51 protein-coding genes (1 of these 51 only partly in view) are annotated in these 57,671 nt (G+C 40.3%); 8 read left to right on the forward strand and 43 right to left on the reverse strand.

Annotated features, from left to right (window positions below; genetic code table 11):
- Positions 1-52: 52 nt before the first annotated feature.
- On the reverse strand, positions 53-1,324 hold the full coding sequence (locus CSV67_RS08055; RefSeq protein WP_099631085.1) for a flagellin N-terminal helical domain-containing protein: 1,272 nt from the start codon (positions 1,322-1,324) through the stop codon (positions 53-55).
- A gap of 499 nt (positions 1,325-1,823) precedes the next feature.
- Between CSV67_RS08055 and CSV67_RS08060 the strand changes: the two genes are divergently transcribed.
- Positions 1,824-2,522 carry a YjjG family noncanonical pyrimidine nucleotidase gene (locus tag CSV67_RS08060; protein WP_099631086.1) on the forward strand — a complete coding sequence of 233 codons (699 nt, stop codon included), beginning with the start codon at positions 1,824-1,826 and terminating at the stop codon, positions 2,520-2,522.
- 265 nt (positions 2,523-2,787) lie between these two features.
- Here the strand turns inward: CSV67_RS08060 and CSV67_RS08065 are convergent, their stop codons facing one another.
- The gene (locus tag CSV67_RS08065) at positions 2,788-3,252 is read right to left on the reverse strand and encodes an Lrp/AsnC family transcriptional regulator (RefSeq protein WP_099631087.1); all 465 of its coding nucleotides are present in this window, start codon (positions 3,250-3,252) and stop codon (positions 2,788-2,790) included.
- Positions 3,253-3,534: 282 nt separating this feature from the next.
- Here CSV67_RS08065 and CSV67_RS08070 point away from each other — a divergent pair, with 282 nt between their 5' ends.
- The 5 genes from CSV67_RS08070 (at position 3,535) to CSV67_RS08090 (ending at position 9,445) form a co-directional block, all read left to right on the forward strand.
- Positions 3,535-4,890 carry a sodium-dependent transporter gene (locus tag CSV67_RS08070; protein WP_099631088.1) on the forward strand — a complete coding sequence of 452 codons (1,356 nt, stop codon included), beginning with the start codon at positions 3,535-3,537 and terminating at the stop codon, positions 4,888-4,890.
- A gap of 116 nt (positions 4,891-5,006) precedes the next feature.
- Positions 5,007-6,086 (forward strand): Glu/Leu/Phe/Val dehydrogenase dimerization domain-containing protein, encoded by a 1,080-nt coding sequence (locus tag CSV67_RS08075; protein WP_099631185.1) that lies wholly within the window; start codon positions 5,007-5,009, stop codon positions 6,084-6,086.
- Positions 6,087-6,115: 29 nt separating this feature from the next.
- Positions 6,116-7,183 carry a pyruvate dehydrogenase (acetyl-transferring) E1 component subunit alpha gene (gene pdhA, locus CSV67_RS08080; protein ID WP_099631089.1) on the forward strand — a complete coding sequence of 356 codons (1,068 nt, stop codon included), beginning with the start codon at positions 6,116-6,118 and terminating at the stop codon, positions 7,181-7,183.
- Entirely contained in the window at positions 7,180-8,202 is a 1,023-nt protein-coding gene (locus CSV67_RS08085; protein ID WP_099631090.1) for an alpha-ketoacid dehydrogenase subunit beta, read from the forward strand. Before pdhA ends, CSV67_RS08085 begins: the two co-directional genes overlap by 4 nt.
- A 13-nt stretch (positions 8,203-8,215) precedes the next feature.
- Complete coding sequence (locus CSV67_RS08090; protein ID WP_199173156.1) at positions 8,216-9,445, forward strand: dihydrolipoamide acetyltransferase family protein; 1,230 nt, start codon at positions 8,216-8,218, stop codon at positions 9,443-9,445.
- Between the two features lie 157 nt (positions 9,446-9,602).
- On the opposite strand, the gene CSV67_RS08095 is transcribed toward CSV67_RS08090, so the two are convergent.
- The 7 genes from CSV67_RS08095 to CSV67_RS08125 form a co-directional block, all read right to left on the reverse strand.
- Positions 9,603-10,022: a PaaI family thioesterase gene (locus tag CSV67_RS08095; protein WP_099631092.1), complete on the reverse strand. Its 420-nt coding sequence runs from the start codon at positions 10,020-10,022 to the stop codon at positions 9,603-9,605.
- Between the two features lie 197 nt (positions 10,023-10,219).
- Positions 10,220-11,038 (reverse strand): choline kinase family protein, encoded by an 819-nt coding sequence (locus CSV67_RS08100; protein ID WP_099631093.1) that lies wholly within the window; start codon positions 11,036-11,038, stop codon positions 10,220-10,222.
- Positions 11,039-11,846: 808 nt separating this feature from the next.
- Positions 11,847-13,274 carry an ApeA N-terminal domain 1-containing protein gene (locus tag CSV67_RS08105; protein ID WP_099631094.1) on the reverse strand — a complete coding sequence of 476 codons (1,428 nt, stop codon included), beginning with the start codon at positions 13,272-13,274 and terminating at the stop codon, positions 11,847-11,849.
- A gap of 204 nt (positions 13,275-13,478) precedes the next feature.
- The gene (locus CSV67_RS08110) at positions 13,479-14,303 is read right to left on the reverse strand and encodes a hypothetical protein (RefSeq protein WP_233192579.1); all 825 of its coding nucleotides are present in this window, start codon (positions 14,301-14,303) and stop codon (positions 13,479-13,481) included.
- Complete coding sequence (locus tag CSV67_RS08115; protein ID WP_099631095.1) at positions 14,304-14,750, reverse strand: hypothetical protein; 447 nt, start codon at positions 14,748-14,750, stop codon at positions 14,304-14,306. It abuts the gene before it with no gap.
- A 273-nt stretch (positions 14,751-15,023) separates the two neighbouring features.
- On the reverse strand, positions 15,024-17,090 hold the full coding sequence (locus tag CSV67_RS08120; RefSeq protein ID WP_099631096.1) for a flagellin: 2,067 nt from the start codon (positions 17,088-17,090) through the stop codon (positions 15,024-15,026).
- Positions 17,091-17,123: 33 nt separating this feature from the next.
- Entirely contained in the window at positions 17,124-18,425 is a 1,302-nt protein-coding gene (locus CSV67_RS08125) for a flagellin (protein WP_099631097.1), read from the reverse strand.
- A 339-nt stretch (positions 18,426-18,764) separates the two neighbouring features.
- On the opposite strand from CSV67_RS08125, the gene CSV67_RS08130 reads away from it, so the two are divergent.
- Entirely contained in the window at positions 18,765-19,352 is a 588-nt protein-coding gene (locus CSV67_RS08130) for a hypothetical protein (RefSeq protein WP_099631098.1), read from the forward strand.
- A 17-nt stretch (positions 19,353-19,369) separates the two neighbouring features.
- Positions 19,370-19,678, forward strand: coding sequence for a hypothetical protein (locus CSV67_RS08135; RefSeq protein ID WP_158232902.1), 309 nt, complete (start codon positions 19,370-19,372; stop codon positions 19,676-19,678).
- A gap of 78 nt (positions 19,679-19,756) precedes the next feature.
- Here CSV67_RS08135 and pseC read toward each other — a convergent pair whose 3' ends face one another.
- From pseC to CSV67_RS08305, 34 genes are all read right to left on the reverse strand, one after another.
- The gene (gene pseC, locus CSV67_RS08140; RefSeq protein ID WP_099631100.1) at positions 19,757-20,902 is read right to left on the reverse strand and encodes a UDP-4-amino-4,6-dideoxy-N-acetyl-beta-L-altrosamine transaminase; all 1,146 of its coding nucleotides are present in this window, start codon (positions 20,900-20,902) and stop codon (positions 19,757-19,759) included.
- A complete protein-coding gene (gene pseI, locus CSV67_RS08145) occupies positions 20,899-21,945 on the reverse strand; it encodes a pseudaminic acid synthase (RefSeq protein ID WP_099631101.1) in 1,047 nt (348 codons plus the stop codon). Before pseI ends, pseC begins: the two co-directional genes overlap by 4 nt.
- A complete protein-coding gene (gene pseG / locus CSV67_RS08150) occupies positions 21,942-22,919 on the reverse strand; it encodes a UDP-2,4-diacetamido-2,4,6-trideoxy-beta-L-altropyranose hydrolase (RefSeq protein WP_099631102.1) in 978 nt (325 codons plus the stop codon). The genes pseI and pseG overlap by 4 nt, the downstream gene beginning before the upstream one ends.
- On the reverse strand, positions 22,916-23,641 hold the full coding sequence (locus CSV67_RS08155) for a cytidylyltransferase domain-containing protein (RefSeq protein ID WP_099631103.1): 726 nt from the start codon (positions 23,639-23,641) through the stop codon (positions 22,916-22,918). Before CSV67_RS08155 ends, pseG begins: the two co-directional genes overlap by 4 nt.
- On the reverse strand, positions 23,638-24,318 hold the full coding sequence (locus tag CSV67_RS08160; protein WP_369803166.1) for an HAD family hydrolase: 681 nt from the start codon (positions 24,316-24,318) through the stop codon (positions 23,638-23,640). Before CSV67_RS08160 ends, CSV67_RS08155 begins: the two co-directional genes overlap by 4 nt.
- Before the next feature lie 8 nt (positions 24,319-24,326).
- The gene (locus CSV67_RS08165) at positions 24,327-25,268 is read right to left on the reverse strand and encodes an ATP-grasp domain-containing protein (RefSeq protein ID WP_099631105.1); all 942 of its coding nucleotides are present in this window, start codon (positions 25,266-25,268) and stop codon (positions 24,327-24,329) included.
- Between the two features lie 14 nt (positions 25,269-25,282).
- Positions 25,283-26,434 carry a glycosyltransferase gene (locus CSV67_RS08170; protein ID WP_099631106.1) on the reverse strand — a complete coding sequence of 384 codons (1,152 nt, stop codon included), beginning with the start codon at positions 26,432-26,434 and terminating at the stop codon, positions 25,283-25,285.
- Positions 26,435-26,460: 26 nt separating this feature from the next.
- Positions 26,461-27,810, reverse strand: coding sequence for a CDP-glycerol glycerophosphotransferase family protein (locus tag CSV67_RS08175; RefSeq protein WP_099631107.1), 1,350 nt, complete (start codon positions 27,808-27,810; stop codon positions 26,461-26,463).
- Between the two features lie 11 nt (positions 27,811-27,821).
- Positions 27,822-28,208, reverse strand: a complete 387-nt coding sequence (tagD, locus tag CSV67_RS08180) for a glycerol-3-phosphate cytidylyltransferase (protein WP_099631108.1) — start codon at positions 28,206-28,208, stop codon at positions 27,822-27,824.
- A 21-nt stretch (positions 28,209-28,229) separates the two neighbouring features.
- Positions 28,230-30,590, reverse strand: coding sequence for an HAD hydrolase-like protein (locus tag CSV67_RS08185; RefSeq protein ID WP_099631109.1), 2,361 nt, complete (start codon positions 30,588-30,590; stop codon positions 28,230-28,232).
- Entirely contained in the window at positions 30,583-32,025 is a 1,443-nt protein-coding gene (locus CSV67_RS08190; protein ID WP_099631110.1) for a CDP-glycerol glycerophosphotransferase family protein, read from the reverse strand. Before CSV67_RS08190 ends, CSV67_RS08185 begins: the two co-directional genes overlap by 8 nt.
- Before the next feature lie 27 nt (positions 32,026-32,052).
- Complete coding sequence (locus tag CSV67_RS08195) at positions 32,053-33,081, reverse strand: TylF/MycF/NovP-related O-methyltransferase (protein WP_099631111.1); 1,029 nt, start codon at positions 33,079-33,081, stop codon at positions 32,053-32,055.
- A 10-nt stretch (positions 33,082-33,091) separates the two neighbouring features.
- Entirely contained in the window at positions 33,092-36,022 is a 2,931-nt protein-coding gene (locus CSV67_RS08200; protein WP_099631112.1) for a motility associated factor glycosyltransferase family protein, read from the reverse strand.
- A 35-nt stretch (positions 36,023-36,057) separates the two neighbouring features.
- Positions 36,058-37,023 carry a UDP-N-acetylglucosamine 4,6-dehydratase (inverting) gene (gene pseB / locus CSV67_RS08205; RefSeq protein ID WP_099631113.1) on the reverse strand — a complete coding sequence of 322 codons (966 nt, stop codon included), beginning with the start codon at positions 37,021-37,023 and terminating at the stop codon, positions 36,058-36,060.
- Positions 37,024-37,042: 19 nt separating this feature from the next.
- On the reverse strand, positions 37,043-37,645 hold the full coding sequence (locus CSV67_RS08210) for a DUF8042 domain-containing protein (protein ID WP_099631114.1): 603 nt from the start codon (positions 37,643-37,645) through the stop codon (positions 37,043-37,045).
- A gap of 164 nt (positions 37,646-37,809) precedes the next feature.
- Positions 37,810-38,778: a flagellin Hag gene (gene hag, locus CSV67_RS08215; RefSeq protein ID WP_099631115.1), complete on the reverse strand. Its 969-nt coding sequence runs from the start codon at positions 38,776-38,778 to the stop codon at positions 37,810-37,812.
- A gap of 190 nt (positions 38,779-38,968) precedes the next feature.
- Complete coding sequence (gene csrA, locus CSV67_RS08220) at positions 38,969-39,190, reverse strand: carbon storage regulator CsrA (protein ID WP_099631116.1); 222 nt, start codon at positions 39,188-39,190, stop codon at positions 38,969-38,971.
- A 1-nt stretch (position 39,191) separates the two neighbouring features.
- Positions 39,192-39,677, reverse strand: coding sequence for a flagellar assembly protein FliW (gene fliW / locus CSV67_RS08225; RefSeq protein WP_099631117.1), 486 nt, complete (start codon positions 39,675-39,677; stop codon positions 39,192-39,194).
- A 54-nt stretch (positions 39,678-39,731) separates the two neighbouring features.
- A complete protein-coding gene (locus tag CSV67_RS08230) occupies positions 39,732-40,283 on the reverse strand; it encodes a DUF6470 family protein (RefSeq protein WP_099631118.1) in 552 nt (183 codons plus the stop codon).
- 65 nt (positions 40,284-40,348) lie between these two features.
- Positions 40,349-41,254, reverse strand: coding sequence for a flagellar hook-associated protein FlgL (gene flgL / locus CSV67_RS08235; RefSeq protein WP_099631119.1), 906 nt, complete (start codon positions 41,252-41,254; stop codon positions 40,349-40,351).
- A 16-nt stretch (positions 41,255-41,270) separates the two neighbouring features.
- The gene (flgK, locus tag CSV67_RS08240) at positions 41,271-42,848 is read right to left on the reverse strand and encodes a flagellar hook-associated protein FlgK (RefSeq protein ID WP_099631120.1); all 1,578 of its coding nucleotides are present in this window, start codon (positions 42,846-42,848) and stop codon (positions 41,271-41,273) included.
- Between the two features lie 12 nt (positions 42,849-42,860).
- The gene (locus CSV67_RS08245; RefSeq protein WP_099631121.1) at positions 42,861-43,367 is read right to left on the reverse strand and encodes a flagellar protein FlgN; all 507 of its coding nucleotides are present in this window, start codon (positions 43,365-43,367) and stop codon (positions 42,861-42,863) included.
- 17 nt (positions 43,368-43,384) lie between these two features.
- Positions 43,385-43,651, reverse strand: a complete 267-nt coding sequence (gene flgM, locus CSV67_RS08250; RefSeq protein WP_099631122.1) for a flagellar biosynthesis anti-sigma factor FlgM — start codon at positions 43,649-43,651, stop codon at positions 43,385-43,387.
- Between the two features lie 127 nt (positions 43,652-43,778).
- A complete protein-coding gene (locus CSV67_RS08255) occupies positions 43,779-44,195 on the reverse strand; it encodes a TIGR03826 family flagellar region protein (RefSeq protein WP_099631187.1) in 417 nt (138 codons plus the stop codon).
- 5 nt (positions 44,196-44,200) lie between these two features.
- The gene (locus CSV67_RS08260) at positions 44,201-44,815 is read right to left on the reverse strand and encodes a ComF family protein (protein ID WP_099631123.1); all 615 of its coding nucleotides are present in this window, start codon (positions 44,813-44,815) and stop codon (positions 44,201-44,203) included.
- Entirely contained in the window at positions 44,812-46,182 is a 1,371-nt protein-coding gene (locus tag CSV67_RS08265; protein ID WP_199173157.1) for an ATP-dependent helicase ComFA, read from the reverse strand. Before CSV67_RS08265 ends, CSV67_RS08260 begins: the two co-directional genes overlap by 4 nt.
- A gap of 14 nt (positions 46,183-46,196) precedes the next feature.
- Positions 46,197-47,045 carry a DegV family protein gene (locus CSV67_RS08270; protein WP_099631124.1) on the reverse strand — a complete coding sequence of 283 codons (849 nt, stop codon included), beginning with the start codon at positions 47,043-47,045 and terminating at the stop codon, positions 46,197-46,199.
- A 727-nt stretch (positions 47,046-47,772) separates the two neighbouring features.
- Positions 47,773-48,063 carry a late competence development ComFB family protein gene (locus CSV67_RS08275; protein WP_099631125.1) on the reverse strand — a complete coding sequence of 97 codons (291 nt, stop codon included), beginning with the start codon at positions 48,061-48,063 and terminating at the stop codon, positions 47,773-47,775.
- 16 nt (positions 48,064-48,079) lie between these two features.
- On the reverse strand, positions 48,080-49,525 hold the full coding sequence (aspA, locus tag CSV67_RS08280) for an aspartate ammonia-lyase (protein ID WP_099631126.1): 1,446 nt from the start codon (positions 49,523-49,525) through the stop codon (positions 48,080-48,082).
- A gap of 103 nt (positions 49,526-49,628) precedes the next feature.
- Complete coding sequence (locus tag CSV67_RS08285) at positions 49,629-51,599, reverse strand: S9 family peptidase (RefSeq protein ID WP_099631127.1); 1,971 nt, start codon at positions 51,597-51,599, stop codon at positions 49,629-49,631.
- A gap of 118 nt (positions 51,600-51,717) precedes the next feature.
- Positions 51,718-53,274: a fatty acid--CoA ligase family protein gene (locus CSV67_RS08290; RefSeq protein WP_099631128.1), complete on the reverse strand. Its 1,557-nt coding sequence runs from the start codon at positions 53,272-53,274 to the stop codon at positions 51,718-51,720.
- 991 nt (positions 53,275-54,265) lie between these two features.
- Complete coding sequence (locus tag CSV67_RS08295; RefSeq protein ID WP_199173158.1) at positions 54,266-56,200, reverse strand: FtsX-like permease family protein; 1,935 nt, start codon at positions 56,198-56,200, stop codon at positions 54,266-54,268.
- A complete protein-coding gene (locus CSV67_RS08300; RefSeq protein WP_099631129.1) occupies positions 56,172-56,951 on the reverse strand; it encodes an ABC transporter ATP-binding protein in 780 nt (259 codons plus the stop codon). Before CSV67_RS08300 ends, CSV67_RS08295 begins: the two co-directional genes overlap by 29 nt.
- Positions 56,932-57,671, reverse strand: the 3' portion of a protein-coding gene (locus tag CSV67_RS08305) for a sensor histidine kinase (RefSeq protein WP_099631130.1). It continues 283 nt past the right edge of the window; the window shows 740 of its 1,023 coding nt (coding positions 284-1,023); its start codon lies off the right edge, out of view; it ends in the stop codon at positions 56,932-56,934. The genes CSV67_RS08300 and CSV67_RS08305 overlap by 20 nt, the downstream gene beginning before the upstream one ends.

Here is a 57,671-nt window from a genome sequence, read left to right on the forward strand (position 1 = left end):
ACGATAGTAACTTACACTTTTGAAAAATTAATATGTTAAACCTTATGATGATTTACTTTAATAATTGTAAGATGCTTTGTGTAACTTGATTTGCTTGTGACATCATTGCCTGTGATGCTTGTAATATGATTTGTTTGTTAGATAACTCGGTTATTTCACTTGCCATGTCTAAGTCTCTGATTCTTGATTCAGAAGCGGTTAAGTTTTCTTTATAATTTGAGACATTTTTCCCTATATGTTGTAGAGCATTTTGGTATGTACCAAACTTTGATCTTTCCGCCAACACTAACTCAATGGCCGAATCGATTATTGCTATTGCTTGATTAGAAGAACTTTGGATAGTTAAATTTATTCCATCAATCTTTAAAGCTTCAGTTCGCACATCAGACAAATCTACTTTAAAATTTTGTCCTGCGTTAGGCCCGACTTGCAATTTAAGATCAGGATATTTAGTTATTATTTCAGTTATAGAACTCGATTCTCCCCCATGAATTAAATAGTTGGACTTCAATTCAAATGTTGAATTTGTAGAACCGCCATCATGTCTAATTTCAATTGTCCATTTACCACTTATAGGATTATCGAAAATCATATTTTCGTCTGTCGATGAATAACCAGTATATTTTGCACTCGTAGAGGATGTATTGGTTGTATCTTCTGCCACCCCACTACTACTAACGTATTGTTCAAGATAGCCGAATTTCTCACCATTTGGACTTATTATATTTAAATCGGGCCAGACTGCACCCGATATTGTCCCGAAGAAGGCTGTAATATCGAAAAAGGATGGATTAGGAGGATCTGGAACTATAATATATCCTGCATTTACTCTTTGTTGGGCTTTGACCGTAACTATCTTGTCTAAGCTCGGAGCACCTTCAATTACGTCGGTTTCAATTTCGTCAGGAACATTTAATAATTGAATTTTGTTGAATGTAGTATTATTTGCAATTGTATTAATGCCGTTTTTAATCTGTTCTACTTCTTGTTGGATAAGAACACGGTCAGTTTGTGTTAAAGTATCGTTTGCAGCCTGGACAGCTAATTCTCTTAATCGGATCAAATTAGGATTTGAAATTTCACCTAAAGCAGCTTCAGCTGTCTGTACTAGAGAGATACCATCTGCAATATTTCGTTCCGCTTTCTCTAATCCTCTAATTTGTCCCCTCATCTTTTCTGATATAGCGAGCCCTGCCGAATCATCCCTTGCTTGATTTATTCTCAATCCTGAAGATAATTTGTTAATTGAATTTGCTACTCCTATATTGTTTTGCTGTTGATTTCTATATGTATTAATTGCAGATAAATTATGATTTATAATCAAAAGATTCAGCTCCACTATAAGATTTTTAAAATTAATTACAAACTATATATGCCTAAGTTAAAATGTTTAATATTATATTTAATAAGCAAATAGTCAAATCGACACTCTTCACTTAATAATCTAATAGTATCATACATCATGAAGAAAATAACATTTTTATTTATGTGTTTTCATCGAGATCTACTGTAAAGAATGATAGTAAATTACCCACAGAACACCAGAAAAAATGAAAGTAAATAAAAAAGAGTTTAGGTTATATAATTTACTTACCGTGGCAAATTTAAACATAGATTCCTGTGGATAGAAATGGCTCGTATGCATAAATCAATAACACATATATTGTCCGTCAGAGTCCATAGTCTTCTAACACCGTTCCATTATTTCCAACCAATACATTAGTAAGTAATTATATTCAGTTATTATTAATAACCTATACACCTGTCTTCAATTTCCTCATGGTATACTAGTACTTATTGTTTCTATAAAGGAGTCCTTCTATATGCCATACGATGTACTATTATTCGATCTAGACGATACTTTATTCGACTTTGCCGAAACAGAAAAGCATGCACTCGGCAATACATTTAACACATTCGGACTACCAAAAGGCTTGGAAGCGTACCGTGACACATACCGCGCGATCAGCTCCGTCATCTGGGACGATCTTGAGCAAGGACGCATCACACTGGAAGAATTAAAAGTTGAACGTTTCCGTCGTTTATTCACACAGCACGAACTACAACTAGACGCTTCCCATTTCGGAGATCTATACATCGAAAACCTAGGCTTCGAATCACATTTGATTGACGGAGTAGAAGAGATGATTTCAGAGCTATCTGATTACCGATTGGCTATCCTAACAAACGGTTTCACCATCGCTCAACACGCTCGCATAGCCGGCTCTCCTTTACGCGATACATTCGAAGCCATCATCGCTTCTGAAGAAACAGGATACAAGAAGCCGCAGCCTGAGATTTTTGAATATACTTTTCTGAAACTAGGCATCACAGATCCTTCACGTGTACTGATGATTGGTGATTCGTTGACTTCCGATATACAAGGTGGAATCAACGCAGGTATTGACACGTGCTGGTTCAATCCAGACCGACGCGAAAACAACACGGAAATTCAGCCGACGTATGAAATTCATTCATGGGCAGAATTCAGCTTGGGACGTAAGACAGTACTAAACAACTGATCTATAGCTAATCACAGCTAAACCCTCCAACACCTTTCGTTGGAGGGTTTATTCATGTATTGAACGGAGTATTGCTATTAAAGTATCTTTGATGCCTTGCGATCGTTGAAAGACAAGGGCTTGGCATGATGAAATGTATTCTTATCTCCACTATGTTTTTCCGGTTAGTGTTTATAGCACCAAACATCGATTTGAAAGCGCATACATACTCAACTTACATATTGCATTATATGGAAGTAATCCACCCCCACTCAATCCGTAACCGTTACTGTAAACAGTTTTCTTTCACCACGTCTGCTTCCGGCACAATAATCTTATATGGAATAGGCGACGACAAGACAATAGAAGTCGTTAACGAACCGAATGGGATGAGCCGATCGATCAACTCGCTCATTTTGGCCATGCTAGACGTAGCAGCTTTTAAGATATAATTTGTCGTTCCGGTCACACGGTGACATTCAAGGATCGAAGTTTCTCCTTTTATTTGTTCCTCAAAATCAGAGGGCTTCTTTTTCAACTCACTCACCTGGATGAAGAGTAATGTGTCCAGTCCGAGTGCTTGCAATGAGAGTCGCGCAGTGAAATCTTCTATAATACCTTTTTCCTGCAGACGCGCGATACGCTCCGAAACACTTGGGCGGCTAAGAGATAATTGTTTGGATAGGTCGCTGATGGTTACACGACTGTTTTCCTGCAATAGTGCCAATAATTTAATGTCTGTACTGTTCAAAAATCACACCTCTTTCCAAAATGAAGGACAATTGCATCAAAGTCATTCAAAATTGTGTCTTTTTTGTGAAATTCACTTTTTTCTGATATGTAATTAAAGTATATCCTACTCTATTATTAAGTCAAAGGGAATCTAACAGAAGAAGGAGGTACAGAATGGACCACATGTATCCCAAAAACATAAGTATAAATAAAATTTTTTTACTCACGAATGTAAGCGATTTCAAAGACTCGATATTCATCAAATGACAGCAAAAATCATAAAACTAAAGGAACGTGACGCATGCATACTAATAATCAGTGGTCTTCTAAATTAGGATTTATTTTAGCAGCGGCAGGCTCAGCTATCGGTTTAGGCGCAATATGGAAATTCCCTTATGTAGCAGGCACTAGTGGTGGTGGAGCTTTTTTATTGATCTTTTTACTTTTCACTTTTCTGATCGGACTTCCGCTCCTAATGGGTGAATTCATTATTGGACGGAGCACGCAAAAAGATGCAATTGATTCCTATAAAACCGTCGCACCGGGTACATCTTGGCACTTGATTGGAAGACTAGGAATTGTTACGTGTTTCATCCTTCTATCTTTTTACAGCGTGGTGGGCGGCTGGGTGCTCATCTACATCTGGAAAGCTGCAACTGGCAGTCTAAGTGGTCTAACGCAGACTGACTATGGAGATTTATTTGGCAATATCGTATCCAGTCCCTACGCAAGTGTAGGTGCGCAGCTTCTGTTCATGGTGATGACAACATTCGTCATAGCCAAAGGCGTGACAAGCGGTATAGAAAAGGCCAGTAAATACATGATGCCCGCACTGTTCGTACTGTTTATCATCTTGACTATACGTTCATTCACTCTCGACGGGGCGATGGCAGGCGTCAGCTTTTTCCTAAAACCGAACTTCGGTAATATTACTTCTGAAACCATCTTGTTTGCGATGGGGCAATCATTCTTCGCACTCAGTATCGGTGTTTCTGTAATGGTGACATATAGTTCGTATTTATCTAAAAAGGAAAGTTTGCCGCAGTCTGCTATTTCCATCGTATTGATGAACTTGCTCGTAGCCATTCTAGCCGGATTAGTTATTTTCCCAGCAGTCTTTGCATTCGGTCTTGAACCAGACGCTGGTCCCACATTACTCTTTAACGTCATGCCTACCATTTTCGGGCAACTTCCGTTTGGCACATTGTTCTTCCTAGCATTCCTGATTCTGTTCCTATTTGCTGCGCTGACTTCCGCATTTTCTATGCTAGAAATCATTGTGTCAGCCACTTCCAAAGGGGATGACAAGAAGCGGAAAAAGTACGCGTGGATGATTGGGGCGGCCATTTTTATTGTCGGCATTCCATCCGCATTATCGTATGGTTTACTATCAGACTTTACGATTTTCGGTATGATTCTGTTCGACGCTTTCGATTATTTAGTAAGTAATATTCTCATGCCGCTCGGTGCGTTGTTGATCGCTATATTCATTCCATTAAAAATTCCGAAAGAGCGGCTCTATGATGAATTGAAAGCAGGCTCCAACATAAGCAAAAAAATCTTTTCTGGCTGGTTTTTATTGATCCGTTACCTCGCACCGGTAGCTATTTTGATTGTCTTTGCAGATGTGCTCGGACTACTAGACTTCTTGAAATAACTAGATCGATTGCTGATACTTTTTACTAGTTTACAGCAATAAAATTAGAGGAGGAAATTATTTTGGTGACATTAGAACAAACTTTACAAGACGACAAGGCAAGTGTATTGGATAAAATGGTCGAGCACGAACAAATTCTATTTTGTCATGATAAAGCAACTGGTCTTCAAGCTATCATAGCCGTCCACGATACGACGATGGGGCCTGCACTTGGCGGATGCCGCATGGCGCCGTATAAAACGATGGATCTCGCATTACAGGATGTTCTTCGCCTATCTAAAGGAATGACATATAAATGCGCGGCAGCTGATGTAGACTTCGGCGGCGGTAAATCTGTCATCATCGGTGATCCGTTAAAAGATAAAACGCCTGAGAAATTCCGTGCTTTCGGTCAATTCATCGAATCATTGAACGGACGCTTCTATACAGGGACAGACATGGGCACAACGCTTGAGGACTTCGTGCACGCAATGAAAGAAACAAACTACATCGTCGGCAAGCCCGTTGAATACGGTGGTGGCGGAGACTCGTCCATCCCTACTGCACTCGGCGTCTTCTATGGTATCAAAGCGACAAACCAGACGTTGTTTGGTGACGACAAAGTAGAAAGCAGAACGTACAGTATCCAAGGTCTTGGAAAAGTAGGTTATAAAGTAGCTGAACATATTATCAATGAAGGCGGAAACGTGATCGTCACAGATATTAATGAACAGGCCATTGCAGATATTCAAAAGCTCGGTGGAAGCGCCGTCAAGACTGTATCAAGCGACGAGATTTACAGCCAACAAGCAGATATTTTCGTTCCTTGTGCATTTGGTGGCGTGATCAATGACGACACGCTGAGCGTATTGAAAGTCCGCGGAATCTCGGGTTCCGCGAACAATCAGCTTGCGGAAAGCCGCCATGGCGAACTGCTCCGTGAAATAGGTATTCTGTACGCACCGGACTATATCGTCAATGGTGGTGGTCTGATCCAAGTGGCGGATGAACTGTACGGAACGAACCCTGCACGTGTACTCGCCAAAACACAAAATATCTATAACTCATTACTTGAAGTATTCAATCAGGCAGAACAAGATCATATTACAACCGCCACTGCCGCAGACCGTATGTGTGAAAAGCGTATTGAAGATGCGAAGAACCGCAACAGCTTCTTCACGCAATCCAACAGACCGAAATGGAATTTTCATCAGTAATAAAAATAGCTGGATGAGGTGAAAGATTCATGGAAGAACTATATCCAATTACTCAATATGTGAATGAAGAAGGGAAATTCTTGGATGATTCCATTAAAGGAGACATCTCAACCGAATTAGTTCATACATTTTACTATAATATGCTGCGGATCAGAACGTTTGACCGCAAAGCGAAGAGCCTACAGCGTCAAGGCAGACTTGGAACGTATGCTCTATTCGAAGGACAGGAGGCGGCACAAGTAGGAAGCGCACTTTCCTTGGAAATAGATGACTGGGTGTTTCCTACCTATCGTGATCACGGCGCCTTGTTGACGTTCGGCGCGAATATGCCGAACGTGTTGCTCTACTGGAACGGGCGCACGGAAGGTAATGTGCATCCTGGCCGCAATATCTTCCCTCCAGCCGTTCCCATTGCCACACAGCTCCCCCATGCGGCAGGTGCAGCATGGGCAGATAAACGTAAAGGCAATAAACATGTTTCTATCGCCTATTTTGGTGACGGGGCGACATCTGAAGGAGACTTTCACGAGGGCATGAACTTCGCCAGTGTCTTCAAGTTACCTGTCGTGTTCTTTAACCAGAACAACGGCTATGCTATCTCGACGTCAATTGAGAAGCAAATGAACTCCAAAACAATCGCGCAGAAAAGTGTCGCGTATGGCATGCCTGGGATCCGCATTGATGGAAATGATATTTTCGCCGTATATTTTGAAACGAAAAAAGCATTCGAAAGAGCGAGAAACGGTGGTGGGCCGACTTTAATTGAAGCCGTTACCCAGCGTTTCGGTGCCCATACCACAGCGGACGATCCGACGAAATACCGCGATCAAAACGAAGTCGAATCCACACGCGATCAATTGGATCCCCTGCTGCGCTTAGAACGTTTCATGAAAGAACAAAAATACTGGGACGAAAAATGGGTGCAAGAAATTACTACACAGATTCACGAGGAAATTGAAAATGCAGTCGTGGATATGGAAAACTTCCCGAAAGCGAATGTAGAAGATTTATTCGACCATGTATTTGAAGAAATGCCATGGCCACTACGGGAGCAGAAAGAACAGTATCTACAATCAGTAAGGAGTGAGCAAGTATGAATCCAGTTACTGAAAAATCAGCAGGTGAAACCACTAAAACGACACGGTCATTAACGCTTGTACAGGCGGTAACAGACGCACTCGGTACGATGCTCGCTGAAGACGACCGCGTCATGCTGCTCGGAGAAGACATCGGGAAAAACGGTGGCGTATTCCGCGCAACCGAAGGCCTTCAAGAAAAATTCGGTGAAAATCGTGTCATTGACACACCGTTAAGTGAAGCCGGCATTGTCGGCGCCTCGGTTGGGCTAGCAGTGAACGGAATGATTCCGATCGTGGAAATACAATTTCTCGGTTTCATTTATCCTGCATACGAACAAATTGCCACGCATGTGACCCGAGTTAGAATGCGGACGATGAGCAAATATACGGTGCCCATGGTCATTCGTGCGCCGTACGGAGCGGGAGTGCGCGCACCGGAAATTCACTCAGACAGTCCGGAATCCCTCTTTACACATATGCCAGGCATTAAAGTCGTCTGTCCTTCATCTCCTGCCGACGCTAAAGGTTTGCTCATGGCAGCGATTAAAGATCCAGATCCGGTATTGTTCATGGAGCCGATGCGCTTATATCGCGCTTTCCGTGAAGATGTTCCGGAAGGGATGTATGAAATCGAAATCGGCAAAGGGAAGAAAGTTGCGGAAGGTGATGATGTAACCGTCATCACTTGGGGCGCTATGGTGCCTGTCGCGAAGAAAGCGGCTGATAAAGCAAAAGCTAGAGGGATTCAATGTGACGTAATTGATATGCGCACGCTATTCCCTCTCGATAAAGACATCATCGCAGAATCTGTACAAAAAACTGGCCGCGTAGTCGTCGTACATGAAGCACATGAAACGACAGGCGTCGGAAACGATATTCTATCTATTATTAATAAAAATTCATTCCTGTATATGAAAGCACCGATTGAAAAAGTAACGGGATTTGATGTCCCGGTTCCTTTCTTCGCACTGGAAGATGATTATCTACCCACTACCAAACGTATAGATGAAGCAATTGAAAAAGTCTATACATTCTAAGGAGGTTTCCCCATTGTTAGAAGTAAAACTGCATGATATAGGAGAAGGAATGACGGAAGCCGAGATTCTTCACTATCTTGTGAAACCCGGTGACTCCGTTGTGGCGGATCAAGCCCTTGTGGAAGTACAAACAGATAAAATGGTGGCGGAATTACCGTCTCCCGCAACGGGAATTGTAAAAGAACTATTAATCGATACTGCCTCGACGGTTGGTGTAGGCACGACGATCTTACTGATTGAAGTAGAAAACGGTTCCGGACGGGCCGAGGAAGCCACTGCCGCTAAGACTGCCCCCGCTGAAACAAAGAAAATCGATGTCACAACCTTTAAAGGCCCTCACCGGATCATGGCAGCTCCGTACACACGGAAAATCGCCAGAGAAAATGGCGTGGACATTACACGGGTCAGCGGAACGGGTCCTGCAGGTCGTATTTTAGAAGAGGACGTGTACCGCTTCATGGAAGAAGGAAACAACCAAATTTCCGCTGTGTTGGAAACTGCAGCAACAGATACTTTGCAATCCACTCCTGCTGCTATAGCAACACCAGCAGTAGCGGAGTCGATACCTTTCACAGGCATTCGCAAGCAAATCGCTAAGAAAATGACACAATCACTGACGACGATTCCGCATGTTACACATTTCGAGGAAATCGATATGACGAACCTCCTTGCGCTGCGCGAGGAACTAAAAGCTGAAGGTGCCTCTATTTCCGCAGTGGCATTTTTCATCAAGGCATTGGTCGTAGCATTGAAAGACTTCCCTGTTTTCAACGCGAAGCTGGATGAAGAAAATGGAGTCATCATTCTCGAAAAAGAATATCATATCGGACTTGCTGTCGATTCAACACTCGGACTGATTGTGCCCGTTTTGAAAAATGCTCACAAGAAAACATTGCTAGAAGTCAACACTGAAATGAAAGAACTGAATGAAAAAGCACGGCTCGGTACATTGTCAGGTAACGAAATGCGCGGTGGCACCATGACCATCACGAACGTCGGACCACTCGGAAGTACGGGAGCGACACCAATTATTAACCATCCTGAAACAGCGATTATCGCATTCCATAAAACGAAGAAATGCGCAGTGGTCACGGATGATGATGAAATTGTCATCCGATCGATGATGAATATCTCCATGTCATTTGACCACCGAGTCGCGGATGGCGCTACGGCAGTAGCCTTTACAAACCGCTTTGCAGAATTGATTGAAAATCCTAAAAAGCTTTGGCTGGAGTTGATATAATGGGTGGTTGGTGAAATCATCCAAGTAGTAACGAATCACTGTACCCCGGTTCACGTTAACCGGGTTTTTTCATGTCTAATTTCAATTATTTCAAAAATAAAAATCTTTCCCGTTTTTACCGGAAAAGATTTTTTGGAATCGTCAACACTAGTTCACCTTACTTAGCCAAGATCATGACAGAGGAAACGACGTCTCCAACTTTCTTATCGTTTTGAAAAAGACTAGCCACTACATACACCATCTTGCGTCCGAGCCGTTCTACACGCGCTTCCACTTCCACCGTTCCTGTCAACACGGGCCGGTGAAACGTCGTATGAATATCTACAGAAGCAAACGTCTGATCTTCGGCTATTTTGGAAGCAACCGCATAAGCCATCATAATATCTGCCGCAGATGTTAGAAAACCACCCATCGACACGCCGTTTCCATTCATGAACTTCTTATCCACTGTCCAAATGCCACGGGCCAGTCCATCCTCTGCTGACAGTACGTCTAGCTGCAATGTCAAATCACAATTGGGAGGCGTTGCTTCCCCCTTTACTACTTTCATCAAATCTACTGTTTTCAGCTCTGCCATCCGCTCATCCACTCCATTACTTTGTTTTACTATCTGATACACCAGGGGGAAATGCAACCTGAGGATAATAGGCTTCCAAACAACTACCGCGATACATAACCCGCTATTAGCTCAGTCATCTAGGACGATCTTAAGCAAGGATGCAACACACTTCGGTCAGCTATATATCGCAAGTCTAGACTTTAGTAAGTATGCCGTTACTGATCCCCATACTCCCGATAATACCGCTCTACCCCCTCGATCAGACGCTCCGTGCGCATCGCTGTATACTGTTCAAACGAAGGGTCTTCGTTCTCTTTAACGAGCGACCATAACGACCAAAGAAAGTCAGTCTTTAACTTTTGCAGATCAAGCGACTCTTTCGAGGAAGCTGGCAAACCGTAATAATCGAGTAACACTTGCTCTTGCTGCTCACTTAACTCCCGTTCCAAAATAAACGCCGCCAAATCCCATTCTGGCAAATAATTTGCACTGTACTCCCAGTCAATCAACAGCACTTGCTTGGCATCATTCTGAATAAAATTACCCGTCACCGAATCCATATGACACGGCGCATACTCTTGCCGCTCCCCTTGCGTCAACTTCCGCAAACGCTCCTCCAACAACACGTACAGCGAAGGAATTTCCGTTAACGAATGTTTATACTTCTCTACCTCGTCCCAATAATTAAAACGATTCTTAAATTCCCTATTCGACGAATGAAGCGTAGCCAACACACCCGCCACTTTCTCCAAATACTCCGGTGTCACAATCAAATCTCGCGTCAAGTCAGCCGTCGCATCATAATACGGAGTCATTTTAATACCGTCATCGGTAAACACCACATTACCGACCGTCACCCCAATTTCAGCCGCAATTTGCTGGTTTGATTTTTCATTTTGGCGGTTAATAATATCTTCAAACTCATGCGCTGGAAAACGTAAAACGTATTTTTGTCCTTTGTGCGCAACGAGGAAGTTCAGATTGGTAAGACCGCCTAGTCTTTTGATGTATGTAAGTTCTTCGATTAAAAACACTTTTTTGCACCTCGGTTTTCTGTACTATCGTACTTATTGTTCTCCTAATATATTTCTGAATTAAAATTAATTATATCAGGACCAACTGTACAATCAAGTAACTATCAGAATAGGCCGATTTTTAATTTAGTGCTTGTTTTTTCATCGCTTCTTTTTTGTGTTTTAGATGAGTAAAATTTTCAAATATGCAGAGCCGATATACATTGTCATTTCGGTTCACAGCGTCCTGTGTTGATTCTCTTTGCTTATTACCACTCACTTGTCATATAGAGTATTTTTCTAAAAAGGATACAGGTATTTGATAATTCTTTTGGAGATTGATTGTATGTGACTGGATTTTGTATTGCTTTTCTGTTTTGTCATTCAAGTAATTTATAATGAAATGTGCAACATCGAGATTCTTCTCGACAATGTTTTACTCTTTATATTTAAAGATTCTTTAAGTTCTGTAGTTATTGGCCTGGCGGGTTTGGGCAAGTGCACTTGCTCAAAATCGTCATGTCCATCTGTCGACTTTAGGCAGACTACTTGTGACTATTGGGCAGGTCCTTGACTCACATTGGGTGGGTTAATTCTAATGTAGTTGAGTAGGGGTTTTTTATAGACTTCGAAGAGTGATTGGGTCATAAAAAATACTTTTAAGAGTCAATGCACCAGTATTTCATCACTTTTCGAACCAGTTAAACTTCAAACAGATTCCCCTCACTCATTATTTTGTTATTCGCTCACCTTTTTTTAGATTCTTTTCAACATAGTGTATTATCGTCGTATAGTGGTTACCTGCGGGTAACTTAGTAGTGATTTTGCATTAAAAGAGTAATTCTTTAGCCTCCGATATAGTGTAGGAAAATTGCTTACTCTTTAGGATGCTTTCAACAATTAGTTTTTCTCCTATATTAATTTCTTTAAAGATTATAAGAGTAGCTAAAGCTTTTAATAAATAGATTGAACAATATTTTTGATCATCGCTTTCAAGAATATTGGTTTTTGTACCTAGATCATAATGTGTAAGATAATTACGCGTATCTACTAACTGTTGAACAAATTTCCCTCTCTTTTTACTATTTCCTATTAGGACTTTCTGTGTGTCTGTTTCCAAACTTCCTAATAGTTCTCTAAGTCTCTTATTCAATGAATACTCATTCCCGTGAGCAAGCATACCTTCCAACTTTTTATAAAATACCTCTGAAAAATTCCCCTCTGCTTCTTTCAGAAGTTTCTCCTTGTAAGAGTGGAACTGACTCTCATCCATAAGCTTTCCATCAAACTTTTTTCGGTGATAAATTTCAAGAATTTGAATTGCATTTAAAAATCTCGTCTCAAGGTACGCATCAATATAAAAATCACTCATATGAAGATCTATTATAGTCTTTAGATTCTCTTGTTTTTCAAACCAAGCGTTAAAAATATTATTAAAATCAGCTTCTATATCTTGATATTTTATTGTTGAATCCATATAATGAAACTTTTTTAATTTACTCGATCTATCTTGTATAAAAAAGTAAGAAATCTTATCCCTATAAGTAGCATCTTCAATTTGCCTCTCTTCTACACTATAGAAAAATAAGTTATTAATCTGTATGGGTAATCCAATAAACAAGGTATACAAATTACATGTACTATTCATATTCCCTTTATACCATTCCAAGTTTTTACTTTCGTCTGGGATAAGCTTGAATCCTCCTTTATGCACCCAATGTAAATCTTCGTGAAAATTTCCTGCTAGGTCTTCAGAATATGTTTCTTCAATCGAAGTCTCGATACAATCAACATAAGTAGTAAATAAGTGTTTCTTATTAAATTCAATACTTGAAAGGTGACCTGAAGTACCTTCACTGTCAAAATTTGTTTTATAAAGATAATTTGATTTCCACGTTGAGAAATAAGTTGGATACATGGCCATAGAGTGGAATTTAATTTCTTTTAAGTTATCAAAAATCCCTCCCACCAAAAATGATTGAATACTATACGTTACTGTATTAAAACCTGGACTACTAATTTCAAAGTTTGTTAAGTAGCAATCCATTAATGTGAATTGCTCACCTACATCGGAGAACCCTAAAATATTTTCTAAGAAATCAATCTTTCCAAAACTGCCGATAAGTTCTAACCTTATGTTATTTGGAGTGAAAAATAATATCCCCGAAACTTTTTCTTTGTTAGTAGCTGTCCACCAGTATCCTTTAATTTCGAAACTATCAAACATATTCTTCTTCATTGCTTTCGTTTTCACCATTTTACCCCACTCCTATCTAAATAATTGATACCATATCATTTTTAGAATTGAGTACCTGCGCACCATACTTTTACGATTGCTGTAATAATTATATTTAAGGTACCAGATTCTCACACAAATACAGCTCAATTCAGAACTGTTTATAAGTTGTGTCGGGAACTGGCATCTTCTTTTATTAAACTTATAGCGGAGACTTGTTCGTTATTAAAAAGGCATGTTACTGAATGCTTGAACAACTTTGTCGATTTGAGTGGCCAAATAGGAAGCATCCTCTACAACTGGTCTAATTTTGCTTAATGACTCTCTTGCTCTTCGGATTACAGATGGTTTTGGTTGATTTCCAGATTCAATTAAATTTGTTGCTTCTTCCACGAAATCAATAGCATCCTCTTTATCAGCAGCATTTTCAATTTTTGTATCTTTTAAAATGGCAATGAGTTCCTTTGCAAGTGATAAAAGTTCTTCATTGCTATTTTGGCTGTTATTTTGTTGATTAGCTTGAATGTTACCTGTTTCTGAAAAATTTAGTTGTCCTACGTTGCCTTGTATCAAAACTCTAGCATTTGGTTTTTCGTCAATTCCCAATTCAATCGCCTTCTCTTCTAAATAATCTGTAATGTGATTGACTAGTAGTTTTACTACTTCTCTGTTAAATTCACGAATACTATCGGCAATCTTTGCTCCTTTGTATGACGCATATGACCTTGAAACTGTGTCATATCTATCAAAGTTCTCTGTAATGTACTTTAATAGCTGATAGATAAACGCTATTTCTTCATTCACTTCTAAAGGGATGTTGAACTTTTCATTAAATCTCCGAGACTGAATGATCTCCTTTATGTCAAAGTTTACCGCATTGTTTTTTTTTATGAAGTCAAAAAGGATTGGCTCATAATTTATATACTTAATAAACCTTTTCGCTAATCTCATTGCTTCATATGTATCTTGAGCATTTAGTAAATCGCCAGCAATTCTCCTGAATTGCCTAGACAGTACTTTAAATTCCTTTACATCGATGATTTTTTCCAATTAATTCACCCCGCAATAAGGACAAAATGGTGTTATTGTCTTGGACAATAGTGAGAGTTTTGCCGTTCTATGACAACATAAAAACTCGATTTGCTCTAAGTCATCAATTTCAAACAATACCCTAGGTTGTTTAATTGCTAAAGGTTTTCCTCTCTTGAAAGTGAGGTTTTTGTTTTTCCTAGTACTTCGTTCAAAATCTTTAAATAAATCATTTAACATTTCCGTTGCTTCGTTCATAACAAGTGTCTCCGCATGTTCTATAATATCAGCAGTATAGTATGACAAAACAGGACTTGGAATCCCGCAGTTCGAACAAAACAACTCAATTACGTCATCAGCTTGAACTTCTTGCGTGTGCAATTTAAAATCTTCGCCACATAACGAACACTTAAAAGAGCTAAAACCTTCAATATCGCTCTGCTTAGAAATAACAAAGTTCTTGCTCATTTTCACACCCCATAATTTACATCATATTTCCATTTAGCTTATTATAATACAAGATTCAGGTTAGTGCATCTTATGATGTACAAGTATATTACTATCGGAATAGGTATTAATTTGTTTCAGGTACCACTTTCCTTTACACCATTATTTGATAATTTCCCGATTCTACCCGAATATCAAGGAAGGTACCAGGTCTTCACACAAGTCTGAAACAATTCTGAATTAAACTAGAGTTGTGTGTGGACCTGGTACCAACCACTAAGTGTGCAAGGCGGTTTACTTCAACAACCCCAAAACCCCTTCTCTACGCTGCTTATCATGCCCAGCTAGCGTCTGCCCCACCTGCGTCAACATCTGTAACTTCGTACTATTCATCAATTCCTTCGCGATATCCACGTCTTCAATCCTGCTCAGCGCTGCCGTCATGCTTTCTTCTCCAACCCGTAAATTTGAAGCGATATGTTTCAGGCTGTTTTCTGCAGCTCCGATATTCCCCAGTTCGCCCAGTATGAAATTCATAGAACGGTCGGTGATCTCAAGTCCTTTTGCTGCATGCTCTGCTGTGCGCACACAAACGGCACTTATGTCGACAAGCATGTTATCGAATGACGCGATATTGAGTACTTGATGATTGCCTGCGTTGCCACCAGTCTGGAAGGTGTAGGAATTGTCAGCGTAGTGGATTCCCTGTCTGATCTGATAGTCAGCGCTAATTGTGTTTCTGCCGGCCGTCAGTGTGACCTCGCTGTTGGTCAGGGTAATTCTACTACCGCTGATTTCGTATTGATCGGGTGTAAGTGCTTGTCCGTTCAGGCGGATTTCCTGAGAGTCTGGCACGACTTCAGCATCCGGTAGCGCGCTGCCTGTTTCATGATCGCAGTACGCTGTGTCGTCTGTGAGTAACGGATTTACGAGCAGTTCCATACTGAGTGGTTCGGTATAGAGTACTTCCATTTCGTATTTAACTTTGCCGAACACTGCATCCGGCCGTGCGTCGCCTACGAGACTAACTACTCCGTTTTCAAACAGATAGCCGTGACCATTTTCGTCAACAGCCGGTGGAATTTCGATGCCCCCTATCGAAACCCTGTGAACTGATGATCCCTCCGGTACTGCAGCGCTCAATGAAGATTCTGGCACCGAATAGACACGGAAGGATCCCGCTGTGTCATCTGCCGTAGGGCGATAGCTACCGTGAAGTGATACAAGGTTTGTTTCGGAATTGATGGTATAGCCATTCTCTGCGTCATATGGTATTTCCTGAATACCTTTGAATACTTTCAACCCTTTTACATTGCCGTCTCCCTCCACTCCATAAGAAGAAGCACCCGCACCGAGTGGAATATCATAAGAATTATTGTATAGGTTGACTGGGCCTGACTCGGTCACGAACGTCACGGAAATCCTCGGCAGTAGCAGTGATGAATCATTCGCGTCCGGGCGGCTGTCACCGTATATTTCTACCGCATTCGTCTGTTTGTTATAGTAGAAGCCGTCCTGTTTTGTCTCATCGTAGGCTATTGTTCTACCAGCGATCGTGACGTTCAACGTCGAAGGAAAACCTGGACTGTCAGGATTATATAGTTCGGGTTTGGCGTTCAGTGGGATTTCCAGTTTTTCATCGTGTTTCACTGGATCTTCGAGCACAGTTACCATACGGACAAAGTATTCGTCTCCAACATTCGGACGGCTGTTGCCGAACAGCTCAATCGTATTTGTAATCGCATTATACTGAAAGCCGTTAGTGGCGGAGTATGTTATTTCCTTTTCTCCACGGAACACACGTATGGAATTCGGTGCGTTGGCATCTCCGAGATTAAACACGTCCGGCTTCGTTGATCCAAGCGGAATTCCATATACATCTTTGCTGGTACTGCTGCTGCTGTGGTCCGTAATATACTCATAGAGAACGCTCTCACTGGCTGATACATCCGGCCGGCTGTTGCCATAAATGCTAATACGGCGGGTTGCAGAGTCATACGTGTAGCCGTCTGTCATCGATACGTCATAAGCAAGCTTCCGTCCACCTACATAAAGTTCCAATGACTTTGGCAGCGATGGATCGGCAGTATTCAGATTGTATGTATCAATTTCAGCCGGCAAGACGTACGTTTGAACACTGCGGTCGCCGTCACTATCAGGAACATATGTAATACTGACCGATTCATTATAGGCGGGACGTAAATCACCGTAAAACTCCGCTTTTCCCTTTACTTTGTCTATGTATACACCCGTCGTGTTTTCCGGATCAGCTGGCCGCTCCGCTAAATAATGCTCCCTCGCAACCGTGCCCTTCCCGTCTATTTGAATTCTCAAAGACATCGGTCCTGGTTCGCTGTTCACATTATACAACTGCGCCTGCGAAGGTATCGTCTCCTAATGAAATGCCGCACCGCTTCCTCTTATGAATTGGAATGTATAGTAATCCTGCGCATCGTCTTCACTATTCGGATCAAATCCGATCTTTGCATGTTCATGTAAAGTAATCTGGCTGCCGTTAACCGTATAATAACCATTCTCCGGTCTTGTACCTGTTCCATCCCAGTATGTCAGCTGCTGCGGACCGCTATCTGTCACTTTATGCAAGACAAGCGAAGCATCTACTTCATTCATCCGGTAAAGATCTGGTGTGCCGCCAAGAGAGACCGTGTTGTTTACAGGGGGCAGATTCAGTTTGTCCGTGTTCGGAATCATGGAAACCGGGGCACTGACCGAACCATTTTGTGTATTGATCACCACTTTGGAAATGTTACCGTCTGAATCGGAAAATGCAAATGACAATTTCCCCTCTGAATCTGCTGAAGGCGCAAAATTATATCCATGAAGACCGTCTGCTGTATTATAATTCGAATAGGATCGCACTGCGGTCCAGTCGCTTCCCGACCGTTTCTGCAACTGTAGACTGGAATTGAACATTTCCAGCCGATAATCCCCCGCTTCTTTGCGAGTATCCGCTGCAACAGTATCAGCATCTATTCTTGGATCGGCACTGCCGTCTGCAGGCACACTGTACTGCTGTCCATCCCGCGTCGATTGAAACACAATAGTCTCACCGTCCGCTGACCACCTGGGCATTTGATCCATCACAGTCGTCGCTTTTCCACTGGCAGGCGGATAAGATGCAGTTACTTCCTCCACTATGCGCGAATTTGATCCGACTTTGGCTTGTTTTGTATACGAACTCGGCTCTATTTTTGCAGTATTACTTCCGGATACCGCATTTCCACCGGCCGGCACTGTCAGGGCTGAACGATCCACCGTCACGTAGCGGTCTGCAAAAACATACTCGCCCGATACTGTATTCGTCAGCAATTTATGTGTATTAAACTCCGTATTATGTACAATATCCCGTAAATTCTTCTTCAATTCATCGATCTCATTCTGAACAATAAGTGTATCTGCCGAATTGGGATCAGACTGTACATCCGTATTCGTTCCGTTCATGGCCTGAATCGTCAGTTCACGAATCCGCTGCACCACATCTGTCAGCTCTTGCATCGCTGCATCTGCCGTCTGTACTAGCGACTGCGCATCCTGCACATTCTGCAAGGCCTGACGAGATCCACGCTGTAGTGCCCGCAACTTTTCACTGATTGCAAGACCCGAAGCATCCACCGCTGCAGACGTAATCCGCTTCCCGCTCGACAGCTTCCCCAATCGATTTCTCCAAGCGCTCATTCGCCTGATTCATATTTCGCTGTAAACCAAACGATCCGTTTTTGATGAGCATCATATATAGTCCTCCGCGCATTTGATATGTTTATTATTTCTTAGTATGTATTTGGATATATAGGATTGATATAGGTATTATATCGGTTGTAAATGGAGATTTTTTACTGTTAACAGGATTTTCTTAGGAGGCTAATTAAAGTAGTGGTCTACTGAAGATAGAAGAAGTTCAAATATGCACGTTTATAATGTTGCTAGTTATCGAAACTACAAAATCTACTTTACACATGATTATATTTAGCAAATCAGATATAACAAGAACAAATATTCGTAAGGCGGTGTAGTGCAATGGATCAACAGTTTAATTTCTATACTCGGATTTGTGGGAAATTACTCGGAGATGGTTGCATGACAAAACAAGGAAATAGAAAGCCAAGGTTTCAATTCATGCACCGAACAGAAGATTTCGGGTCGGCACAGTACTGTTATGAACGCTTGCAAGAATTCCTGCCCCTCTCGCCGCCAACCTACTCAAAAGTCGTCGATACACGTCTAATTAAACAATACTCGGAAAGATATATAGTACAATCGAGAACGCATCTAACCATCACCAATCTATACGCAACTTGGTATCCACAAAGAAAAAAAGTCATTCCATTCGATTTCCTTAAATCTTATTTAAATGAGGAAGCATTATCCTGGTGGTACCAAGACGACGGTCATGTGAAAATAGTTAATGGAACCATGAACAAAATTATACTTTCTACCGACAGCTTTACTGCATTGGAAAATGAACAACTGATTCAACTGCTGTTCAAGAAGTTCAAACTGCGCTTTTCAGTAGATGGACAAAACCGACTCATACTCTATAATCAGTTCCAAATCATCTACTTTCTCAAACTGGTTTCTCCATGGCTGAGCCCTGCGATGAAATGAAACGCAAGGCTGCTATCATGCTGCCATTAAAACCTATCGCCAAGAGAACAACTGTATACCTGCCACCCACGATCAACTTACGGAAGCCGACTGCTGAAATCAATGACAAACTAGTTAGGCTTCATTCACTTTTGTGCGAAGAGAAAAAATCAGTCTGTCTTCACACGATATTTAAAGAGTTTGAGCAACTATTGTCTGTTGAGGACATGACGAGAGTTGGATATCAAATTGTTATTCAAGAGTCTCATCGTGATTTGTTGGCTAGGGTTCGTCAGCAGACTGGGTTGTCTGTTAGCTTGTTAGTGAGTTATTGTTTTATCGCTTAAGTTTGCAAATCTTTTCTATCTTTCTTCATTCAAGTCCAGCCTTATTTCAAAAAACGTAAAGATATCTTAGATTCGTTCTTAAGTTATAGCTTGTTTTAACGCACAGACAACAAATTCAACATCCACTTCAGTCATCTCAGGAAATACAGGCAATGTTAATGCACGCTCATACAATTCTTCTGCGACAGGACATTGACCCTTTTCATACCCTAAATCACGATAGTAAGGATGCCAGTACACAGGAATATAATGCACATGTACGCCTATATTTGCATTACGCATTTCATCAAAAACTTGCCTTCTGGATTTACAAACAATCTGTTCATCCAATTGAATCATATACAAATGCCATCCTGATTCTGTATCTTCTAATTGCTTCGGTAGGATAATTCCTGAAATATTCGCTAGCTTTTCATTGTAAAGTCCAGCAATTTCACGTCTGCGTTCGACAAATTGATTCAACTTGTTCAATTGTGATAAACCAAGTGCAGCCTGTATATCATTCATCCGGTAATTAAAGCCTAGTTCAGTCATTTCATAATACCAGTCCCCCTGTTCCATCGAGTAGGGTGTTTTACTAATTCCATGACTTCTAAATAATTTCAGCTTTTCATAATACACTTCAGAATTTGTTGTGATGATACCACCTTCACCTGTTGTAATCGGTTTAACTGGGTGGAAGCTAAACATCGTCATCTGGGCTTGTGATCCTACCCTACAGCCTTTATAAGAGGCACCTAGTGAATGCGCTCCATCTTCAATAATCACTAATTCATTCTCTTCGGCTATATCCATGAATAGATCCAACTCTACAGGCTGACCTGTAAAATCTACTGGCATAATGGCTTTTGTTTTAGACGTGATTTTTTTGCGAACTTCATGCGGATCCAAATTATATGTGTTCTCATCTATATCAGCAAAGATCGGCGTTCCACCACAGTAGAGCACTGCATTGGATGTAGCAGCAAACGTAATCGGGGTCGTAATAACCTCATCACCCTCACCAATACCAGCCGCATAGCAAGCTCCGTGTAATGCAGCTGTACCATTTGCAAACGCAACTGCATATTTGGCACCAACATAATTAGCTACTGCATGTTCGAATTCCTCTACTCTCGGCCCTTGTGTTAAAAAAGGCGACTGTAATGTTTCCACTACAGCCGCAATGTCCATTTCATCTACTGATTGTTTACCATAGGATAAGAAGTTCTCTCGCTTTTTCATAACAGCAACTCCCAACTAAGTGGTGTGCCTTTCACAACATCCACTTTAATCGTTTTCCCTACTACCAAATCCAAATACTTTGGGGCTAAACCATGGCCTGGTCGAATAATACGCACATTATCAGTAGTCAACACATCACCCGCTCGCAAATCTTCCCCAATATACAACGAACGTCGATGTTCCAATGAAGGCACTTCTGCATCTGTAGGCCCATATTGTATCTTCCCCATACTTTGCCAAGCGCGTTCAGACTCTTCTACAAGCAACTTTAACTCATGCGGCTCCATCGAAAACGCTGCATCTACGCCACCGTCTTCACGTGATGTAGTGAAATGCTTTTCAATAACAGAAGCCCCTAACGCAACTGCGGCAATCGATGTTCCTACGCCCATCGTATGATCCGATAAACCAACCTCTGTTCTGAATAACTGTTGCAGATGTGGAATCGTCAGCAAATTCGAGTTTGCAGGTGTCGCAGGATACGTACTCGTACATTTCAATAAAATCAATTGTTCATTGCCTTGTGAGCTAACAGCTTGAACCATTTCATCCAGCTCCGCCACACTCGCCATGCCTGTTGAAACAATGATTGGCTTCCCTGTTGCGGCTACTTTTCGTATCAATGGCAAATCGACGTTTTCGAAAGAAGCAATCTTATAGGCTGGCACATCCAACGTCTCTAGGAAATCAACTGCTATCTCATCAAAAGGAGAACTGAATCCTAGAATGCCATGTTCTTTACAACGAGCAAAAATGGCTTCATGCCACCCCCACGGGGTATACGCTTCCTGATACAAACTATACAGCGATTGACCCTTCCATAAATTCGTATCGCTCTCGATGAAGAACTCACCTGTATGTATATCGAGTGTCATCGTGTCGGGTGTGTACGTTTGCAACTTCACCGCATCCACTCCTGCTTCAGCCGCCAAATCCACAAGATGCAACGCACGTTCCAATGATTGATTATGATTTCCAGACATCTCCGCGATAATGAACGGTTTTGCCTGTACTCCAATTTCACGACCTGCTATATGTATCATTCCATCAACTCCAGTATATAATCTATCCACGGATTCAGTCGTGAACTTTCCGTCAACTTTATTCCTCGCTTGCTCATACGCTTCCACTCATACTGTTTCACACGCAATGATTGAATAAGTTCTTTATATGTATCGACCGTCACTTCTTCATGCCAACCAAGATTCCACACTGCACCAAGACCGGCAGCTGTCTCCGTCGCAATTAATTGATTATCTGCCACAACCGTACTTGACGAAGGCAAACCAACATAACACCGCTCCCATGTCGTACTTCCGCCGGCACCAATAGAAAAATCGGCCTTTCCCATCAAACTAGCTAGATAATCAATCTGACAATGAAATGCATAGCCGGCATCTGCACACATCACTTCAATCTCCTGCTTCCTTACATTCGATGCTCCTACTACAACATCTACTTTACTGAACTTTGAACCAACCAAAGCATCCAGCACTTTCATCGTCTCATTCGTCGGATCACTGCCCCCCATGAAAATCAGTAAATTTCCCACTTGTCCATCACGTACTCTAATACTTTGTCTTTCACGTATAAATTCCTCGCGCATGATCAAATACGTAGATCCAAGCACTCTCTGACAATGGTCAGGAACAAGTGAATCATAACGGCTTTCAAAATTAGGTACCATATTTTGATCAATCAACACATCACAATCGTGGCGGCGATTCGCCAAATCATCAATGACTACAATCTTCTTCACTTCGGCACGAATCGATCGTTCCCACGCTTCATCTATCCCATAATGGTCAATAATACAAACATCTGCCGGCTGGATTTTTTGCACAACCAAGAATCCTTTAGCTTTCACAAACTCTATCAAATTTCCTGGCAATTGCCCCATCATAAACGTTACTTCGCACCCATGATCCCGTAATAACTCCGCAACCGTCAAACAACGCATCACGTGTCCAATACCCATAGCAACCGACGCATCCGTTCGAATCAATACGCTCTTCATTCGTCCACCGGCTTCTGTTCGATATGTGCATTTAACGTAGCTACTTCTGGATGATCCAATAAAAACTGAACCACATCCACACTCGACACTAACTCATCAGTAAAATACTCCGCAACTGCTACACAAAGTGCATAGTCTTCTTTTGTATCGAGTGTAATTCGCAACTCTGGATGTAAACGATCGCTAGGCACTGTATACTCCGCGAACTGAAATTCCTCTGCGTGCTCATAGGCATAATATGTCACATGCTCTCGATGACGCGGCTCTTGTCCAATCTCATGAATCTGCAAAAGTGCATCATACGAAATCATTTCCACGGCTAATCCTCTAGGCATAGTACCTGCTAAACGCATCACATCTTTTCGTTGCTCAGCCATCGATGCAACTACACAACTTGCTAACTCGTAATCTACAAATGGACAATCAGCCGTCACGCGCATAACATAATCTGGTGTATACGCACGTGCGCATTGTACGTAACGATCCAATACATCCTCTTCAGAACCACGCAAACACGTGATAGTATGCTCTTGACACCAGGCCTCCACTGCATCATCTTGCGGTAAAGTGGAAGTTGCAACAATGACTTCATCCACTCCTTGAATCTTCTTGCAACGTGAGGTCACATATGTAAGCACATCCGTCGATCCTAGTGGTTTTAAAATCTTCCCAGGCAATCGCGTAGATCCCATGCGCGCTTGGATGATGATTATAGTTTTCATAAAAACATCCCTTTCACTTCTGGCCATATTTCTTCTAGTTTAGATGGTAATTCATTTAGCAAGGATATACGGTGATCGGCCTCGTATTCAATAGGCATCTCAATGTCTTTATGTTGGCCAGTCATTATTCGAATGGTTTGAAATCCAAAAGGTTTAATCCCCACAAAATCTTTGATCGGATTATCTCCTATATATACTACATCATCAGACTCCACTGATTCTTTTTTCAATAAATCTAGAAAGCAATACGGAGAAGGTTTAGCGTTTTCTATGCCATAACAATGAGTAATATAGCAATGTTCCATACGATCATATAAATCAAGAACTTGCGCTTTATTATGTTGAACAACTTTATCACCATCCGTCACAAGGTATAGAGTAAAGTTTTTAAGTTGTTCTAAGCAGTTGATAGTTTCTTGTGGCAAGAATATATTAGGTATATGTTGACGATAAATCGTTACACAATTTTTAACTAACAAGGCTGAGTAATTATTAAACTCCTTGAGTACATCATCAAAAATGGTACCCCTTCCAGTGGTATGAAGACGGTTCCACATCCAGGTAAACAAAACTTCTTGTTCTTCACTTAACTGATCGGATAAGAAAGAAGCGACTTCTAAGAAGCCACTTCGAACATAGGTATATTCATCGTATAAAGTATCATCCATGTCAAACACAATTATTTTCAAAATATCAGATCCTTTGGATAACGGATTTGTGTGAGTTCTTTATTAGCTCGAATAAATGGATATTTCTCTAAAGACTCACCTTGCGCCTCTAACAAAAACCAATAAAAACTATCTAGACCAGCTTCAATACTTAAAGTAGATGCACCGCCAAATCGTGGATTGCATTCAATAATATGTGGATTTCCATTCGAATCTACGATTATTTGAAACATGACATGACCATATAACCCCAAAACTTCAGCTAACCCCATTGCAAGTGATTCTAGTTCTTTATACTGAATGGTTTTAGTAATTTGCGATTCACCGTTTACAACAAGTACACGTTCTCTTACAATTGCACCTTTACTTTTACCAAATGTATCTACATACACATCTATGCTATATTCTGTCCCAACAATATATGGTTGAAAAATAGGTTGTCTCAACTGCTTTGCAACCCTTATCGCTTCAACACTTGTTACATTTAAATGTAAGTTAAGTGAACCTGTGCCAAAACGATCTTTAACAACGTAAAATCCAGTATCTTTTTCATCAATACACAATCTCGTTTTAATTACTGGATATTTTTTCTCGATCAGGAAATTATAAAACTCAAGTTTGTCTTGTGTTCGGTTTAAACCGTCCAATTCAGAAACCATTACATAGATATTATTCATCTTTAGATATTCTTTGCGTTCAGAAAAATAAGTTAATTCACCTTCGCGACTGGGAAAAATTACTTTTATATTGTGCTCTTTACAATACTTGATGAGTTCTTGTATATGTAGGTTTTCTAAAAGCGGCATTTTCCAAAAAGCATCTGAAAAGTAACGACCAATGCAATCCGCAAATGTATCGCCAACGTAAACCTTGAAATTCGACTTATCCCTTGTTGCAGCATCTTTCACTTTCTCAATTAAAGGAACTTTCTTGGAAATGCTAGTGACTAATACATTCACAACAGTCTTCCTTTCTATACTTTTAAAAATGGAGAAAGATATGTTAATAGCTCTTCTCTTAATTCTCTCTTGGTAAAATAAAGTGCGTCAGACTCTAAAAGGTTTTTTTGGGCATCAAGATAATCTGCTTTAATATAAATTGCTTTAGTGAAGTTCTCTATTGCTGCCTGTTCATTTTTTAATAGTCTATAAGTACAACCTAAATTATTAAAAGCTTCAGCTCTTTTATTATCAAGCTCAACAGTTTCAATAAAAAAAATTAACGCAATTTCTAATTCCTTTTTAATAAAGGCTATATTACCTAAATAAAAACTTAATAAAGGTTGCTTCACTTTTTTATTTAAATTCATTAATATTTCTTCGGCATAATCTAATTCGTCAATTTTGATCATAATTTTTGCGAATAATAATTCCCTCGCCACATGTTCATAAGTTGTCCCTTCAAGTATACGTTCGATATATTTGATTCCAAGATTTTGTATAATTTTTTTCTCAGAATTCTGTTGTGCTTCAATATTGTTTGATAAGTTGCTTGCATGCCTGCGACATATATATTCATGACCACACACGTATTCCAAGTTAAAGTTCTGTGCTACGCGTAGTGTAAAATCATAGTCTTCAGAGTGGATAATTTCAGGATTATACATAACGATATTAAAACAATGGCGCCTCAACATCATACTTGCAGGAGCAGGTATTAATTGACGGAAAATCATATTGGCCAACAAATTTTCTTTCGTAGAAAATTTCCCAATTGCCTTCATAAAATTAATATATGCACCTTCAGAATTAATAATTTTAACATCATTATAAACTACGTCAATATTTGGGTTATTTTTGAAAACTTCAATTTGATGTTTAATTTTATTTTTCTCATATAGATCATCTGCATCCAAAAAAGCAATATACCGCCCTTTAGATTTTCCTATACCTAAGTTTCGTGCAACAGAGGGTCCTTGATTTTTTTGATGATAAATAAAAGTTTCCATTCCAGGTGGCGTATTAAGTAATGATTGTTGAATTATTTCGGCCGACTTATCAGTAGACCCATCGTTAATAACTATTAATTCAATACGAGTGTACGTTTGCTGAAAAACACTATGAATAGCTTCTTCAACATACTTCTCCGAATTATATACTGGCATTATAACTGAAACTAAAGGCACCGTATAATTCTCCTATCCCAATAAATTTATATCATTATTATTCTTTGCTGAGGAATGTCCTGTTTTACAAGCATATCTGTAAAATGGGAAGTTGCACTCCTTGTAGCAATGATATAATTACTGCAAGGATTCAATTCATTTCTCATAAATTTTTCTTCATTTAGAATGGGGATTCCATTCCAATTTGATTCTTTTATAAAATTATCAATAATAAAATCAATAGTCACTCCATATTTCTGCAATAATAATACTAGGCTTCTACCGTATTCTCCTCCACCACATATTACAATATTTTGAACCTTGTTTTTTAACAAGTTCATGAGTACCTTTCGTTTGTTAACTTTCAACTTTTTTCTAGATGTCTCACATCCATTACTTAGTGATTCTTGAATGTTCTCCATCATCTTCAAAGGCTGTCCAACGTTAGAAAATAGTTGTCTCTGAAGAAATTCAATCTTTTCAATATATGTTGTATCATTTAATACATTGTTAATATCTTGTTTACAAGATATTAAATCATTCAATGAAATAACTTTTAAAATTGCTCTTACTATACTTTCCAATCCACTACTTATTTCTGAGTGTTTTTGATTGTTTAATAGGGCTACCGGAACCCCAGCCAATACACCATCAAAAATTGCTCCGCTATAATCACTTATTAATATATCAGTGTACGGAATTAATGAAAAAATATCTATGCGTTCATTACAATAAAATATTTTGAATTCCTTTACTAACTGAACAAAATCTTGTCTCTCTTCCAACTTCAATAAATGATGCGCCTTAATAATTAGATTATAGCTTTTACTTAACCTAAGGAAATAAGGCGCAATACTGTCATGACTACTTAACTCTCCCCAAGTGGGTGCAAAGAGTATAGTTGGCTTTGATGAATTTATGTAATAAGAAATATTCCTACCACATGAATCTATAAGCACTTCTTCTTTTTTTTCAGTTGGCATATAACGTGGATTGCCAACCGAAATACAATTGTAATTAGATAAATTACGTTGCGCATAAGGACCATAACCTAATATTAAATCATAATTCTCATTCCAATCAGCATAATTCCAATTATCCTTTGCATATCCATACATTACCCTAACCATCTGGATTTGTACTGAGTACAATTCAAAAGAAGGTCTCCAATAAGGACTGATTAAAAGGTCAATCCAAAAATTATTACTAATTACTTCATCCTCTTGAACAAGAGTAAATCCTTGCTTTTCAATGAAAGTTGTTATTTCATTTTCCACCGATTTAACGTCAAAAACAGGTGTGATGAAAATAAAGTCATTTTGGGAATTAAATTTCACTATATTTTCGTATAGATAAAAATGAAATATTGTCGAACAAAATAAACCAATCTTCTTCAAATTTTACTATCCTACTTTCCTAAATCTTTCTTAATCTTAGTGGAGGAAATATTTTTTGTTCTAGGTAAGTAGACCACATCACAATAATTTCTCAAAAAGTCGAATTCACCTTTCCAGTCGTCTCCTATCACAAAAACATCAATTTCTTCACTAATCACATCTTTACTTTTTTGTTCCCAACTTATTTCTGGAATTACTTTGTCGACATAACGGATTGCTTCAAGAATATACTTTCTTTTTTCATAGCTATGATAGGCATGTTTATGCTTGATCTCATTAAATTCATCGGTTGAAAGAGCCACTGTCAAGTGGTCTCCTAAAGCTTTTGCTCGTTTCAATAAGCGGATATGTCCTTCATGCAATAAATCGAACGTACCGTACGTTATAATTTTCCTCATATATTCACCTTATTTTATAGTTCATTTCTCTAATGAAAAAATCTCAACATTCTTGCCTATTTTTTTTGTTTTTGTAAGGATGTTATTCTTAATTTCTTCTACAAAAGAGAAAGAACCTACTACAAATTTAGTTTCTTCTCTTTCCAACACCTCATCTAAACTAATAATCTCTATATCATTTAGCACCAAACCATGAAGCAATTTATTACCGTCAACAAAACAATTGATTTTAATGTCAAAAAGCCTTAATAAAGATGCGACTACCCTGCCAGCCTCACCTGCTCCATATATACAAACAGAGGTTGGATTTTCATCTAATACTTGCTGCACTAATTTTATTGAGTTTCTGTAATTGGCCCCTGCAATACTCAATCTATTTTCATTGAGTTTCTTTTTTAATAAATATTGAGGATCTTTTAACGTTATTAAGCCGTTTAACCAATATACGTCTTCAGGTTGTTCAACAACTTCAGTTAGTTCTCTAATTGAATACCTAGATAATTCTTCATTAGAGATAAATTGATATCGATTCTTCTCAAGAAATCCATTTTTATGAAATAAGCTACCCAATTCTTTCGCTTCTAATAAGGTTGGTAATTCAAATACTCTATTAACTATTTTAAGTAATTCTAAAGGATGATTTATATTTTGGTGTACTAATGTTTTTTTCATCTTAAATTGTTCTAAAGTCAATGTTTGAAAAAAAAGAATTCCTTCTTGAATGACATCTTTTTTTGCAATAGCAGTCTCACTGTCATATTTCTCCTCAAATACAGGATATACTTCATTTCTATTTTTCTTATAGGTCACAGTACTAAGGACATTATTATGAATAATTGTTTCGATCATATGACAGTATTTATATACGGACTGAATGACAGTTTCTGAGTCTCTGTTTTCCTGTTGAATAAAGCTATTAAATTTTATTCCTTTAGATAAATTGATTGCGACTCGATTAATCGCTATTGCTAAAAAGTGGATTGCTTCATAATTATAATAGCCACTTTGTCTTAATAAAAACTCTAAGTTACTTGCAGAGCTACCTTGATATCCTATATCTAAAGTAGAAAAGTTCTCAAGATCAAAGTTTTCTTTTAAATATTTTAAAAGTATTTCTTTTCTTTGCGAGATATTACTTTTAATTTGTTTGATCTGAGCTTCATCAAATAAAAAGTCTTTTAACATTTGAATTTCTTTATCTGATAAAGATGCTATTTTTTTCTTTGTAAGTTCACCTACAGGATTACCCTTAGGTAAACTTAGCTCAAACTGTTCAAATAAACTATCTAATAGGAAGTTCCGTCTTTCAAATAAAAGCTTCTCTAAGAACTCCTGATTAAAATTCTCTATACCTGCCAAAAAAGTCGAAACTCTAGAGACATACATTTTTTTAAAACTGATATGACTCTTTCGCGCTTTCAAAGCCTTTTGTAACATCTTCTCAAAGAAGACCGCCTCACTCATGAAAGGATACAAGTTCTTGATTTTTAATTCTTCTAAAGTATCCAACACCCATTCTGTGAAAAAGGTTAAGAAAGGTCCAAGAATTGTAGCTCCAAAAACAAAATGAAAACGTTCTTCTTCTGGTAAATGTGCAATTAAGTTAGCTGCTTGTTTTCTTAGTGTATATAACTCAGAGGCATTATTCTCATAAAAAAAAACATTCTCATATTCTATTCCTTTTGCATAAGGATTATCATGAATATTATAATGGAAGGCGTTTATACCGAATTTCTTTGCATTTAGATAATCAGATGTATAGTTATCACCTATGTGAAATATCTTATGGTATGGAACTCCATACCTCTTTGATAGATGTTCGTATAAATTACTTTGTGCTTTGCTTTTATTACAAACACACGAAACTTCAATAGCTTCAATCAGCTCAAGATCAAATCCACATTCCACAAGTATCTCTTTTAATTCCGAATCATTTAAATACATATCGGAAGTTAAAATAACTTTTTTGTTATTATTTTTCAAGTAACTTATTAAAGAATAAATGCTATAGTTTAAATAGGTGAATTTTCTCTCTAGTTCAAGTTCTAGTTCTAATATTTTCGTGCTATCTCCTATGTTTTTATGTAAACCGCTGTAAACCTCATGAATTGTATACTCGCCATTTTTATTTTCCATGTTATTTTTTTTAGCGTTTTTCTGTGTCATAGTTCGAATGTGACTAAATTGTATTGGACTAATGCCTTTTCTAAGATATCCGCGATTAATAGCTTCTTTACCAACCTTCAAGAATAAATCTTTAGGTTCCTTAACAGCACGAAATAATAATGTGTCAAAAATATCAAAGCTATACAGTTCACAATTTTCTAAGTCTACCTCTATCTTTGATAAGGCAATATCTTTTTTCCATAGTCCACTAATCAAGGTTATCTATCCCTTCATGTGTTAAAGAATCCAAATATTTATCAATTGCATTCCAAGCCCTAAAACTTGATTTATTATCAGGTTGTTCAAAAACAATATTTCTTATTAGCTGTCTTTGTTTTACAAATTGATCTTCGCCATTCAATATTCTCGATATCTCTTTACTTAATTCTGCAAGTGATAAAACTGTTTTTCCAGGCGTGAAATAATTATAAGGTTCCATTAAAAATCCTTTGTTTTGTCTGTATTCTTTTAGATCTGTTGGAGTAAAAATAATAGGCATATCTAATAATAGCGTATCGAAGAAAATAGAGGAGTAGTCTGTAATTAATAACTTTGAAGCCGATATTAACTCGTATAAATGGACATTCTCTTCTAACAATTTATCTTCTGGTAATAGGAAAATTTGATTATGTTCGAATAACTCTAAATCTTTATAGAACTTATATTCATATGGATGTAGCTTTACAATTAGAAATAAATTATTTTTTTCCACCATTTCTATAACTTTACTACTGTGCTCGTTTTCAAATCCGAATAATGTGTTCCATTCCCTCTGTGCATCAACACGCTTTTTATTTTTCCCTTTTCGCCAAGTTGGCAAATAAAATACTATATTGAATCTATTTAATTTTTTATTTTTAGTTACTAATTGGAGTTTTTGTAAATTATTTTCTTCAAACAATAAATCATTACGTGGCATTCCAGTAATCTTATACTTACTAATATTTGTAGGAAAAGCGCTATTAAAAAAAGTTGTATACAATTGTGAATACGACAACACTAACTGTGTGTTTTTTGTACTAGTTTCTACATAATTCAAAAAATTACTGTTTACATTTAAGCTATCCATAACTCCTATTCTTTTAAGAGGGAATCCGTGCCACATTTCAATATTGATATGATTTCCATCATATATTCCTTCGAATAACGATGAACAAATTACATCATTATTCGACAAATCTTTTTGATTTTCACTATTTATTAAAGATATTTCATATTTTTCTTTAATAAATTCAGGAGCATTCTTGAATAATGCATATCCATTACTGTTAGAGTTGTTATAATTGGTGATGCCTATTTTAAACTTTTTGTTTTCTGTTTTATGTGTAAAAATTTCCCTTTTCACTATTTCATATTCTGATTTAATACTTTTAAAATGATTATTAATATCACATGGTATTATTTTATCAAAGGAAACACCAATTTCTATTAACTGCTCAAATATTTCTTTAGAAAATTGACTTGCGATAAATATATAATCATATTTAAAATCATTTACCTTCTCGGGAGGATAAACTATTGCACCTCTAAATTCTGTAAAATGCTTAGTGCTATCATTATCCAGAAAACCCAAAATACTGATCTTTTTACTTTCGATACTTTCAATAAAAGTTTGTGCACTATTTCCTGTACCAAAAACTAATACTTCCATGTATATATCCTTCCTCCTTTGAACAAGTCATTTAGTAATAATTATACTTCCATGATAGTCACTGACAGGAACATAGCTAACATTATATTTCTCCGCAAATTCTCTAACTGCTACTTTTACTCCACTATAGAAATCGAAATTATAATCATGTACTATAATGTATCCGCCCTTTGATAAGCGTTCATAAAAATAACAAAGCCCCTCGTATGTTGGTTTATATAAATCTACATCTATACTTACAAATGAAAACCTTTCATTCTTTAACCCTTCAGTTGTATCTGGAAAGTACCCCTTTTTCACAACTATTCTTTCCTTATTTGTTACCTTATTAATAACTATATCTATACTTGTATCATCAAGATGACCTGTTTTCGCTATAGAAAGTTTTCTTTTCCCTTCTAAATACACATCTTTTTCGGAAAAGCCTTCAAAAGTATCGAATAAATAGAATTTTTTATAAGGAAACAACTTACTAATTAATTTAGAAAAGTCACCCCTGTAAACTCCTAGTTCTGCAATCTCTCCAGGTATGTCTCTTTCTAAAATCTCCTTAGACAATAACTCCACTGTTGAGATACGAACATAATCAATTCCTTTTAATAAGTAATCAGGATAATCATAAAGCAATTTATTCCTATCAATACTTTTTCCTTGCATAGTAGTTATTGCATAATCCTGAAAGTATTTACTAAAGTATTCTTCCTTAACTATACTAGCTATTTTATTTTGTTTGTGAGTTTCTTGGATTAATCCTTTTGCCTTTCTAATTTTGGGTAATATTATAGGATTCAATACTTTATTATTATCAATTCCTAGTGATATTAATTGTTTGGTCATTTCAGCATAGAAAGTTTTACTTCCAAGTAATATATAATCAAAATCTATAGCTGATATACTATCTGGTTTCATTATAGTAACTCCTCGCAAAGTGGAACCTTGCTTTGACGTATCATTATCCAAATAACATACAATATCAATTTTAGTAAAATCAATAATCTCTTCTAAAATTTCACTTCCAATACTTGTTCCAAAAATAATAACTTTAAGTTTCTTCATTTGTACTCCTTTATAAAAGTTCGATTTTCCCTATTGATAAAAAATGAGGGTCTCCATTATTGTCTTGAACATTCAACCTATATCTTTTATAACTACTTTTGTTTTCGAAAGTAAATACTTTTTTAATACCAGTTATATAATCATTAACATTTTTTTGTTTGTCTAATGTAATCCACCCATCCACTTCATCCAAAGCCTCAAATATCCATATACTTGGCATTCTTTTAGCGCTGTTAAAGTATGTAGAAAATCCCTGTGAGACTAAAGTATAAATATTAATATTTTCTTTTTTGGCAAACTCAAACTCAATCCAACCAACTGTTTTTCCTTTTTCTGTTGCCCATGCATTAAAATGATTATTGCTCACATTATTAAATGCCTTATACGCTGACCAAGTTAGCTGCTCATTCTTATAAGAAGAACTACATTTTGCTCTTCCTAACACTTCATCATCTGAATTCATATTTGGTACCTTATTCAGTTTAATATAATATTCAAGAGTATCTTTCTTGAACATTATATTATTTGCTCCAATATTATCGTTACAGATAAACTTTTCTTTATTATTATGATTGATATAAACTTTCGTTATGTAAAATTGTTTTAATTCATTTAAAGGGATAGACATGTCTTGTCCATCGGTAAAGAAAACCTCTAACTGATCTTCTTTTAGATCATCTTTTGTATAACATCGAATACATTTTCCGATAGTTAAATCTTCAAAATTAAATACTTCATTGATGTGAAAGATATTTTTTCCTCTGTCCAATTCTAAATTTTGAAAAATTACATGTGGACTACTTGAAATGATCTCAATTTTTATATCATGTATACAATCTTCTAACTTTTCAATTTCAAAGAGTTGTTGCCGCATAAATGATCCGTATTGTTTCTCAACGATTGATTCATTTACCTTAAAATAATAAACATTGTTATCAACGGTCACCTTTAACTCTAATAGTATTTCAGAATGATTCGTGCCATACAATCGAAGAGTTGTCCCTTGAAACCGGAAAGATAATTTTGCATGTTTATCACTTGTTTCTTGAGCACTAGAATATACAATACGTGGCGCATCTTCTATATCCTGAATAAAGTGCACTTTCTTTCTCCAATTACCTTCTAAATAAATTTTATTATTATCAACAATTTGTTCAGAATTATAATTTGTCAGTTTAGGAAAAATAACTGATTTTAAAACAGGTATAATCTCTCTATAGACCTCACGACAAGTATCAAAATAAGTAGAGAAAAGTTTTATAACATTCATATATTTTTCATTCGTAGAATCTTTTTTACGCAACAACTCTGCTTCGAATTGTAGCTTTTCGAAATGATTTCTAATTGTTGGTTGAATTATTACCTGATAAATCGGATTTTTTGTGATTTTTCTTACAAGCTTATCATTCTTCTCAAAAAGCCTTAGAAGATGTTTGTTACTTAATTGTTCACCCCTATTTTCATGCTCTCCAAAATGCTGAATTAAAGCTTTGTCGTCTTCGCGATAAGAATCTATGCTTTTCTCAAAGGTTCTTAAAGCATCTTTTGACTTCTTAGTAATGGATTGTTTTTCACCTTTTGTATACCATTCTTTTGATATAGTTTGGTCATTAAGATGTTTTTCTATTATTTGGATAAGGGGAATGTAAGGTGCTCCCTCTATATTCGCCCCATCTCGTGTTGTATTGAAAACGGGTATTCTTGTGTTTTGTAATATATATTCTTCCATTAGCTTGCGCATACTATCAAATTTCACATTAGTTAACACGTTTTGGCCATCAACATCTTTTACATAATAAGAGTTAATTAAGTCTTGTTGTTGAACGCTTGAGTCTGTTAATTTCAATTTCATATTATCGTATCTTTGGATTTCTTTTGAATAAAACAACTCATCTTTAAATGCAAAATTTTGGCCGACTAAAATGATTTTACTGACTTCTAAAAAATAGAGTATTTCCAATGTCACGATAGCAATAGAATATGCATCATTAATAACTGGCAATCGGCTACTGTGAAATTTTTGTGTTACTGTATCTTGTGATGTAACAAAATAAAATTTAGGCCCAGGATAACGATTAATTGTCTCATATCCTACGCTCGTACCATAGATCAATGGAATTGTTGTTATTCTTTGATCAATGATTGACTGAAATACTTTATGATTATGTGATTGCGGATCATAAGTCAAAATAGCATCAGGATAGATTCCTTGTGCAATAAGTGCTTTGTTTGCTGACCCTACAGCAAATATATACGCCAGTCCATAATTTTTAATATGACGCAAATTTTCAATTTCCTCGTCAAGCGAGGGTCCAGCTGCTACTAATAAAACAGTTTTGTCTTTAAAAGTATTTGCATGTTCTAATAGAAAATTCGAATTTTCAAACGTGGATGGTAGATTTTTTAATGTGTTTATCATCCATCTCTTAGAAAAAGCATCATATGCTATAACATTTTGATTCGTTTGCTTTGCAACTTGTTTAAACCTTTCTATAAATTGAAGTATTTCATCTTTTAAGAATCTTTCATAGCTGGGTAAAATAATAAGTAATACATTCTGTCTCGAATGATTTGATAATGTGTAAAGATGTTCCTCCACATCCATTGGTTCTTCTTGTATGAATATATGACGAATCTTACTTTGATCTAACATTGTTTGAGTAGTCGAGGTTGCACAAATTTTTGCAATTTCTTTAACAGGCTCGTATGTAGATAATAATTTCTCAGGATAATGTTCTATAAAAGCACGTATATGATACCCTAGTCCAACACCATAGAATAAGATATGCTGATGTCGTTCAATTTGCGGTTTGTGGCTTTCTAATACTTGTAAGGCTTCCTTTATAGGATCATATTTACTATGTATATAAGTCTTTTTTCCATCTCTTTCAATTTGAAGCGTAGGAAGTCCTATTTTAGTTTCAAGTTGTATCACTTCCATGGAGATTACATCCCACCTTTTAGTCGTTTTAAATACTATTCTAATTCATTTACCATCTGTTCCAATTCTTTTACCGATAGCCATTGCGTATTCGTTTCACTAGAGTATTCAAACGACTCACGTAATCTTGGTTCATCTTTTAACTTATCTCCCCACCATGCAAACTCTGGCGTAATAACATAATACTCATTGTACTCAATCGTATGGCGAGCATCATCTTGTGTAACCATTACTTCATGCAGTTTTTCACCAGGCCGAATCCCGACAATTTCAATTGCACAGTTAGGTCCAATTGCTTTTGCTAAGTCCATAATATTCATACTTGGAATTTTAGGTACGAATATTTCCCCACCATGCATACGTGTCAAACTATCTAAAACGAACTTAACACCTTGATCGAGAGTTAGCCAAAATCTAGTCATACGTTCATCTGTAACAGGTAGAATACCAGTTTCCTTCATTTTTTTGAAGAAAGGGATGACACTCCCCCGACTACCGACTACATTCCCATAGCGCACAACCGAAAACTGTGTAGGTTTGTCTCCCACATAAGAATTTGCTGCTACGAATAGCTTATCAGATGCTAATTTTGTAGCTCCATATAGATTGACAGGTGCAGCAGCTTTATCTGTACTAAGCGCGATTACTTGTTTTACATTGCGATCTATCGCTGCTTCAATAATATTTTGCGCACCATAAATATTTGTTTTCACAGCTTCAAACGGATTGTATTCGCATGCTTCAACATGTTTCATTGCTGCCGCATGGATCACGATATCCACTCCATAAAATGCGCGATGCAGACGCTCTTTGTCCCTTACATCCCCGATGAAGAAGCGAATGCGTGGATCTCTAAATTCTTGTTTCATTTCATATTGTTTTAGTTCATCGCGACTGAAAACAATCACTTTCTTTACATCTTCTTTTAATATACGACGGATGAACTTTTTTCCGAATGATCCCGTTCCACCTGTCACAAGTATTGTTTTATTTTTCAACATTCTTATTCCTCACAATCCACTAGTTCAAGTTCGGTCTAGTACCTTCTGTATCAATAGTTGTTTTACTTGCATCATGAAGGGCTTCGAAAATTGGAGAAATTTCATATTGGATGATGTCGCCAATTAATACGAAATCCTCGTTTTCCACAGCTTCTTCTAAATTTTCAAGCTCTTGTTGGATGTTGTCTACAATTTCTTCATATTGTGACCAATTGGCTACTTTTGCTTCTTGGTTACGAAGCAATTCAATGACTCCATTGATCCACTGAAGACTTTCCATTAATTGTGCAAACTGTTCCCATGTTTGACCACTCGGATTGTTATAGAACTCACTTGATAATGTTTCTAACAGTGGCGTTGCTTGTGCGGTATAGTTTTCTACTGAAAGTAAGATATCATTGGTAAATTCTTTCGCAGTTTTCGCAATGATTTCAAGTTGTTCGGTGTTTTCTTGGCGATTGTCTAAAAACTTCTCATGGTCTTCAAATACCTCGACACCATCTGCGATAAAATGACTAAAATAATAATCATCATCTACTAATTTATTGATATTCTCGACAATTTCTGCCGCTGTCGCTTGGTTGTCGATTTCCATTGTTTGTTGATGAAATATTAATTTCAAGGAGAACCCCTCCGGTTAGATTAATTATGTAAAGTGTATCATATTCATAGTTCTTATATCGGTTAAATATATAAAATCTAAAGTGTTAGTTACCTTGTTTAAAGTGTTTTAGACCATATAAAAACACGAACCGAATTATGTCGGATCGTGTTTTATCAACCAGATTAACGTAATAATTGAAGTACGCCCTGCGGCTGCTGGTTCGCTTGAGAAAGCATTGCTTGTGCTGCTTGAGTCAAAATATTATTCTTAGTAAAGTCCATCATTTCCTTGGCCATATCCACGTCTCTGATACGTGATTCAGCTGCAGTCAAGTTCTCGGAAGAAGTTCCCAAGTTGTTGATTGTATGCTCTAGACGGTTTTGGAATGATCCGAGGTCGGAACGTTGTGCAGAAACAGTTTCAATTGCGCGATCAATCGCTTCAATTGCTTTTGTTGCTAGGTCATGAGAAGAAACGTCTAATCCTGCTTCAGTAGGTGCATTTGTTGTACCATTTGTTACTCCATTAGCCCCAGCAAATTTAGCGCCTCCAACTGCTGCACCACTTGTTAACGCTGCTACTGATGTACCTGTAACAGCATGAGCATCACCAGTAGTACCAGCAATACCTAAAGCTTTTGCACTCATATCTTGAATTTCAATTGTCATTCCTTGACCATTATTTGCACCAATTTGTAAATTAGCTGAGAATTTTTCATCTCCAGAAACACCATTTTTGCCATCCATCAACTTCTGAGTATTAAACTCAGTTGTATTCGCAATACGGTTGATTTCAGAAGTTAATGAGTTAAGTTCTTTTTGAATCTCTCCACGGTCAGACTTAACGTTAGTATCATTCGCTGCCTGTGTAGCCAGCTCACGCATACGTTGTAGAATGTCATGTGTTTCATTCAGTGCTCCCTCTGCAGTTTGGATCATAGAGATTCCATCCTGTGAGTTCTTCTGTGCCATATCTAACCCGCGAATCTGTCCACGCATTTTCTCGGAGATTGCTAGCCCAGCTGCATCGTCTCCTGCTTTATTGATCTTTAGACCTGAAGATAGTTTCTCGATGTTGTTAGCTGCTGCTGCGTTATTTGAACCTAGTTGGCGGTGGGTGTTCATCGCTGCCATGTTGTGATTGATAATCATAATAATTTCCTCCTTGAGTGTTTGTTGGGTACACGTCCTTGTGTCCCTTATTTGTAGTACGGTTTTGAGTGCCGGCCGGACGCTCTCTGCCGCTTACACTACTAATATCGGATAGGGGACTAGAGTGTTTAGTAGTTTATTGAAATCTTTTTCTATTTCTTTAAAATATGGAGATCCAGTGACTTGAGATTCACTTTTTATTTTTTAAATTCGTGTACCAGTCCATATCCAGTGTCAATGACTCTGTATTGGTTTCTTTAATAGACTGAATCAATTCACCTCGTACAATATCCACTGATTTAGGCGCTTCAATCCCTACCCGTACTGTATCGCCTTTCACTTCCAAAATTTTCACTTCTATATTGTCTGCGATTTTAATCGTATCGCCCGCTTTGCGTGAGAGTACTAACATATCATTCACTCTTTCCGCTAGTTGTTTTTTCTTTCATTTCAGCCAATTTCTTTTCATCGATTGGATGTTTGATAAGATAGCGCTTATCATTCAATACCATTTGTTTGGCTTTTCTATTTTCAGTTTGGAATAGAAGTGGTGCTTGTAAGTTAATTGTGGAATCTTCAAATGGTTCTTTAATGAAGACGATACCGAGTACCATCAAATCTCCCGGACTTTTCACTTCCAGTAAATCAACTGTTGGATCATCTATTTTAAAGTCATACTCTTCTACAATTTTATATGGATTCGCTACGACAAATGCTACACCTGCTTCTTTCGTAGACTGTAATACTTGAAATTGTTCATTCTCTCCGATCGGCAATATGACGAATTCTACTTCCTCTTCAAATCCGGGAAGTCCTTTCGGGAAGTGCCATGCTTTAGCTAAATTGACTTCTATTTTACCGTGGAATTTTGTTGCGATTTCTTTTAGTTGTGGTGTCACTAGGTTTCTCTCCTTTTCAACATTTTGTTAGTTTACTACGCACCGTTCTTTTTATTAAACCTTCCAATCAATCTCTATCGATCCATACTGTTGCATCTCCACAGATACTTTCCCGGGTGTGTAATTGTGGATCGGTTTATTTATTTGCGCATCGATTTTCGGTTTCTGTGGAGTTACGTTGATATCCAATGACCCTTCAGAAAAACTCATCTTGATTTTGGTACGGTCCCCTACGAATTTCACTTGAAGTTCGGCCATTGGTTTCTCTGTGTTCTGTTTCACGATATCCGCTATCGTTGAACCGTTCTCAATTTTCATGAGTTGCTGGCCTTCTTGCGCGCGACGAGCTGCTCCTTCTTGTACTTTTTGCATTCCGTATTGTGCATTTTCTGCTGTTCGACGAAAAACACTTTTCAAGTCGAGATCTGCACGATTCTCTGTTGTGTCAAGTGATAGTTGCGGTCGGGTTGTCGACATTTCCAAAATGGCTGCTGGTTGTTCAATACTCAGCGTCGCTTTCGGTTGCTGAATTTCTTGAACAGGTTTCGTCACTTTCAGATCAATCTTTGCTGGTGTCGTTTGGATTTGAAGCTGTGGAATGTTCACTATTATCACTCCCATACTTTCTTATATAAAAATAGCGGACACTTGCTTAGTGTCCGCCACGTCTTTTAGCGTAGGAAATCCATTAAAGAAGGCTGCATAATTCTAGCGCCAACTGACAATGTCGCACGATGGATTGATTCTGATGTAATCAAATCCGTAATCGTTTTTTCATAATCCACATCTTCGTTTTGAGAACGCTGCTTTTTCGCAGCGCCTTCTTGCATTTCCAAGCGATTATGCATGAGTTCCGCACGATTGGAACGGGCACCGATGTCCGCACGTTTGGACAATACAACGTCAAGTTGACTGTCAATGTCGCCGATCATTTTGCTGAAGCTTCCTTTATCGGACGATCCGGTTGCAGTGAAATCTTTTACTTCTTCGAGCATCTTATCGATGTCCTGGAACATCTTGCTGACATCTGTACTGACTCGTAAGTTTATGCCATCGAATACTTCGATTTCTACATTATTCTTAAATGATTGTCCCTGTTCGTAACCGATAATTTTTCCGTCTTTATCCTTTTCTTTATTGTACAGAGGTTTATCCGTCATACTTCCGCTGAATATGTGTTTGTCTCCCACTTTAGTATTGGCAACATCTTGCAAGTGTTCACGGAGCTGGCCAATCTCTGTTTCAATCGCTTTCCGGTCTGTCTCTGTCATCGCACCGGTATTTGCAGCATTCGTAGCCAGTTCTTTCATCCGATGCAATACTTGTCCTACCCCATCCAGCGCATCATCCGAACTATCCAGCCAGTTATTCACTTCGCCCATATTTTTTTGGTATTGTTCCACTTTGTTCACTTGCATACCGTAGCCCATACCTTTCATGACGACGACGGGATTATCGGACGGACGATTGACTTTTTTGCCTGTATTCAATTGTTCTTGTAGTTTGCCCATATTATTATAGCTGCTAGATAAGTTGCGCAGCATATTTTGAGATAACATAGATTGTGTTACACGCATGAAGATTCCTCCTTAATTATCTGCCGACGGTACCCATTCCGTTGATGATTTTATCTAGTGCTTCATCCATCACCGTAATCATGCGGGCAGATGCGTTGTACGCTTGCTGGAAGCGGATCATGTCGGTCATTTCTTCATCGAGTGAGACCGAGCTGATGGAATCACGGCGGTTTGATACCGCTAATAGTAAAACACCTGAGCTTTCCGTCATTTTGATTGCTTGCTGGCCTTCGACTCCGAGTTGTCCAATCGTTTGAGCGTAGTAGCCCTGAACGCTTGAACCGTCTAGTCCGGGTAACTTCGCAAAGAATACATCACCCAGTTTTTTAGCGTTTTGGCCGTTACCGATTTCGGCGTTACCACTCGGGTTATCTGGATCTGTACTGATCGGGTCGGAAGTAGATGCCGCCAGCTGATTAGGATCCGTCCTAATGTCTTTATTTACTGCGATAGTGCTAGCAGAAAATTCTGCTGCGCCAGTCGTAGAAATAAAGAATGGTTTACCTTTTTCTCCTTTTAAGTTCGTACCGCCCTCATGTACAATATTAAACGCTTTCGCAAACTCATTCGCCATTCTATCCAGTTTCTCCATCATCTCTGGGTATAGACCTTTTTCTTTACCACCAGAATCTATATAACCATACGAATCCACAAGTGATTTCAATTCGCCACTTTTGACCATATCGTTAACAGACAGCTTACCGTCAGCAGGATTCTGAATCGGTCCCCCTGTAAACGTGAAGCCTGTCATTAAATTAGGAAACGGTTGATTTGGGTCATTGCCATCTACAGTGAGTTCTGCGACTTTGTCTTTTTGTACTACGGTGATCGTTTTTCCTGGAACATTCGTTTTAATTTTAATCGTCACAGTACCTTCCGCAATAGCAAGAGCACGTCCGCCCGATTTCTCATAACTCGTTTCAATCGGCAAGTAACTAGACAACTTGTCCAGTAAGCCGTCACGCGTATCATAGAGATCGTTTGGCAAGTAGCCATTTGGTTCCACATTGGCGATTTGTTTGTTTAATTCTCCAATTTGAGTTAGCAACGAGTTAATATCATTTGTACTAAAGTCAATTTGGTCGCCTAGATTCCCTTTAATTTCAGAAACAGATTTATAAATATAGTTAAACGAGTCAGCTACCGCCACCCCGCGCTCCACAACGACTGCACGCGCCCCGCCGTTTTCGGGACTCGTCGCAAGTGTCTGCAATGATTGCCAAAAGTCGCTCATCGATTGCTGTAAACCATACTCTGAAGGTTCGCCTATCGCGTCTTCCATTTGTGCAATGGCATTCGTACGCGATTCCCAGTACCCAAGTTTCGTCGATTCACTACGAAACTGATGATCGACAAATGAATCTCGAATTCGCTGAATGCTCCCTGCTTCTACACCTGTCCCAAGAAATCCGGGAACCGTGCCCGCGTTCAGTCCAACGCCTGGAAAACCAGACGTAGCCTGCATATTCACACGCTGGCGTGAGTAACCGGGTGTATTCGCGTTCCCAATATTATGCCCTGTCGTATAAAGAGCGGATTGCTGTGTGTACAATCCGCGTTTGCTAGTTTCTAGTCCCATGAATGTCGAGCGCATACTGTGTCCTCCTTAAGCTTGGGAGTCAAATGAGGAGAGCTTGGTTTTGGCTCCACTTTGTGACTGCCCTTGTACTTCGTTTTTCGAATAGTTGACGGTTTCCGGACGCGGACGGACCATGTCCAGCGATAGATTCACAAATTGAAGAGATTGATAGGTCAGTTGCTGATTGAGTTCATTCTGCTGTTTCAACTCATGAATCGCATGCAGGAGACGGTCCCTCGCCTCTGCTAACTGTTCTTTGTCCGGAATGTTTGCTAGTTCGATTAATTGCGTCATCGTCGGTTCAGCAGGTACTGCACGTCCTTGTGCGGCTATGTACTGCTTCACTTCCTGTAGACGCTTTTGGTCCATTTGCATAATAGCTGCTAAGTGAGCTTGCTCCTCCTTCAACAGCTGGTCAATCCCGTCGACGTCGCCGCTTTTTAGCAATGCGGTCTTATCGTTCGACAGACGGAGCAAGCTCGTATGCAGTTTTTCTAGGTGATTGAGCGTTGTCAAAATTGGTTCAATGGACATGTGGAACCCTACTTTCCTTATAGCTTATTGAAATACGACAGCATATTGGAAGCGAGTTTACCCGCATCTACTTGATATTCTCCAGATTGCACTTGCGCTTTCAATTCCTGTACACGTTGTTGTCTTACCGATTCAATCGGTGAAGTAGCGGATAACTTTTTCGCCTCTGATGAAATCTCGAGCTTATCCGTTTTCACTTGTGCTGCTTGCTTGGTTTGATCGACTTTCATTTGTTGATTGCGGTACGGGTTGACGGCTTGTGGTTTAAATCCTTCTATTTTCATACGTCTCGCTCCTTTCGATTCTTATGTTGGATTTGGGTCCTACTCTTTACTTCGGCAGATTTCATGAAGTTTTTAGAGGCTTTTGTACGAAAAAACGAGCAGTACGAACTGCTCGTTTCGTATTTCATCATCTACCGTCTTTTTGCGTGTAGTATGTGCCTCTATCTTGCGCTTTAATCGCTTCACGAAGCTCTTGCGCCGCGTCAAATGTTCGTAAATCGGATTGAATCTCATCCGTACATTTGGCACAGATCTTACCTGTCGATGTTAATGCGCCACATTTATCACACGGATAGCCGAGGTTCGGGAACAATGCGGGTTGCAGTCTTCCTTTACGCACCCAGCGATGCAGTAATTCCTGTGTCACGCCTGTTACTTCCACAATCCGCTCGATATTCGCTGCACGGTTCTCTCGTTTGCGTAAAAATCGATAGACTGTTTCATACATTTCTTCTTCCGCTTGCGCACACGTGCCACATACGTCCCGAAGTCCTGTGTAATTAAACATACTGCCACATGTCGGACAATTTCGTACTTCCGCCATCTCCATCACTTCTCTCTAATAGGTCTAAATAACGTCACTGCTTCCACTCGGTGTACACCGCTTTGTTTCAACGCTTCCGCGGCGTGACGCAATGTGGTGCCGGTCGTATAAATATCGTCAACGAGCACGTACACTGCTTCATTATAGAGTATATCGGCTGGTACGTGGAATAGTTCAGTCATTGCGAGCCGTTCGCTGCGAGATTTTTCACCCATGACGGATTCCGTTGTTTTTTCAAGTAGCGATTGATACGGGATCTTCGCTGCTTCTAGTAACGCATCCACTTGCGAAAACGTTCGTTTCTTTTTATTGATGGGATGCATCGGAATCGGTACGATGATTTTTTTAGAGTCGTTTAGTACGGTACGTAGTGTGGGCGCAAAAATTTGTGCGAGTGCGACGTCTTGCATGAACTTGAATTGATGCAAGTACTCTCTCGCTGCTTCATTATATGCATAGATGGAATGAACAGAATCGAGTACATCATCTTGTATGACACTGTCGATGCGTTCGAATTTATCCATACAGATTGGACAGGCAGAAGTGTCTTTTTGAATACCGAGGAAGTGTTGCCAAGTGGGCTGGTCGTGCAGTGGTTTATCGCATAGTAAGCACGTCATTGCGGCACCTCTGTATGGTTTAGCTTACGAATTTCTCGTTTCGCTTCGTCCATAGCATATGTGATGCCTTGATGGAACAGTACGAAGTCGCCCGATGTGTTCGGTACAGAGCGCCCCACTCGCCCACCGATTTGGATGAGTGCGCCTTTATTGAAAATCGTTTGCTCCGCTCCGACAACCGCCACTTGCACATTCGGAATAGTAATGCCCCGTTCAAGTATTGTAGTCGTCAGCAATCCAGGGACTGCTTTCTGTCTAAGTAACTGCACCCGTTCTTTGCGGTCTTCATGTTCCGCATGGACTGCGCAAATTCGCTCATCGAGTTTCTGGAATAACGGTTCTGCGATTTCCATCAGCTCAATCTGATGAAAGAAGATGAGAAACGGTTGCTTTTTAGCAAGACATTCGGTTGTCCAGCGCAGTAATTTTGCCGGAATTCGTTTCTTTTTCAGCTGTTTCTCGTAATTCCATAGCGCAACGCTTCGCGGTACGGGTAACGGCTGCCCATGATAGCGACGTGCGAGGACCGAAATGTGGCCTTGCTTTTTATTCATAGCAAGCAACTGTCTAGAAGGCGTTGCCGTCACGAAATGAATCGGTGCGTTCGGTTTTGCCGCTTTCCTGACGGCTCGCTGCAACGTTTCGTCCGCTGTGTAAGGAAACGCATCGGCTTCATCCACGAAGACCGCATCGAACGCCTCGTGAAAACGATAGAGCTGATGAGTCGTCGCAAGGATTAGCTGTGCGTCAAAGTGTTCTACTTCTGCCCCGCCATATAACGCTTCTACTTTCGTATTAGGAAAAGCAGTCGTTAACCGCGGCAATAGTTCTAAGATAACGTCCACACGAGGCGCCGCCAGACAAACTCGCTTGCCTTCTTGTAATACATAATGAATCGGTTGAAACAGCATTTCCGTCTTGCCCGATCCGCACACTGCGTAGAGTAAATGAGATATGCCTTGTTTCGTACTTTCCAACAATTCACTCGTCGCTTTCTGCTGAGAAGGCGTCAAATTCCCTTGCCAGTTCATACGGTGGCTCGTCGGGAAAGTCGGTGGTGTGCCTGTCCACGTGAGTAAATTTGAACAACACGACACCCGTCCCATGTTGAGACAATTTCTACAGTAGGCGCACGGTGCTTCGCATTGAGCGCACGTGAATACGGTGAAGCGCGCTTGATTTTCATTATGGCAACGCTGGCAAGCATAGTGTGTACCATGCCACGTCTTTTTTGTGGTAACACCTGGTGCTATATGAATATCGCCTTGACGAATCGCTTCGTCAACGACTTCTTCCGAGAATGGCAAAAGATGACGCAACCAAATGCGGCCCGCCAAAAATTGCTTAAGTTGGTCTCGTTCGGACATGCAGTTCCCCCTGTTCAGGTTCCGCGTCGTTTCACCCAACCGAGTCCCATGGCTCCTTCACCAAGATGCGTGCCGATCACCGGACCAAAGTGGCTGATCGTGAAATCGACGTTCGGATGTTTTTCTTCTAATTGTTTCTTCCATTCTACTGCGTCGTCATAGCGATTCGCATGGATCACTACTGCGTCGAGCAATTGATTTTTCGCATCTTCCGACAGCAAGTCCGAAATACGTTTCATCGCTTTTCTAGACGTCCGGATTTTTTCGAACGGCACGATGACTTTGTCTACGAAATGCAAAACCGGTTTCACTTGCAACAATCCGCCAACTAGCGCTTGTGCACCGGATAAACGACCGCCACGTTGCAGATGCGATAAATCGTCCACCATGAAATAGGCTTTGACGTCTTTCTGCATGTCTTTTAATTCTTCGATGATCGCACGCGGATGTACGCCTTCATTCGCAAGCTGTGCTGCACGGATCGCGTAAAAGCCTTGGGGATAGGCTGAAACTTCCGAATCAAACGCTAGCACTTCTAATTCCGGCACGAACTCGGCAGCCTGTAACGCGCCCATATAGGTTCCGCTAATGCCGCTCGACAAGTGGATCGTAATGACCGCATCGTAGTCTTTTGCCAGTTCGCTAAATAGCGCTTCGAAGTCTCCAATCGCGGGTTGTGAGGTCTTCGGTAGCGGGCCCTTGCCGCGTACCATTTCGTAAAATGCTTCGGTCGTAATGTCGACATCTTCTTTGAATTCTTTACCGTCGATAGTTACGAGTAACGGGATCGTGTGAATCCCGAGTTCTGCTTTTATGTCATCCGGCAAATACGCCGTCGTGTCTGTCACAATCGCTGTTTTCAATATGATCAACTCCTGTAACTTATTCTACCTGAAATTGGTGGAGTTGGCATCTGTGAAGAGGTGATTGGTGAGGATGAATTGTGGGATGTGGGGGATAGAGCGGATGAATGTCTTCATAGAGCGGTTAAGTGGTTGGATAGAGCGCTCACGGTAAAGTATGAGCGGGTTACACGCTACATAGAGCGGTAACCGAGCTGGATAGAGCGGATCTCGGCCAACTATGAGCGCGGCTCAGCCACCGTCCCTTTTTTTAGTGAAGCAAGTGTTTTCAGGGATCATGTGAGATAGTTCGGGCTTCACAGCGTGGTCGATAGAGCGGATAAACGTCTTCATTGAGCGGGTAAACGGTTGGATAGAGCGCCCACAGTAAAGTATGAGCAGGTAACACGCTATATAGAGCGGCAAACAAGCTGGATAGAGCGGATCTCGGCCAACTATGAGCGCGGCTCAGCCACCGCCCCTTTTTTTTAGTGAAGCAAGTGTTTTCAGGGATCATGTGAGATAGTTCGGGCTTCACAGCGTGGTCGATAGAGCGGGTAAATGATTGGATAGAGCGCCCACAGCATAGTATGAGCGGGTAACATACTTCATAGAGCGGTAACCGAGCTGGATAGAGCGGATCTCGGCCATCTATGAGCGCGGCGCGGCCCGACCCAGCCACCGTCACCCCCATAAACAACAAATCCGTCCAACAGCATGAGTATTTCAATAAAAAAACCCTTCCGAATCACTCGGAAGGGTTTTTCATATTGTCGCATCGCGGGTTTCGCCCAACGATTCCCGCAGCCCACGCGACTTTTGTCAAGATGGCAGTGGCCCCTTGACGATCCGCTTCATGGACAGCGCGGATATACGCACTGTTTGCTTCATCAACGACATATTGAGGTTTTACATTATTCAACGTCATCGCGAGTACGTCGTTCAAGCAATGCTCGCAAGTACACGGCAAATTCAACTCGTCTTTATATTTGGATATCACGTCGCGTACTACGACTTCCATAATATTATGCACTTTCATAGTCGAATACTCCTTATTACTTAGAAAGAATAATTTTCTTCTTCAACAACTCTTTACCCGAAATACCAGGCTTTGTCATCTCGAATGGATGTAGAATCGTATCCAACTCTTCTGTCGACAAGATATTTCTCTCGATACAAATTTCACGGATCGACTTGTTCGTTAGCAACGCTTCTTTCGCGATCTCTGATGCCACTTCATAGCCGACGTGCGGATTGATCGCCGTGATGATCCCGATACTCTTCTCCACATACTCCGACAAGTGCTCGACGTTCGCCGTGATTCCATCTAAACAATAATCGCGGAATGCACCGAATACGTTGGTCATGATTTTTAGTGACTGTAGCAAGTTGAACACCAGCACTGGCTCCATGACGTTCAATTCGAACTGCCCCGCTTCCGATGCCAACGCAATCGTCATATCGTTACCCACTACTTGGAACGACACTTGATTCATGACTTCTGCCATAACCGGGTTCACTTTTCCTGGCATGATAGACGATCCTGGCTGTCTTGCAGGTAATGCAATTTCAGAGAGACCTGTGCGTGGGCCAGATGCCATCAAACGCAAGTCATTACAAATTTTAGACTGGTTCAGCATCGTGCCGCGTAGTGCTGCGGATACTTGCACGTACGAATCCGTATTTTGTGTGGCGTCCACTAAGTGTGTAGAAGACTTTAATTCGAAACCACTGTTTTCTGACAGGTAGCTTGCTACTTTTTTGATATAGAGTGGATCAGCGTTCAAGCCTGTTCCGACAGCTGTTGCGCCCATATTGATTTCGTACAAGTAGACGCGTGATACACGAACGCGTTCAATGTCGCGACGTAACACCATTGCGTATGCTTCAAATTCTTGTCCAAGACGAATTGGAACAGCGTCTTGTAAGTGTGTACGGCCCATTTTCAAGACTGATTGGAATTCAATGGATTTTTTCAAGTATGTTTTATGAAGGGATTCCATCACGCCAAGTAGCTTATCTACTTTCATTAGTGTGGCGATATGGATCGCAGTCGGGAATGCATCATTTGTCGACTGTGCCATGTTGACATGCGTATTCGGGCTAATGATGTCGTATTCACCTTTTTTGTGGCCGAGAATTTCGAGTGCACGGTTGGCGATGACTTCGTTTGCGTTCATATTCACTGACGTTCCTGCTCCACCTTGGATTGGATCCACGAGGAACTGATCGCGCAATGCGCCATTGATCACTTCTTCAGACGCCTGGATGATTGCTTCTGCAATGTTCGCGTCCAATTGACCGATGTCACGGTTAGCTTGTGCTGCAGATTTTTTGACGATTGCAATCGCACGGATCAAGTCGCTATTGACGCGGTAGCCTGTGATAGGAAAGTTTTCCGCTGCGCGTAGTGTTTGTATACCGTAATACGCGTCTTGTGGCACCTTCTTCTCTCCGATAAAATCCGACTCTATTCTGTACAGTAATTGTTCTTCCATCATGCAGAACCTCTTCTCAAGTAGTTTTTATAAGTTTAATTCGTCTATCATTATACACACAATATTTCTCATGTATAGCCGTTTAGGCATACCTTCTCATCTTACCTTATAGATACCGTTTAAACCACCCGGTAATCTCTTCTAATCTCGCAATTCGCAAATTCGGTTTCCCTGTTCTCGACATATTATGATCGGATTCGGGGAAGCGAACAAATTCGGTTTCTTTGCCCAAATCTTTTAGTGTAATAAATAATTGTTCAGCTTGCTCGATTGGACAGACGAAATCACGTTCGGCATGAAGGATTAATAGAGGTGTTTCGATGTTCTCTGCATACTTTAACGGGGACTGATTCCACAGCGTATCGACATCTGTCATTCCAGCCTTCAGGTGCCAGTCAGTGAAGTAGTAGCCTATATTGGAGACACCGAAGAAACTAATCCAGTTGCTGATCGAGCGTTGTGTGACGGCTGCTTTGAAACGGTTCGTATGCCCGACAATCCAGTTCGTCATGAAGCCACCGTAGCTACCACCTGTCACGCCAAGGCGCGTTTCATCAATCCAGTTTTCGGTTTTCAGTACTTCGTCCAGTCCTGCCATGATATCTTCGTACCCACCGCCACCATAATCGCCACGCACTGCGTCAACAAACGCCTGACTGTAGCCGTGACTGCCACGTGGATTGACATAGAGAACGCCATAACCTTGCGCCGCTAACACTTGCATTTCATGGAAATACGTATAGCCGTACATCGCATGCGGTCCACCATGAATTTCCACAATGAGCGGATACGTTTTACCTTCTGTAAAGTTCGCAGGCTTCATTAGCCACCCTTGGATATTTACATGATCATTCGTATAATGAATCGTTTCCGGTTCAACTAACTCGACTCTCTTCAACCAGTCTTCATTAAATGAAGTGAGTTTTGTCCGTTCACCAGTCGCTATCGTTTGGCGATACAGTTCTCCGGGATTCGTCATCGTGCTAACCGCGAGCAACGCAAATTCCGCGTCTCCGGCTACATCATACCCGTAGACATGCTCCTCTTCACCCGTCGCAGGATAAATCGCGCCGTCAAGTGTAGCCGCATACAAACGCACTTCCCCCATACTCGATAATTGGAAATACAATTGCTCGTCATCCGTCCACACTACGCCTGGCGCAATCACTTGTTGCAAGTGATCGGAAATACTTTCGTCTCCAATCGGCGCGTCAATTCCCGCTGTCAAATTCATCGTCTGATCGTTCGCCCGGTCATAGACGAAAACATCTGCCTGCGTAACGTTTTGGAACGTCATGTCATACCCTGTATACGCAATATAGCGGTCGTCTTTAGAGAAAGCTACATCGCCGAAAAAGCCTTGTTCATTGAGAATGACTGTCTCTTTTTTAGTCTCTACATCCAACAGCACGAATGAAGTACAGAAATCATAATCGAGCTGCTCGTTGCGATTGACCCCGACGACCAATTGCTTGCCGTCATGTGAAACCGCCTCTAGCGAATGATCAAATGGTTCCATTGTGAAATTGCAAATAGTGCACGTGGCCAGTTCAACATAACCGATTTGTGTATATTCGTCTTGCGATATTACGCCAATGAAATCTGCTTTGTATTTCATTTTCGTCACACGGATCGGTTGCGGAAATCCTTTTTCCTTCTGTACTGTAGTAGAAAATGTTTCGCCTGTTTTCAGCGTGCCTGTAAACCAAATTTTCTTGCCGCACGGCGACCATTCGAATGAATCAATTCCTTTTTTACAGTCCGTTAGCGCATAGGCTTCTCCGCCCGCTTTTTGCATAATGTATAGTTGATTCGTTTCGCTGCGATTTGATAAAAACGCTAATTTCTTGCCGTCAGGAGACCATTTCGGCGCACTAACTTGATGCTTACCATATGTCCACCGCGTAACATCACCCGTTTGCAAATCGATATGATGGATAGCTGAGTGATACGCATTGTCTTTTTTATTTAATTCCGTCACCGTAAACACCGCTTCTTGATCGTTAGGTGCCAATACGGGATTCGTTACAGACTTCGTTTCAAATAAATCTTCAATCGTTACAACTCGTTTATTCATCTCATACCTCCTGTTTTCCTACTATTCTCTCTAAACCATAACAAGTCAGTACTTGCTTTGGCAATACATGCGTAAAAAAAGAGTGACGGGTTATAATTCCCATCACTCCTTTCCACTATCAATAACTCTTAATTTGATCTTTCAATGAACGTCTTAAAATCTTACCTGTCGTATTTTTCGGTAATTCATCCAAGAACTCAATATACTTTGGTACTTTATACTTCACGAGACGCTTCCCACAATAATTAAGCAGTGAATGTTCCGTAGCATCCGAACCTTCCTTCAACACAACGTAGGCTTGTACTTCTTCACCGAAGTTCGCGTCTGGCACGCCAACGACTGCTGCTTCTACAATATCACGGTGACTAAACAGCACTTCCTCTACTTCCCGAGGATACACGTTGAATCCGCCGACGATGATCATATCTTTCTTGCGATCTACAATATAAAAGTAACCGTTTTCATCTCTTCGCGCTAAGTCGCCTGTATAGAGCCAACCGTCACGTAGAACAGCCGCAGTTTCTTCTGGCATTTTATAATACCCTTTCATGACGTTGGGGCCGCGTACAATTAATTCACCGACTTCATTGACAGGAACTTCTTCACCATTTTCATCGACGACTTTATTCTCGACATTCATAATATTTGTTCCGATGGATCCAGGCACACGTTCACGATCTAACGGGTTGAAACACGTCACTGGTGATGCTTCTGACAAGCCATACCCTTCCGAAACACGCACATCGAATTTCTCTTCAAAGTCATGAAGCAAGGATACAGGCAATGAAGATCCACCTGAAACTGCCAATCTGATGGATTCAAAGTCTTCTGTTTTACCTTCCGGATATTGATAAAGGAAGTTATACATAGTAGGAACTCCGGCAAATATCGTGGCCTTTTGTTCACGAATGATGTGGAATATTTCACCCGGACTAAAGCGTGGCTCAAGTAATATAGTAGCGCCTTTAACGAGTGGTGCGTTCGCTACAACCGTTAAGGCAAATACGTGGAATAAAGGCAATGTCGCCACCACTTTATCATTTTCTGAGAAGCTTAAATAGTCTCCTACGTCACGTGCATTGGAGTAGATATTCTTATGTGTTAACATCGCACCTTTTGGGTGTCCCGTTGTTCCTGATGTATAAAGTATGACAGCGCTTTCATTTTCGTCAACTGCTACCGCTTCCATCATCGGTTTCGATTGCTTGATGAGCAAGCTAAATGGATGCACCTTCGCCTTCACTGTGTCATTCAGCGCAGCTAATTTCTCTCCTGCATCCGGACTCATTTCACAGACGACATAGTTCTCAATCGTCGGGAAAGACTGGCTGGCTACTTCTACAAGTGGTAATAATTGATCGATCGCAATAACGGCTTTGGCTTCACTGTTTTCTAAAATATAGGAAATCTCGTCAGGTGTATAGAGTGGATTGATCGGCACAGCTGTGGCTCCGATGCGCATAGTCGCATAGAGTGAGATCAGGTAATGTGGCGTATTACCAAGTAAAAATGCCACTTTGTCCCCTTTGTTAACCCCTAGGTTTTGTAGCGCGTTGGCGAACATGGATACGGACATGTCGAACTCTGCGTACGTCGTGTCTTTTCCCATAAAACGATAGGCGATTTTACTTGGCTTGCTCTGTGCTGTCTGTTGAACACTAGAAACTAAATTCATGCTTTCATCTCCCTAACAAGTGAATGAATAACCATTCAGTATTTCGTTCATTATACTGACAAAATAATTAATTGGCAAGAGTTTACTGGGAATTTTGTTTATTTACTTTATTGGGATAGGCTGGCAGGGTGTGGGGTTGGGGATTTGCGCTCTAGGCGGACGCTTTCCCATGGGCCCGCGGTGAGCCAACTAGGTCGCAAGCTCCCTTTAGTTGTCTCACCTGTCGAGCTGATCCATCGGGAGTCGCCGCCTGCCGCTCCAATCCCTTGCAATGTTAGTGGGTGATACTTATTGTTGTGCATTGAAGTTTGGCTAGTAATCAGTGAATCACTAAAACTTGAATTAGATTTGAACTTGAACTACATAACGTGTAAAGACAATACAATTCACACACTAGCTGCAGTGATTGACCTACGTACCTCCCCTATCAATGTAGGATTGAGGCGGAGGCTGGGGCGACTCCGGAAGGATAAGCGTGCGCCTTGAGACCCCGCAGGGAGCGAAGCGGACGAGGAGGCTCAAGCCACGCCCTCCGGAAAGCGTCCCCAGCTGGAGCTTCAATCCCCTTATGCTAACTACGCTCACTCCCACTAGAACTAGAACTTCAACAAGTTCTAAGACAACAACAATTCACACACTATCTACAATGATTGACCTACGTACCTCCACTATCAACGTAGGATTGAAGCGGAAGCTGACGGGGAGTGCAAAGATGTGCTCCTAACGCTGCGCTTTTACTCGCAAAAGCCGTTCTTCGTTACGGCTCTTCCCGCAGGATCAGCGAGAGCTTGAGACCCTGGACTGAACGTAGTGAGGGAAGCGGCTCAAGCCGAGCCCATGGGAAAGCGTCCGGCAGCTGGAGCTTCAATCCCCACCCACTCACTCCTTCCACTAATACTTGAACTTGAACTTGTACTTGAACTTGAAATTAAATAAGTTCAATCCCCTTATACTCACCACGTAACTCACCAGTCAAAAAAGACACCCCTCCCTAGGAAGTAGGTGCCTTAATATGTGAAATATAGCGCCAGCGGATGAGATAGAAATAGCAAATCTGCATCAGCGCAAAGCCCGCCAGCACAAGCGCCAGCTCCTTGACAATGGAAATCTCCGCAAGCGCATCCCAAATCACCTGCAACGCCATAAACGCAAACACACTGTGGATGAACGACACACCCCACGGAAAGAAAAACTGCGGAATTAATTGCCGATTGACGATCTTCGTGAACTCCCTATCCGTCATCCCAATCCGCTGCAACACCGCATACTGCCGGCGATCATGACTAAGCGATGTATACAACCGGAAGTAGATGAAGCTGCCAGACGCGAGGAAAAACACACCTGCGAGTAATAATCCAATAAACAACAGTAACGAAAACGTCATCCGGATATGCGAATAATTTAACCCAGGATTCTCAAACTCGTAGCGCACGGGATCACGGTGTTCGAGCATAAGCCCCGCCAACACTTGGGCATGGATAGACAATCCGATTTCCCTCGTCTTCTGCCAATCCCTTACGTTAAACGCATAATAATTAAACGCCAGTGCATTGACATGTGCTTGTTCTTCAATGCGATCGAAATCCAAATGATTCACAACGATCGTATTGAGCCCAAGTGCGTTTGGCGGAAACAATTTATACGGATACACGCCTTCAATCTTGAGTGAGACGCCACTGTCACCTAGTTCGGTGCTGACCGATTCCGTCGACAACTGATTGGCCGCAGCAGCTGTTGCGGGTAAGAACAACGCATGTCCTCTGTGTAATGAAAGTGGCTTTTCTCCGAAAGTTGCGGCCAGTTCATTCAGATCAGACAGCTTGACGATATTAACTTTATTTTTCGTGTAGGAAGATTGCTGTTCCAGCACACGAAAACGTACAGCCCAGTAATCAAGACCCGCTTGATCGAGTTCATTGGTCAATTGTGCGATATGTGGATACTCGAATTCATTATGTGGCAAACTTTTATAAATGAGCCCGAGCGGATTTACTTCCCGATATTGCGAAGCGAATGACGTTAACGATGCCAAAATGCCGACGGACATGAACGCTATCGTCGAAACGAGCGTGACGATGAAGAACATCCGCGCATTTTCTTTTAAACGTACGATGCTTTCCGAAATCGAGATCATCCAAAAATCGCGCCAGAAGATATTCTTTTGCCGTCGCAATGCATGCAATACGAGCGGCAAGGTATCGGTGAAAAAGTAATAGGTCCCGATTGTGATAAGTGGCGGTAGTAGGAAGAACAGACTAATGATGCTCGAACGTGATACGAAAGCCGCCATGGCGTAGGCGAGCAACAACAGCACCACTCCGAAGATCCCACGGCTTTTCGAGTACGAATACACCGATTGTACGGCTATATCCCCATGTAACAAATCCGATACTTGTCCTTGCTGAATGAATACAGGAGCGATATATGAAATGATAGCGAATAAACTGAGGAATGCCCCCATCGTCAGCACGAATGGTTTCCAGGATAAATAAAGCGGTAATACCGGAATTTGCACGATCGCTTTGACGATCATGAAAAAGAATTTCGAAAACATGAAGCCGAGGAAAATTCCACTTATGATTGATGCGAAGCCAAGCAACATCGTTTCGATGAAAATGAGTCGATGCAACTGACGCTTTGCCATTCCGAGAAGCAACAGCACCCCAAACTCTTTCGATCGCGCCTGCAAAAATGCACGCATCGAATAGAATAGGAAAAACAGCGTGAAAATAAATAGGATGATTTCCGCTATTCCCATGCCGAGAGCTGAGATCTCTTTTAAGAACGTGTTTTCAATCGATGGATGGAACAGCAGCATCGAGTAAAGGAAAAACACCATGACGGAAAACACACTAGCCATGAAGAAGGCTGCATAAACCCGGCGGTTACGAACGACATTACGGTAAGCGAACTGTCGAAAAGTCATTCACATTACCTCCAAGTAATGACAACACATTCAAGATACGCTGGAAAAATGTTTGCCGGCGTTCATCTTTATAGATTTCATTGAAAAACTCTCCATCTTTAATAAACAGGACACGATCACAATAGCTCGCAGCAATCGGGTCGTGCGTCACCATAATAATGGATGTCTGTTCATGTAGGTTAATATGTTCAAGTAATTCGAGCACATCTTTCGCTGACGTTGAATCAAGATTCCCTGTTGGCTCATCCGCTAACAGAATGCTCGGTTGATGGATGAGCGCTCGTCCTATCGCGGTTCGCTGTGCTTGTCCACCCGATAGTTCATCCGGTCTGCGTTCCAAAATATCTTCCAAATTCAACTTTTGCGCCATATCTTCTACTCGTTTTTTCATTTCTTCAACAGGTAATCCATCAAGAGTTAACGGTAACACCAAATTTTCTTCCACCGTCAACATTTGCAGTAAATTGATTTCCTGAAAGACGAAACCAATTTGCCGTCTACGGAATAACGCGATTTCGTTTTGACTGAGCTTTTCCGGTTCCACGCCTCCGATGACAATCTTGCCATAGGTCGGAATATCCGTGGCCATCAATAAGTTCAACAACGTCGTCTTACCACTGCCGGACGGCCCCATAATTGCAACGAACTCCCCTTCTTGCACATCGAAGTCTAATTTATTCAATGCACGATGTATGACTTTTCCTTCATAGATTTTCGTGACATCTTCCATCTTAACGACCGGTTGCGTCATCTACTTTTTCACCCGCCTCTCCGTCTTTAAATAATAATGCGATTGTCGTGCCTTCTCCTTGTTTCGAGGAAATCGTCAGTTCGTGACCGAGTTTCTCACAGACTTCGGATGCGATATACAGTCCCATACCCGTCGATTCTCCAGATAATCTACCGTTTTCTCCTGTGAAGAAAGCTTTCGTCACCCGGTGTATATCAGATGCCGGTATGCCGATTCCTTCATCCTTAATTTCAAGACACAGTCCTTCTGGTAGCTGGACTGCATTCACATGTATTTTCTTACCTTTTTCAAATGTATATTTCACTGCATTCGTAATGAATTGATTGAGCATAAACTTGATCCACTTTCGATCCGTCGCGACGGTTAAGTGTTCATCCACATTCAGCACAGGAAACAGACCGTTCGCAATGAAAAGTCGTTTGTTCTCATTTAGCACTTCCTGCAAAATTTGTCTCAGCAATAGCCGCTCAATTTGCATATCTTCTTCAAATGTTTCAAGCCGTGCATTGACAAGGACGATATCCAATCCATTTTGGATGCGTCCCACTTCCTGCTCGAGGCTCTTCTTGTCCACTTCCTCTTCTTGCAATAATAAATTAATGACCGAAATCGGTGTTTTCATTTGATGCACCCATTGATTCATGAAATGTAAATGACGATTTTGTCTATCATATAATGTCTGTACTTCATGTTGGTACAGGCGATATAATTCACGCGTAA

The sequence above is a fragment of the Sporosarcina sp. P2 genome, from assembly GCF_002743255.1.
In the GTDB taxonomy this organism is placed as follows: Bacteria; Bacillota; Bacilli; order Bacillales_A; family Planococcaceae; genus Sporosarcina.

What these genes read in the sequence shown, in the direction of transcription:
- CSV67_RS08060 (WP_099631086.1), top strand. Translation starts at nt 1,824, where the DNA reads ATGCCATACGATGTACTATTATTCGATCTAGACGATACTTTATTCGAC.
- CSV67_RS08070 (WP_099631088.1), top strand. Translation starts at nt 3,535, where the DNA reads ATGCATACTAATAATCAGTGGTCTTCTAAATTAGGATTTATTTTAGCA.
- CSV67_RS08075 (WP_099631185.1), top strand. Translation starts at nt 5,007, where the DNA reads ATGGTCGAGCACGAACAAATTCTATTTTGTCATGATAAAGCAACTGGT.
- pdhA (WP_099631089.1), top strand. Translation starts at nt 6,116, where the DNA reads ATGGAAGAACTATATCCAATTACTCAATATGTGAATGAAGAAGGGAAA.
- CSV67_RS08085 (WP_099631090.1), top strand. Translation starts at nt 7,180, where the DNA reads ATGAATCCAGTTACTGAAAAATCAGCAGGTGAAACCACTAAAACGACA.
- CSV67_RS08095 (WP_099631092.1), bottom strand. Translation starts at nt 10,022, where the DNA reads ATGGCAGAGCTGAAAACAGTAGATTTGATGAAAGTAGTAAAGGGGGAA.
- CSV67_RS08105 (WP_099631094.1), bottom strand. Translation starts at nt 13,274, where the DNA reads ATGGTGAAAACGAAAGCAATGAAGAAGAATATGTTTGATAGTTTCGAA.
- CSV67_RS08115 (WP_099631095.1), bottom strand. Translation starts at nt 14,750, where the DNA reads ATGAGCAAGAACTTTGTTATTTCTAAGCAGAGCGATATTGAAGGTTTT.
- CSV67_RS08125 (WP_099631097.1), bottom strand. Translation starts at nt 18,425, where the DNA reads ATGAGCGCTTGGAGAAATCGATTGGGGAAGCTGTCGAGCGGGAAGCGG.
- CSV67_RS08130 (WP_099631098.1), top strand. Translation starts at nt 18,765, where the DNA reads ATGGATCAACAGTTTAATTTCTATACTCGGATTTGTGGGAAATTACTC.
- CSV67_RS08135 (WP_158232902.1), top strand. Translation starts at nt 19,370, where the DNA reads ATGCTGCCATTAAAACCTATCGCCAAGAGAACAACTGTATACCTGCCA.
- pseC (WP_099631100.1), bottom strand. Translation starts at nt 20,902, where the DNA reads ATGAAAAAGCGAGAGAACTTCTTATCCTATGGTAAACAATCAGTAGAT.
- pseI (WP_099631101.1), bottom strand. Translation starts at nt 21,945, where the DNA reads ATGATACATATAGCAGGTCGTGAAATTGGAGTACAGGCAAAACCGTTC.
- pseG (WP_099631102.1), bottom strand. Translation starts at nt 22,919, where the DNA reads ATGAAGAGCGTATTGATTCGAACGGATGCGTCGGTTGCTATGGGTATT.
- CSV67_RS08155 (WP_099631103.1), bottom strand. Translation starts at nt 23,641, where the DNA reads ATGAAAACTATAATCATCATCCAAGCGCGCATGGGATCTACGCGATTG.
- tagD (WP_099631108.1), bottom strand. Translation starts at nt 28,208, where the DNA reads ATGAGGAAAATTATAACGTACGGTACGTTCGATTTATTGCATGAAGGA.
- CSV67_RS08190 (WP_099631110.1), bottom strand. Translation starts at nt 32,025, where the DNA reads ATGGAAGTATTAGTTTTTGGTACAGGAAATAGTGCACAAACTTTTATT.
- CSV67_RS08195 (WP_099631111.1), bottom strand. Translation starts at nt 33,081, where the DNA reads ATGAAGAAACTTAAAGTTATTATTTTTGGAACAAGTATTGGAAGTGAA.
- CSV67_RS08200 (WP_099631112.1), bottom strand. Translation starts at nt 36,022, where the DNA reads ATGGAAGTGATACAACTTGAAACTAAAATAGGACTTCCTACGCTTCAA.
- pseB (WP_099631113.1), bottom strand. Translation starts at nt 37,023, where the DNA reads ATGTTGAAAAATAAAACAATACTTGTGACAGGTGGAACGGGATCATTC.
- hag (WP_099631115.1), bottom strand. Translation starts at nt 38,778, where the DNA reads ATGATTATCAATCACAACATGGCAGCGATGAACACCCACCGCCAACTA.
- csrA (WP_099631116.1), bottom strand. Translation starts at nt 39,190, where the DNA reads ATGTTAGTACTCTCACGCAAAGCGGGCGATACGATTAAAATCGCAGAC.
- flgL (WP_099631119.1), bottom strand. Translation starts at nt 41,254, where the DNA reads ATGCGTGTAACACAATCTATGTTATCTCAAAATATGCTGCGCAACTTA.
- flgK (WP_099631120.1), bottom strand. Translation starts at nt 42,848, where the DNA reads ATGCGCTCGACATTCATGGGACTAGAAACTAGCAAACGCGGATTGTAC.
- CSV67_RS08245 (WP_099631121.1), bottom strand. Translation starts at nt 43,367, where the DNA reads ATGTCCATTGAACCAATTTTGACAACGCTCAATCACCTAGAAAAACTG.
- flgM (WP_099631122.1), bottom strand. Translation starts at nt 43,651, where the DNA reads ATGAAAATAGAAGGATTTAAACCACAAGCCGTCAACCCGTACCGCAAT.
- CSV67_RS08255 (WP_099631187.1), bottom strand. Translation starts at nt 44,195, where the DNA reads ATGGCGGAAGTACGAAATTGTCCGACATGTGGCAGTATGTTTAATTAC.
- CSV67_RS08260 (WP_099631123.1), bottom strand. Translation starts at nt 44,815, where the DNA reads ATGACGTGCTTACTATGCGATAAACCACTGCACGACCAGCCCACTTGG.
- CSV67_RS08265 (WP_199173157.1), bottom strand. Translation starts at nt 46,182, where the DNA reads ATGTCCGAACGAGACCAACTTAAGCAATTTTTGGCGGGCCGCATTTGG.
- CSV67_RS08275 (WP_099631125.1), bottom strand. Translation starts at nt 48,063, where the DNA reads ATGAAAGTGCATAATATTATGGAAGTCGTAGTACGCGACGTGATATCC.
- aspA (WP_099631126.1), bottom strand. Translation starts at nt 49,525, where the DNA reads ATGATGGAAGAACAATTACTGTACAGAATAGAGTCGGATTTTATCGGA.
- CSV67_RS08285 (WP_099631127.1), bottom strand. Translation starts at nt 51,599, where the DNA reads ATGAATAAACGAGTTGTAACGATTGAAGATTTATTTGAAACGAAGTCT.
- CSV67_RS08290 (WP_099631128.1), bottom strand. Translation starts at nt 53,274, where the DNA reads ATGAATTTAGTTTCTAGTGTTCAACAGACAGCACAGAGCAAGCCAAGT.
- CSV67_RS08295 (WP_199173158.1), bottom strand. Translation starts at nt 56,200, where the DNA reads ATGACTTTTCGACAGTTCGCTTACCGTAATGTCGTTCGTAACCGCCGG.
- CSV67_RS08300 (WP_099631129.1), bottom strand. Translation starts at nt 56,951, where the DNA reads ATGACGCAACCGGTCGTTAAGATGGAAGATGTCACGAAAATCTATGAA.